The following is a 56,684-nucleotide window of genomic DNA, read 5'->3' as shown; positions in this document are numbered from 1 at the left end:
AGTAGGCACCACCTAACGTTAACATGACGGCCGCTAGCAACCCCAAGCCAATTTTTGCCAGACCTTTGTGCGAAGCAAGTTGCCCGGCTTTCGCTATAAAATAAGCTGGCTCTTTGTTAAAGGAAGCGCTTATCGCCTGTAGAGAGTCATTTGACGCTATGCCAGATTTCTCGATACGCTGGATGGTTCGTAAACTAATTCCGGCAACATCGGCCAGTTGTTGCTGGCTCCATGCTCGCACCTTACGTTCATTAACGATTAAATCCCGATTTATAATCATTTCCATACCTAAGCTCCGAAACAGTAAAACGTAATTGTTCAACATTTCGACGCTAATGCGTTAGGCCATTATTATGTCATTACTGCGACATTGAAGCGACACTGTTACTTCTCGGAACCTGAACACACGAACTGCATCAGCTATCCTGTTTCCGTTTTTTGATCTTTTGCAACGACATCGCGATAACATCTACTACTAAAGCAATTGCAAAAGCGTAAATCGGCACCAGCACCACAATTGCATTATTTAACGGGTCAATCTCAATGGTAATGTCGAAAACCAGACTGTGAATTAATTGATCAAACGCCATAAAAATCAGACAACTGGCGAGTAGCATAAAAATGGCTTTGGGATAGCTCATATTCAATAAACGGTTAATCAACACCGGCATGCCGATTATCAGCAGAAGGCTGAATACGCCATAAATCATACCAAGTTGTTCCTGATACTCAATCATCTGCGGCTCCCTCTGTTACAAGTGATAATTTTAAAAGTTGGTCATTATTTATAGTCGCCAGCTACCGCTTCAATCCCTGCCACTATTGCCGCAGCACTATCTTTGCCATAGCCGCCGCCACCTAAAAATACCGTGGGGATATTCAGTGCTTTTAAGCGCTTATATACCAGCTTATGGCTTTGTGCGACATCGGCAATGCTAAGCTTTAAGCCGCCCAGCGGATCGGTTGCCAGGACATCGGTACCTGCTACGACAAAGGCCAGTTTATAACCGCCGGTAAGCAGCTCCAGCGCGCCGCTTAGTTTATTCAGATATAACTCGGCGCCGGTGCCAGAGGGCAAAGGCACCGGGATATCCACCCGCTGCCGGCTAACCGGTGTATTGGGATAAATATCCTGGTTATACACATCGAGCAGGGTGACGTTATTGTTGTCGTCAAAGGTGCGGGCATTGCCGTTACCGTGATGGGCATCGATATCAATAATCAGAATTCGGTCAGTAGCCGTTAGCTCGCCACTTGCGAGCAACTGCTGATAGCTGATGCCAATATCGTTATAAATACAAAAACCTTCCATTTTATGTGGGCTGGCATGGTGATAGCCACCAGCCAGATTCCAGGCATCGGTGCCAGTCAATGCTAATCGGCTGGCTGCTAATGTGCCAGCAACGCCCCAACGCATAGGCTCAAGGATACGACTGTCCAGCCACGAAAATGATAAAAACGGAATTTTAGGGATTTCCAGCGCCCGGCATAATGCCGCTTTGTCTTTCAGCTGTATTTTTAGCAGTTCATTTACTGAGCCAAGGATGGCAGATTCCGAAATAGCAGCGTCAGGTGCCATAACGTCCGCATCATGCAGTGCAGCGCGCACCTTGCTAAATTTACAACCATCAAACGGATGCAGAAATTTAAAAATGCCAACATCAATGTTGTATTTTTCGTAGTAGATAATCTTCATGCTGATTTCAGTTCGTTTGCATAGCGCATTACGTTTGCCGGAGTCCATATACCGTAACCCAGTATGCGACCGACTTTAGCATACTCTGCAGCGTTAGGTTTAAATGTTGGCTTTTTACTAGCGCCTTAAGGATAATTCAAAGACACCAACATATAAATGCCTTGTTAATTAAAATCAGCATTAGTTGACGAGCAGCCAATTTACAACTTACATACTTTACGTGCTGGCTATTCTATTTTTAAGGCAACTACCATGAAAACAATTGGCTTGCTGGGCGGTATGAGTTGGCAGTCGACCATTCCTTACTACCGCATAATAAATGAAACGGTGAAACAACAGCTCGGTGGCCTGCACTCAGCTAAAGTTGTTTTATACAGCGTTAATTTTGCCGAAATTGAGCAGATGCAACGTGCTGGTGATTGGCAGGCTGCCGGCCAGTTGCTGGCAGAGGCCGCCAAAAGCCTTGAAGCCGCCGGTGCCGACTTTATTGTTCTGTGTACTAATACCATGCACAAAGTAGCAACTGCTATCGAGGATGCGACAACACTGCCACTACTGCATATTGCCGATGCCACCGCCACAGCGGTAAAAGCTGCAGGCTATAAAACCGTTGGCCTGTTAGGCACTAAATTCACGATGGAACAGCCATTTTACAAAGCCCGGCTAACAGAGCAGCATGGTTTGAACGTGCTGGTACCTGATGCGGCTGCGCGCCAGCAGGTGCACCAGATAATTTATAACGAGCTGTGTCTGGGCAAGGTGCAGCCAGAGTCCAGAGAACAGTATCGCCAGATCATTGACCAGCTTATCGAACAGGGCGCCGAAGCTATTATTCTCGGCTGCACTGAAATCTCGCTATTGGTATCGCAGCAGGATGCAGCAGTGCCGCTGTTTGATACCACCCGCATTCACGCCCGCAGTGCTGCTGAACTGGCATTGCGGTGATAAGCCTACAACGAAGACTGCCGCTTGTTAATTCCCACCGCAATGGCCGCTGCGCTATCTTTGCCAAAACCGGCCAGCGGATCGGTTGCCAGTAAAAAATTGACCTGCCCCTTAACCATCGCCAATAAGCTCTGCCGCTATCTGGTAGCTGGTGTGGCGGGCCTTGGGATCGTGCATCATGCTGGTTATTATTAGCTCGTCGGGGTTATGTTCAGTAATAAAATCGATAATACCTTGCTTTACTGCTGCCGGATCACCTACAACAGAACACGCTAAAGCGTTTTTTACGTAGGCCTTTTCATGCGGCAACCAGATGCTGTCCATGCTATCGACCGGCGCGGGCAATAGCCCTGCCTGGCCGCGCGCCAAGTTAACGAATTGCTGCTGCACTGAGGTAAACAGCCGCTGCGCCTCGGTAGTTTTTTCTGCAGCAAACACGTTCAGTGCCAACATCAGATAGGGTTTTTCCAACTGTGTTGATGGCCTGAATTGCTTACGATACAAGGTAGCAGCCTGCGACATCATGCCAGGGGCAAAGTGCGAAGCAAACGCATAGGGTAAGCCCAGTTTAGCGGCCAGCTGGGCCCCATACAAGCTTGAACCGAGTACCCATAACGGCACATGCAGGTTTTGTCCAGGTACTGCCTGCACTAACTGATTAGGTTTGGCTGGCGCAAAGTACTGTTGTAACTCTGCTATGTCAGCCGGAAACTGATCTTCCGTTTCTGCTCTGTTTCGCCGCAATGCCATAGCGGTATGCTGATCACTGCCAGGTGCCCGACCTAAGCCTAAATCGATACGGTTGGGATACAAGGTAGCCAGAGTACCGAATTGCTCGGCGATAACCAGTGGCGAATGGTTGGGCAGCATAATGCCGCCGGCACCTAACCGAATATGTGAAGTGGCGGCAGATAAATGGCTGATGAGTAACGAGGTGGCTGCACTGGCAATACCTGGCATATTATGGTGCTCTGCCAGCCAGTAACGATGATAGCCCAGTGCCTCAGCATGTTGGGCTAACGCTTTGCTGCTGGCGAAGCTGTCTGCCACCGTGCTACCGGCCGAAACCGGGGCTAAATCAAGAATGGATAACGGGATCATCGCGGCTCCGCCTGCTGTGAATATGCTTTTTAAAAATAAACAACTGCTATGGCAATGGGGATGAACCGCAGTTCACTCAAGTACACTGCGAGATTTTTAAGCAAATAATGAAAGTATGAATATCCACAACACTTTACAAAATGACATGTATACTTGACATGCTATTTGCAATAGCCTACCCTTCAAATGTCAAGCAAGCCTTACTTTAAGTCAAACATTATTTACTAGGGGTTTTTATGAACGACATGGCATCTACTACATTAGCGCAGCGCTATAAAGCGTCTAAAAAATCATTATTTGTATGGACTCTCGGATGGTTACTATCATTGGCCTTGTTTGCTTTTGGTCCCAAATTTATCTGGGACTTTAATGTGACCATCAGCCTTTGTATTATTGCTGTTAATGTTGTTTTTGGTTATTTGATGATTATTGCCAATAAAAAATATCTGGACGGCCTGGATGAGCTGCAACGTCAATTACACTTAAACGCTATGGCGATATCACTGGGAGTAAGTATGGTATTCGGTGCGATATATGGCCTGTTGGAACCTGCGCGGTTACTTGAATCGACACCCAGCCCATCTAACATTCTATTTTTAATGGGTATCTCATACTTTATCAGTTTGGTTGTTAATTCCCGGAAATACCAATGAAAAACCGGTTAAAAGTATTGCGGGCAGAACGCAACTGGACCCAATCTGATCTGGCAAAAGCATTGGATGTTTCCCGCCAGACCATCAATGCGATAGAAACGGGCAAATTTGACCCCAGCTTACCGCTGGCGTTTCGGGCAGCTAAGGTGTTTGGTTTAACGATTGAACAGATTTTCGATGACAGTGAGCACTGATCAGCATTAGATCTCTCTGCTTGCCTGGCAGACTATGAGAAACTATGGTTAAGCCACTGTTTTGTTAAAAATGAGCAAACTGTGTTTTTAAAGCAAGCGTTGTTACCCATTTCGTCGTTATTTATTTCCATTGCCTTTCTGGCCACCGGCTATGGCATGCTGATGACGTATATCGGCTTGTATTTAAAACAGGCCGGCCTGTCGGAAATGGCTATTGGTATAATTAACTCAGCGTTTTTTCTGGGGGCCTTACTGGCTGCTGTGTTCAGCCAGAAATTAATTGTATCGGTTGGCCATGCCCGCAGTTTTTCAGCTTTTTCTGCCGTCATGGTCATTGCTTTTCTGGGCCACACTTTACACTACCACCCCTGGTTCTGGGCCGGCTTACGTCTGCTATCGGGCTTTGCTTTTTATGCGCTGTTAATTGTGCTGGAAAGCTGGCTGAATGAAAAAAGCAGTTCAGAGGACCGCGGCCGGGTGCTGGCGGTATATACGGTGGTGTTCTTTCTGGCCACTGCCGTTGGTCAGCTGATTTTAGGCATGGACATCAGTTCGCATCTGGTATTTGTGCTTGGGTCGGTGTTGGTACTGGCTGCATTGTTTTTAGTTGCCATTACCCGGATCAGCCAACCGCAGTTACCGCCTTTTGAACGCTACAGTTTACCTAAAGTACTGCATATTGCACCGCTGGCGCTGGTCGGCAGTGTCATTGGCGGCTTTTTTGTCGGCGGCTTTTACACCATGGTGCCGGTGTTTGTGCTGAATACCTATGGCGAGCAATCGGTAGTGGCATCCTTTATGGCCATTTCAATATTAGGCGGCCTGCTGGCCCAGTGGCCGGTCGGTACCCTGTCTGATCGCTATGGCCGGCGCAAGTTACTGGCGTGGGCCGGCTTATTCAGCTTTGTTATCTGTTTGCTGCTTGCGTTATTCGCCAATCACACCTGGTTATTTTATTTGCTGGGCTTTTTACTTGGCACCAGCCTGTTCAGTATTTATCCGCTAAGTGTCGCCCGCGCCAATGACCGGCTGGATCACGGCAAAGACTTAGTAGAAGTCAGCCGTAGTTTATTGTTTGCCTATGGGATCGGCTCTTTTTTAGCACCCTTGTTGCTGGGTGTGGTGTTAGGCTTATCGGGCGGTTTATTTTTCACGGTGTTAGCCATCGCTGCGCTGATCCTGGGGGTGTATGCCTTAACCGCTGAGCGGATTGCCAATGAGCAGTTAAGTGTATTTGTGGCGGTACCGGCTGCGTCGGGCGCTTCACTTGCTCAACTGGACCCGCGTCAGGATGACGAGTGGGTCGAAGATCATAAACCGACTTTTCCAGCAGCGACAGACAGTGCGCCCCGTACTGAACCCACCATGACAGATATCACTGAAACTGGGAACGCTTCGGAGGATTCGACACAGCCAAAACGACCGAGCAATGATTAACTTGGACTAAAAACCTGCTGCCACGGATAGTTGGATAGCTGCTGGCAAAACCAGCTAAGTGCATTGCCTTGCTGTTGCTTATGCCAGGCCAGGTATAACTTAACGTTGTCGCGCGGAATGTTGTGCTGCTTGGCAATAAGCTCGCCACGGGCTAACTGCTGCTGTACCAGATGGCGTGGCAAGAAGCCGACCCCCAGGCCCTGCTGCTGAGCGGTAATTTTCTGAGCCAGGTTGGCAACCACCACTTGCTGACGGCTGTCGAACAGACCACTGGACAGCTTCTGGCTGTCGATGGCGGAGTCAGCGACAATGATTGCTGTTTCCTGCTGCACATCGGCCAGGGTCAGCACTTTATCCAGTTGTGCCAGCCGGTGGTGCGGTGCCACGGCAAACACAAACTCCACTTCGCCCAATAACTGCAACTGATAAGCGCCGGTATGCTGAGTAGCCGGCAGCCCAATAGCAATGTCGGCCCGGCCGGTATTCAGCGCTTCCCAGCCGCCGGCCATCACTTCCTGGCGCAGCGCCACCCGGGTCAGTTTGCCCAGTTGCAAAAACTGGCTTATCAGGGCAAAAACCGGCTCGGCCGGCACTACACTGTCCAATGCCAGCGTAAGCTCAGCTTCCCAGCCACTGTCCAGTTGCTGCACGGCTTTTTGCAGTTGATCGGCAGCTTTAAGTAACTCGCGGCCCTGCTGCAGCAGCAACTGCCCGGCGGGGGTTAAGCGGGCTTTTTGCTTACTGCGGTCAAATAAGCTCACCCCCAGGTTTTGCTCCAGCTGAGACATAGTGTAACTGAGCGCCGAGGGTACCTTGTAAAGTGCTTCGGCCGCTGCCGCAAAGCTGCCTTTGCGGTCGATGGCGTCGAGCGCCCGCAAGGCATCTAAATTAATCAGTTGCTGCATGCTGTGCTTTATCCATCTCTGCCAGAAACCATTAGCTTATGCCATTATTCAAATAATTTGAACTAATAATGCAAAAGGCTCCGCTTTTTTAAAAGCTAGCATAGCGCTATCTTTACCACATCGACAGGTTGTTCGCGGTCGAGTGAGCAACTAAACCTTCCTTAACCATTAAATATTTTGACAGGTGACTTATGAAAACATTAATTGCGAAACTGACTTCTACTAATGCGGGCTGGTCGGCATTGGCACTGCGTGTGCCGGTAGGTGTGATATTTACTGCCCATGGTGCGCAAAAGTTATTTGGCTGGTTTGGCGGCTATGGCCTTGAAGGCACAGCCGGCTGGATGGACAGCATTGGCTTAAGCCCGGGCATGCTGATGGCGATTTTAGCCGGTGCGGCTGAGTTTTTTGGTGGCCTGGCATTAATCATCGGCTTATTAACCCGGCCGGCCGCAGCAGCTTTATCAATAGCGATGCTGGTCGCCATTTTTGCAGTGCATTTTGCAAACGGCCTGTTTATGGCGAATAACGGTTACGAATTTGGTTTGGCGCTATTGGCGGCCAGTGTTTCACTGTTGTTTAGCGGTGCAGGCAAATTGTCGGTAGATAAGCTTGTTGCCAAAAAACTGAATAGCTAACTGGTGATTCCGAACTCTGAACAGAATCAGGGAGCAAGGTAGCTGACATACTCACTTCACCGGCTTCAAGGAGCACATCCCTGTGCCCCTTCAGCCTGCGCAGCATCCGTGCTGCTGTTACGTAAGCATGTCAGCCACCGTGCCTTTTAACTTCAACATTCACGTAAACAAAATGGCGGGAATATACTATGTTGACGCTACGCAAAGCCGACGAACGCGGCAAAGCTGAATTTGGCTGGTTGAAAAGTCGTCACAGCTTTTCTTTTGGCAGTTATTACGACCCGGCACATATGGGTTTTTCAGCGCTAAGAGTTATTAACGATGACTGGGTGGCCCCCGGCGCTGGCTTTGATAGCCACGGCCACCGCGATATGGAAATTATTACCCTGGTGCTGCAGGGCGCTATCGTCCATAAAGATTCCGCCGGCAATGAAAAAATATTGCCGGCCGGTGAGTTTCAGTTAATGAGTGCCGGCAGCGGCGTGTATCATTCTGAATATAACGCCAGCCAGACGGAAGAGCTGCGCTTTTTACAAATCTGGATTATGCCCGATAGGCAGGGTGGCGCGCCGGGTTATCAGCAGCAGCATTTTGCCAGCAAGCCAGGACTAACCCTGATTGCCTCAGCTGATGGCCGGGATGGCAGTTTAGTGCTGAAACAGCAAGCGCAATTACTGCGCGCAAGTATCAGTGCTGACGAGCACCTTACCTACCCGGCAGCGGGACGCAAACTTTATCTGCATTTAATCAGTGGAGAATTGAAGGTCGGCAACCATACCGTTTATCCGGGTGACGGTGTTATGGTAAGTGACCAAACCGACCTGCTATTAATGGCCACAGCAGATAGTGAAGCCTTGCTATTTAATCTACCATTATGATTAAGCAAGCAGTTATCGTATCTCCCGGCATCAAGGCAAAGTAGTGTTGCCGGGTTTTGCAGCTTACTGCTGATCGGCTGTCGGCAGATCGGTTTGTGAGTCAGTAGTCACATTTTGTGCCAATAAGGCCGCGACCTGCTGCTCAAGTTGTTCAACCTTTTGCCTGGTGCGCAACAATACCTGGCGCTGCACATCAAATTCTTCGCGACTGACAAAATCCAGGTTAGCCAGCTTTTGCTGCAGTACCTGCTTCACTTTGGCCTCAGTATCATCGGCAAACTGCTTTATCTGCGGTGGCAGTGCATTGCCAATTTGCTTGGCGATATCTTCAATTTTTTTGGGATCTAACATAATCGTCTCCTGTTACCCGGTCTGGCGTAGTAATACGTCTATTCTACGGAGATAAATTCAGAACGCGAATGCTATTTGCCGCTAATTTTGGTTACAATGCCGGCCCCGGGGTCAAGGTGCAGGTTATGCAGTTAAATTCGCAACAAAACGCCGCTGTAACGTATATTGCCGGCCCCTGTCTGGTGCTGGCGGGTGCGGGCAGTGGTAAAACCCGGGTCATTATCAATAAAATTGCTTATCTAATTCAGCAATGTCAGCTACCTGCCCGCCATATCGCTGCTGTTACCTTTACCAATAAAGCGGCGCGGGAAATGCGTGAGCGTATTCAGGCCCAGCTACCGAAAACCGCAACCCGCGGCCTGACCATTTCTACTTTTCATACTCTTGGTCTGGAAATTATTAAAAAAGAGTACCGCCATATTGGCTACAAGCCCAGCTTCAGCCTGTTTGACGATCAGGACAGTATGGCGCTGTTAAAAGAGCTGACCACCAATGAGTTTCAGGGTGATAAAGACTTATTAAAAGCGCTGCAAAGTAAAATATCCGGCTGGAAAAATGATTTAACCTTGCCGGCGCTGGCTATCCAGCGCGCGAGCGACCCGCAAAGTATCAGCTTTGCTAATTATTATCAGCAGTACAGCGACCAGCTAAAAGCCTATAACGCGTTAGATTTTGATGATTTAATTCTGATCCCGACCTTGCTGTTTCAGCACAACAGTGAAGTCAGGCAAAAATGGCAGCAGAAAATTCAGTATTTGCTGGTCGACGAATACCAGGACACCAATACCAGCCAGTATGAGCTGGTTAAGGCACTGGTAGGTGAACGGCAGCGTTTTACCGTGGTGGGCGACGATGACCAGTCCATTTATTCCTGGCGTGGCGCCCGGCCGCAAAATCTGGTGTTGCTGAAAACAGATTTTCCCAATTTAAATGTGATTAAGCTGGAGCAGAATTACCGCTCGGCTGAGCGGATTTTAAAAGCGGCCAATATTCTGATCGCCAATAATCCGCATGAATTTGAAAAGAAGCTGTTCAGTCAGAACAGTTACGGCGTGCCGCTCAGAGTACTGCCCTGCAAACATGAAGAAGACGAAGCTGAAAAAGTGGTGGCCGAGATTATTTCGCACCGCTTTATTAACCGCAGTGAATACCGTGATTATGCCCTGCTGTATCGAGGTAATCATCAGGCGCGGGTATTTGAAAAAGCCCTGATGACCAACCGCATTCCGTATAAAATTTCCGGCGGCACCTCGTTTTTTGCCCGCAGTGAAATTAAAGACGTGATGGCCTACCTGCGGCTGCTGGTAAACCAGAATGACGACAACGCTTTGCTGCGGATTATTAACGTGCCGCGCCGGGAAATAGGCGCAGCGACCTTGCAGCAGGTGGGTAATCTGGCTAACAGTAAAAATATCAGCCTGTTCGAAGCCTGCTGTGATATGGAACTATCCATGCACTTGTCGGCCCGGGCCCAGCAGGCGGTACAGCAGTTTGCTAACTGGATAAACCAGGTGGCCGATAACGCCAAGCGGGCCGATCCGGCGGAAGCAGTGCGCGACTTAATCCGGCAGAGCCATTATGAAGCCTGGTTGTTTGAAACCAGTAACAGCCCGAAAGCAGCTGAAATGGCGCTGAAAAATGTCAACGAACTGTATCGCTGGATCAGTACCATGCTGGAGGGTGATGACGAGCATGACGCCATGACCCTGCCAGAGGTGGTAACCCGGCTGACCCTGCGCGATATGATGGAGCGCCAGCAGCAGGAAGATAACGCCGATCAGGTACAGTTGTTAACCTTGCATGCCTCAAAGGGCCTTGAATTCCCGTATGTGTTTATGGTGGGTATGGAAGAGGGTTTATTACCGCACCAGAGCAGTATTGATGAAGATAACGTGGAAGAAGAACGACGACTGGCGTATGTCGGGGTCACCCGGGCCCAACGTGAACTGATTTTCACTTACGCCAAAGAACGTCGCCAGTACGGCGAAGTAATACGGCCTGAACCAAGCCGTTTTTTGCATGAATTACCGCAGGACGATTTAGAGTGGCAGCAGACGGCGCCGGTGAAAACCGAACAGCAACGCCAGCAAACCGGCCAGGCCCATTTGGAGCGACTGCGCCAGATGTTGAAAAAAGACTAATTCTGACTGTTGTAATATGGCAATAGTGGGCAGGCGCGTCAGGTACTAATTTAGTCGGCGCCAAGTGCACGAAGCATCTGGTCGCGCATTTTGTCCTGAAATATCGCATAACGGCCACGACCCAGAGCCTTGGCATGATACATAGCGGCGTCGGCATCACGTAACAATTGTTCACCGTTACTATAGTCCACTTGCATTAATGCAATACCAATACTGACCCCGGAATTAACTTGCTGACCTTCCAGATAATAAGGCTCTCGTATTTTATCAATAATCCGCTGTGCTACTTCTTCGGCGTCATGATCGCCCTGCAGATTTTGTAGTAATACTACAAACTCATCACCTCCCAACCGGGCGGCTAAATCATGCTCACGTACCGCACTTAGAATACGTTTACTGGTTTCGATCAGAAAGGCATCACCAATATGGTGGCCGAGGGTATCGTTTATCAGTTTAAAACGGTCCAGATCAAGAAAAAGCAGCGCCATTCCCACTTCCGGCTGGCGTTTATAGAGCGCAAACTGCCGCTTTAACTGCTCCAGAAACATCTGACGGTTAGCCAGGCTGGTTAACAGGTCGTGATTGGCTTCATAAAACAGCTTTTGCTCTGCTTTTTTCCGCTCCTCTACCTGTAGTCGCAAAAATAAATTGGTCTGACGCAGTTCGCGGGTACTTTCAAACACTTTACGTTCCAGCTCTTCCTGATGCTGCTTTTGTTTTTCTGCTGCCAGTTTTCGCTGAATGGCAACACCGATGTGCTGCGATACGAAGCGCAATATACTCAACTCCTGCTCCGTGTATTCGTAAGCATTGTCATACGATTGCACGGCAATGACCCCAATGACCCGCTGATCTATCAGCAGGGGAGCGCCTAACCAGCATGAGGATAATCTTGCGCGTTGCATTGGGTCTGCCATGCCCCGGCGGATTTCACCCTCTGACGCTAACTGTTCTGCGGCATCAGTGTTAATTAAGCGCGCCTCAGCACACCGAATAACATATTCAGTAAAACCACGGCTAATCGGCCTTTCCCTTGCCGGAGGCGAATACTGGTCAAGATAAAACGGGAACGTCAGTTTGGTCTGATCGCTATTTAGCAGTGCGATGTAGCAGTTGTCTGCCGACATCAGTCCCGCCAGTACCTTATGCACGGCTTTATAAAAACTTTGCATATCACGACTACTGGACGTCAGCTCAGAAATTTCATATAAGGCAGCCTGCAGCCGTTCAGCGTTCGTGCGTTCTTTAATTTCTTTTTGTAATGACTGGTTAATCAGCTGTAATTGCTGGGTTCGTTCCTGGACGGTCAGCTCCAGCAGTTCACGGCTTTTCACCCGATCCAGCGCAGTGACGGTGTGGCCGCCGATGCTCAGAAACATCGCCAACTCTTGGTCGCCATAGCGATAATCGCTGTCATAAGTTTGAATCGCCATTACGCCGATTAGCTGCTCATCGCGCCACAATGGAATCCCCATCCAATGGGTGCATTCAGAACCCTGTGCCCGAATATCGCCATTTGCAATCATGGCGTTAAACTGGTTTTTATCGCACAACAAGGGTTTGCCTGTTTTGGTAACATAACCTGTCAGGCCACTGGAAAATGCAGTTGAAGGTACTTGCTTGATATATTGCTGGTCTTTTTCGTCAGAAAAATATTGTAGCTGGTATTGTTCAGTGCCCATCTCGTAAAGCACGACATAAAAGTTTTCAGCATGCAGCAGCTCTGACACCATTTTATGGATAGCCGGATAAAATTCCCGCATATCACTGATGGTACTCGCCAGTTCCGACAATTTTAACAGCGCGCCCTGAATAGTATAAGCCTGCTTATAGCGGCCAATCAGGGTAGTTAACCGGCGGGCTTTGGCTTTTATTAGTTGGAGTTGTGATCCATTTAGCTTCAACTTATTTCTGCTCTGCTTATGCTGGTTTGAGAATAGCCCTTATTATGCACAAAGTTTCGCCACATGGAAGCCGTGAACAGTCAAACAGGGAGAAAATCGTGCCTTTTTTAAAAACAAAAACCGTGCTTTGCACGGTTTTATTCTGGTTGACGCGATTGTTTTGTTACACGCCGTCGGTCATAAACCGGATAGCAGCCGCAATTTCATCTTCACTGCAGGTGGCACAGGTACCCATCGCCGGCATATTATTAAAGCCTTCTATAGAATGTTTTAACATTACATCAAAGCCCTGGGCAATGCGGGGTTTCCAGCTGTCGGAGCCAGGCTTAGGTGCATCTAAGGCGCCCGTACCATGACATGCAATGCAAGCACCATTATATACTTGTTCACCAGAGCGGGGGCCAGAGGCCACGGCAGCCACTTCGGCTTGCTGGCCGGCAATATACACCTGGCCTACCGGCGCAATGCGTTTGGCTAATTCTTCATTGTTGTCAGTGCTGGCGGTCGCACCAATCGCCAGCAACATTGTAGCCAGCGCAAAAGTTAGTTTCTTCATTAAAAGTTTCCCATAGCTGAAGCCAGTTTCATATTGCTGGCATTATAGCCTGCAAGCTAATGCAATTAAAAGACTGCAATGCCGATCTGAACTGCCGTTTTATTAATCAATCCGGGATCAAGGGTACTTACGGCAAAATAATCCGGCGGGATCAACCATGCTTTCGCCATTTCGGTACCCCGCTAAGCCTTGTCAATGTTGCTTTATGCTTTTAGCTTCTTTAACAGCTAACCTTTAATAGCGAAATTATTTAAAACAACTACTATGCATCGGTCCGGTTTGTGGTAGTCTACTCGACCTACTAAGTCAGGGATTGATTAAGTTGTCTAGCCCCACCCAGACCCCGTAGAAAGTTTTTCCACAAAGTAGATGTAAAATAATAATAACAAGGGCGTTTGCGATTTCCCCCTCAGTTACTATATAGATCAAACAGTTAAACAGCTTTCTTACCCATCATTTTTTTAAATGCGTGGCGCTACCCTATTAGTTTTGCACAAAGTTATCCACAGCTTATCAGTTAAAAATCCTTCTTTGTTCACTGCGGCAATTCTGGCTGTCAACAGAGGGCTGTGGCATGCTATGACAAATTTCCAGAGGACAGTTTAACCATGGTATATATTCCAAAGAATCCGTTGATTTTAGTTGATGGTTCGTCTTACCTCTTTCGCGCCTATCATTCTCCGCCACATCTAACTAACTCCCGTGGGGAAGCCACCGGTGCCATTTATGGCGTGATCAACATGCTGAAAAGTTTGTTGCGTCAATACAATCCCAGCCATATGGCGGTCGTTTTTGATGCCAAAGGTCCAACTTTTCGCAACGAAATGTTCGGTGAATATAAAGCTAACCGTCCGCCGATGCCCGACGATTTGCGTAGCCAGATTGAACCAATTCATCAGATAGTGCGAGCCATGGGCTTACCCTTGCTGTGCATCAGCGGCGTGGAAGCTGATGATGTTATTGGCACCCTGGCCCGGCAGGCTAGCAGTGCCGGGCGGCACACGCTGATTTCTACCGGTGATAAAGATATGGCGCAGCTGGTAGATGGTCACGTTACCCTGATCAATACTATGACTAACACTCTGCTTGATCCTGAATCGGTCGTCACAAAATTTGGGGTAGCTCCGGAAGCAATAATCGATTATCTGGCACTGATGGGTGACAAAGTCGATAATATTCCTGGCTTGCCTGGCGTCGGTGAAAAAACAGCCGCCGCCTTGTTGCAGGGATTGGGGTCGATTGACAATATCTATCAGCAGCTTGATAAAGTAGCCGGACTGAATTTTCGTGGCGCCAAAACCATGGCTGCCAAGCTCTCTGAGCACAAAGAGCAACTACAGTTATCGTATCAGCTGGCGACGATAAAAACCGATGTGGAACTGAATTGCCAGCTGGATGATCTGGCCATTCAGCCGGCAGACCAACAGCAACTGGCCGAGTTATACCGCCATTGCGAGTTTAAACGCTGGCTGGCAGAAATTCTGCAGCACAAGGCACCCGAGCTGCTGGCCACGGCCGAATCGGCACAGCCAGCTGGTCAGAATAATGCAGAAGCAGAAGCGCCTGCAACCGTGACACCAACGCTGGATCGCAGTCAATATAAAACTATTCTGAACCAGGAAGACTTTACAGAACTGCTGCAGGTGCTGGATAGCGCCGAACTGACCGCCATCGATACCGAAACCACCAGTCTCGATTATATGCAGGCCGAGTTGGTTGGGATGTCTTTTGCCGTAGCACCCGGCCAGGCCTGGTATTTACCGTTGGCGCACGATTATGTCGGCGCACCTGAGCAACTGAACCGTGAAGATGTGCTGGCTGCCCTGACCCCCTGGCTGCAGAATAACAACAAAGCGAAAGTTGGCCAGAATCTGAAATACGACAGCAGCGTTCTGGCACGGTATGACATTAATCTGCAAGGTATCTGCTTCGATACTATGCTCGAATCGTATGTGTTTAATTCGGTAGCCAGCCGGCATGATATGGACAGCCTGGCGCTGAAATATCTGGGACACAGTAATATCAGTTTTGAGGATATTGCGGGTAAAGGTGCTAAACAGCTTACCTTTAATCAGATTGCTCTGGAACAGGCGGCGCCTTATGCAGCAGAAGATGCCGACGTTACCCTGCAGTTACATCTTAAACTATGGCCTCAACTTGAGGCCGAACCCGGCCTGAAGAAAATACTGACTGACATCGAAGTACCGTTACTTTCTGTGCTGAGTAAAATTGAGCGACATGGTGTGCTAATCGATAGCAAAGTACTGGCTCAGCAGAGCCAGCAACTAGCAAAACGGATTGATGAGCTGGCAGAGCAGGCCTATGAGCAGGCGGGACAGACTTTCAATATGGCATCACCCAAACAGTTACAGGAAATACTTTTTAATCAGATGGGTTTGCCAGTACTGAAAAAAACACCGGGCGGCACGCCATCCACGGCCGAAGAAGTATTAGCTGAACTGGCCCTGGAATATGAATTTCCAAAATTGATTACCGAGCACCGCGGTTTAAGTAAGCTGAAATCAACCTATACCGATAAACTGCCCAAAGTGATAAACCCGACAACAGGTCGGGTTCATACCTCTTATCATCAGGCCATTGCCGCTACCGGCAGGTTAAGCTCTACTGAGCCTAACCTGCAGAATATTCCAATTCGTAGTGAGGAAGGACGGCGTATCCGCCAGGCCTTTATCGCCCCGGCCGGGAAAAAAATACTGGCAATCGATTATTCTCAGATTGAACTACGGATAATGGCGCATCTTTCAGATGATAACGCCTTGCTGGATGCTTTTGCAAAAGGCTTAGATGTCCATAAAGCGACGGCTGCAGAAGTATTCGGTGTCGCGCTGGATGAGGTTAACGCTGAACAGCGTCGTCAGGCCAAAGCCGTTAACTTTGGTCTGATTTATGGTATGTCAGCGTTCGGCCTTGCCAAACAACTGGGGATCAGTCGCAGTGAAGCCCAAAGCTATGTGAATCGTTACTTTGACCGGTTTCCCGGAGTATTACGCTATATGGAAGACACCCGCAAACAGGCGCATGAATTGGGCTATGTCGAAACCCTGTTTGGTCGCCGTTTATATTTGCCTGATATTAATGCCCGGAATATGGGCCGGCAAAAAGGTGCGGAACGGGCCGCCATTAATGCGCCGATGCAGGGCACCGCTGCCGACATTATCAAAATAGCTATGATTAAAGTGGATGGCTGGCTCGCCAGCCAGTCCGGTAGTGAGGTAAAAATGATCATGCAGGTACACGATGAACTGGTATTTGAGGTGCCTGATAGCGACTTAAACCGGGTACAAACTGAGCTGGTTGCGATAATGGAAAGCGCCGCCAGTTTAAAGGTGCCATTGCTGGCTGAAGCGGGCAGCGGTGACAACTGGGATCAGGCCCACTAACACTTCTGACTTAGCAATTAATGGTAATTAAATTACCATTAATTGCCAAAAGCCGGCCAATAATGTTTTTTTGTAGTTTTATTACATAAAAAACTTGCAATCGTCGGCTGAGTGGTTAAAATTTGTGTTGTAGGGTACAGAGGTAAGATGTTCTATCTTTCAGCGCTACGCCACTAGCCCAGGCATGGTGTGCAAGCAATAGAAAGTAGGCTTATTTAGCCGCCCCGCTGTTTTCAGCGGGGCGTTTTTTTATCTGAAATTTAGTAAACTGTAAAATAACTACGATAAAACTGAAATTTAGCAATATATTTTAGAGTAAATACTTCAAACCGGGCAGATTTATTGTATAATGACGCGGTCCTAGCGATAGGACACCCTGTTGATTTGAATTATTAGCTTCTCCCCGTTTGCTATAACCGACACTGCCTGGTGTCGGTTTTTTTATGGTTGCTAACTTGCCGGATTAGAGTCAAACCAGCTATCCAGTGTCTGCTCAAATTCATCCATCCCAAGTTTGGTCAGTGAACTGAACATGTGAACAGTCACATCGCCCATAAAAGCTAACGACGCTTCCCGAACTTCCAGTAAAGTTTTTTTACGGGCACCCGAACCCAGCTTATCAGCTTTGGTTAATAAAATTAGCACAGGCAAATCACTTTGCACCGCCCAGTGCACTAATTGCTGATCTAAATCTTTTAATGGATGGCGAATATCCATTAATACCACCAACCCTTGCAAGCTCTGACGCTTTTCAAGATATTGGGACAACGATTTCTGCCACTTTTCCTTTACCGCTAACGGTACTTTAGCAAAACCATAGCCAGGTAAATCAATCAATCTTTTGTCTTCTGCAAATCCAAAAGTATTAATAAGTTGAGTTCGACCAGGTGTTTTACTGGTTCTGGCTAAACTATTTTGCCGCGTCAGCGTATTTAATGCACTGGATTTACCAGCATTAGAACGGCCGGCAAAGGCAACTTCGATGCCGGTATCCGCCGGTAATGCCTTAATATCAGGGGCGCTGGTTAAAAAACTAGCTTGTTGGTAATTGAATTTTGCTTTGTACACTGCCTGCTCCGGCGGTTAAATTTGGGCCATTGTAACGGATCTGGCAGATCGGAAGAAGCTTTTGCCGCGCAGATGGGATTTTACTTTCAGTAGTTTCGTGTAAAATGGCAGCACAGATTCTTTTAAACTCACTTGCTTGCCAGCTTGCTGGCAGTTTAATGCGGACAGAGATGGATATAAAATGAAAAAACTCGTACTTCCACTGACGCTGTTAATCGGTTTAATCGGTACAGCCCACGCTTTTGATGGCGATGCTGAAGCAGGCAAAGCAAAAGCAACAACCTGTGTCGCTTGTCATGGTACTGACGGTAACAGCATGGTAGATATTTATCCCAAAATTGCCGGCCAGCATGCTGAGTACCTTTATAAACAATTAACTGATTATAAACTGGGAATGACCACGGGCGGCAAGGAAGGCCGTAACAATGCCATCATGTTCGGTATGGTCGCGTCACTGAGTGACCAGGATATGAAAGACCTGGCAGCTTATTTTTCGTCACAATCGATGAGCAGTGGTACCACACCGGAAAATGTGATTGCCGAAGGTGAGAAATTATACCGTGGTGGCGACGAGGCACGTGGTATTGCAGCCTGTATTGCTTGTCATGGACCCCGCGGTGTTGGCACCAGCCTTGCTGGCTTTCCAAAGATATCCAGCCAGCATGCTTCTTACCTGAAAGCAACGCTGATGGAGTTTCGCAATGGTACCCGTGCCAATGATATGAACGGTATGATGGGTGACATTGCCAGAAAACTAAGCGATGAAGATATTGAAGTATTGTCGCAATATCTGGGCGGCCTGCACTAATCTACCTTGCCGAACAGGGTCTGGGCCCTGTTCGGTGCCATTATTTTGTGAGATATATCTCACACAGCTGTGCGAAATTGACCATAAAATAAAATTATTGAACTTATCTTACTCCCGCCATAAAACCATAAGTCATTGTTTCTGAATCGATTAAACCATAAGCCATGATTAATACTGCATTTTTTTTCGGCAGAGACTTGTCATCTGCTCAGATCAGAGTAAATTAAACACAGTTACGTTTAGTAACAAATAACAACAGGGAAATGCGCAAGCGGCAAGGAAGTAAGTGCCGATATCGGTACACTCTATTTGGCATCAGGAAGGTGCATCGCGTTGCAAAACGCCCAGGGATGAGTAATAAAGTACCAGGATGGTCGTAAAGAATAAAATTTTATACACGGAAGATAAGCAATAATATAGGGAACTTAAATTAACAGGGTCGTTGTAAACGCATCAGGATGATTTAGCGAAATTGAGAGAAGTGTCCACGTAGGCACAAGTATAAACGGGGCGATAAGGCGATCTTATCGCCCTTTTGTTTTTTATAAAAAACGACTGTCTGATGCGACCGTGTTTTGAGTAAGGTATTTTGTTGATTGCAATTAAGGCAGAGCCTGCTAATTCCTTTTGTCCGCTGTGCCGGGCCCGCTCACCCGCTTTATTTTATCAGGATAAACAACGCCAGTATTTTCGCTGTGATCAGTGCGCGTTGGTGTTTGCTGACCGCGCGGCCATACTTAGCAGCGAAAGCGAATATGCACAGTATTTACTGCATAATAATGATTTGAATGATAACGGATACCGGCAATTTCTGACGCGTTTAAGTGAGCCGTTACTGGCTGCGCTGAAAGATACAGGCCTGGCAGGCCTTGATTTTGGTTGCGGCCCCGGTCCATTGTTAGCAAAGATGCTTGGTGATGCCGGGCATAATATGCAACTGTGGGATCCGTACTTCGCTGCTAATCCTGCTGCATTACAACAACGGTATGATTTTATCTGTTGTAGCGAAGCAATAGAGCATTTTGTTAATCCCGGAATAGAGTGGCAATTGTGGCAGCAATTATTGAAGCCGGCCGGAACACTGGCGATAATGACCAAACGCTATACCGATTTAAATGCCTTTAGCCGCTGGCATTACAAGACGGATCCCACTCACGTCAGTTTTTTTCATCAGGACACTTTTCGCTGGTTAGCGACACAAACAAAAATGACTGCAGACTTTGTAACGAATGATGTGGTGATCCTGCAGAAATCTGGTTAAAATATGCGCCCTTTTGTACAGGTATCCTGTTATGACGCGTCAAAAGAAAAGCCGTAATGCCGGCGACAATGGTCAGCGCCATTTGCCAGCTTCAGAAGCCCGCAAACTACGCCAGCCTAAAGAAGAAACCAAGAAAAAAGGCGCGGGCAAAAAATCCGGTAGTCGTAATTCGGTTATTGAACAGCAAGCAGCACAACAGGCTGGTCGCAGCGAGCCAAAAGATCCCAGAACGGGGAGTAAAAAGCCAATCGCGTTAGTGTCTGAACCGGTAAAGGCGCCGCAGGTTAAAGTTGATTTGCAGCCAAAAGCTCGGTTAAACAAAGTTGTAGAGCCAGGCTTAAGCGCAGCAGAAGAGCTGGCCCTGATTGAAAACGATCAGCAGTTACAGCAATTGCTGGAGCGGGTTGAGAATAATGAAATTCTGACCGGCAAAGAGGCCAAGTACTTTAACGCAAAAACAGCCAGACTTGAACAACTGCTGGAGCAGCTTGGTCTGGCTGATAACATAGTTGCTGATACAGATGACGATCCATTAGCTCAGTTTGAGCGTACAGATTGGCGTAAGTCTATATTAGGTGATGAGGATTAATGCAAAACTCCTGGCTGATAATACTGGTAGTACTGGCGGCAGTGATAATAGCAAGTCTGGCATTTTATGCAGGCAAGCTGTTGTTGCTATTGCAACAGCAAACTAAACACCACGCACAGTTGGCGGCAAAACAACAGCAGCAACAATTGCAGAATCAACAGTATGTTGAGCAAAGTATTTTTACTATTTGCAAAGCTGTCGATGCAGACCAGTGTGAGTTATCAGAAGGGGCATTGCGGGTATGGGTGTTGCTCAATCGCTTACCGGAGCAACTACAGGGCCCACTTGCTACAGACTATCCCGGTATTTTTCAGATGTATCAGGTAGTCAAAGAAATGCCAACACATCAAACACGTAAACAGCAAAGCAAACAGGTTACGGCAGAACAAGACAAGCAACGACTGCAGGCTGAAAAAAATCTGGCGCCACAAATTCTGGCTGATGTCAGCAAATTACTGCAGCGATTTAAACCAGCCTAACTGCTACCGACTATTGGCCTGAACGCTACACGTTACAGGCCATGTAGTATCGAATGCTTGCTTTAATTAACAGGTTTATAAACAGTGCCGGCTTTCATTACAAAGCTGACATCGCCCATCGCACTGATATCTTGTAACGGATTTCCCGATACGGCAATAATATCAGCAATTTTACCTGCTTTAATGCTGCCAAGCTCCGCTTCCACTCCCAATAAACGCGCCCCTTCTATGGTCGCTGACTGTATAGCGGCCATGGCTGGCATACCCGCTTCCGTCATATAAACAAACTCACGCCAATTGTCGCCGTGAGGGAAAACCCCGGCATCGGTGCCAAATGCAATTTTCACCCCGGCTTTATAGGCCTCACCAAAGGTTTGTTGAATCAGCTTGCCAATATTCGCGGCTTTGGGCCGCACTAATTCAGGGAAAAAACCATTTATCGCTGCTTTCTCCGCTGCCCACTTGCCGGCACTTATCGTGGCCACATAGTAAGTACCGTGTTTGCGCATCAGGGCAAAAGTCTCTTTATCCATAAAGGTGCCATGTTCAATGGAGTCCACCCCCGCTTTTATGGCCCTTTCCATGCCCTCTTTGCCATGCGCATGTACCGCAACCTTCATATCATAATCCCGGGCGGTTTCCACTACAGCGGCAAACTCAGCATCTGTAAACTGAGGGTTTGTGCCACTTTTAGCCACGCTCAGCACGCCACCGGTGCCCGTAAGCTTTATCAGGTCGGAGCCTTCTTTATAGCGCTGACGCACGGCTTTTCTTGCCTCATCCGGACCATTTATTACCCCTTCTTTCGGGCCTGGATCCCCCATCTGCGCAAAAGCTACCCCATTGGTGGGGTCAGCGTGACCGCCTGTAGTAGCGATAGATTTGCCGGCGGCATAGATTCTGGGTCCATTAACGTAGCCCTGCGCTATCGCTTTGCGCAATGCCACGCTAATCTGATAATTGTCTCCCAATTCACGCACTGTGGTGAACCCTGCCATTAATGTCTTTTCGGCAAACACCGCACCACGCAAGGCAAAATCAGCCTCATTTAACCGATGGCCTTCACTATATACGGTGGGACTAAACTGGGTATAAAAATGGGTATGCATATCCATCAGGCCTGGCATCACCGTATGTTCCGTCAGGTTTATTACCTGATCGCCACTGCCTGGCTGACGATAGCCCGCCTCGAGACTGGTAATTTTTTCACCTTCAATGATGATGGTTTGTTCGGTTAAAATTTTACCGCTCTCAACATTAATTAGCTTACCGGCATGGATCAGGGTCGCGGCACTGAGGGTAGCGCTGCTCAAACAAAAAGCAACTGCAATGGGTAGTACTGCTTTGCGCATAATAAATTTCCTTGTGTAGTTGGCTCAATGTGCACCCGCCGGCCGCTGATTGGCAACAAGACTGCGGTACAGCCCATCATTTGTCAGTTGAAATGCAGTATCAGGCCAGCACGCCCAGGGTAAACGGATAACCGGCACTTTTCAGTTGATAATGGCGTTCACCATCACAGTAAACGTCCCGACATTGTTCAATCAATTGATAATAGGTATTGCGATTTAACCGGGCCGATAAACCGCGCCACAATTGCAGATAGGGCAAACGCTGCTGCTGAAACCAGCGTAATCGTAATGGATACTCCGGAGTGACACTTACCGCGTCACCAATATTCGTGATGAGGGTAAGCAAAGGCCCGTTTTTTGTGCTCTGCCACTCGCTAGCCACTACCACAAATGGCGCATCCTCTACCTGGATCCGCACTTTTTCTACCGGGGTTTGCAGAAAGAATTGCTGTTGCTGGCAAATTAATACTGAAGCAAATAATCGTACCATCGGTTGACGACGGATTTCACTGCCCTGATACAACCAACGGCCATCTGCGGTGATTAACAGTGGAAGATCGCCACAGAATTTTGGCTGCCAGCTTTCTACCGGCGCGAGATCAGGACGCTGTAACTGCTGTTGAAGTGACGTTAAATCCATTTCAGTGCTGGTAATGATTAAAAGTGATCTTAACAATAGAGCGCAGACGTAGCAGGGTCAAGCCATGGTTTGCCATCTTAGGAGCCGGCGAAACCATCGGTATTGATAAAGGCTGCAGCAGGGAGAGTGGGGTGACTGATGGGGCTCGAACCCACGACAACCGGAATCACAATCCGGGGCTCTACCAACTGAGCTACAATCACCACTGTGTGTAGTGAATATTTTAGCTAAAATTGCCGCGCCAACCAAGTTTTTTTACTTAAAGCATGCACTGGCGTACCATCAACGGGCTAAGATTGCTAAACTAGCTACGATATTACGTTTTAATAAGGAATGTGTAATGGAAGAGATAACGACATTTTATCAGGAAAATCACGAAGTCGTACTCGGCTATCTGTTGCAGCTGGTTGCTGCTATTGTTATTTTTTATGTTGGTCGGTTTGTTGCGAAAGGAGTATCACGTTTGCTGGAGCGTGGGTTGCTTGCCCGCTCTGTCGATAAAGCCGTGGTGGCGTTTCTGGTCAGTATTGTCTATGCCATTATTCTTATTGCCACTATCCTGATGGCGTTATCGCAACTTGGAGTACAAACTACCGCCTTCATTGCTATTCTCGGCGCTGCCGGTCTGGCCATTGGTCTGGCATTACAGGGATCCTTAGCCAATTTTGCTTCAGGCATTCTGATTATTTTGTTCCGGCCGTTTAAATCAGGTGACTTTATTGATGGTGGTGGTGTCAGCGGCACGGTCGAAAAAATAGAAATTTTTCAGACGCAAATGAAAACCCCAGACAACAAACGGGTTATCGTGCCAAACGCTCAGATCACCAGCAATCCCATCACAAACTACTCGGCAGAGCCTATCCGCAGAGTCGATCTGGTCATCGGTATTAGCTACGATGCAGACTTATTGCTGGCTAAAAAACTGCTGGAAGACATTCTGAAAAACGATGAGCGGGTGCTTGCCGAACCAGAATTCAGCATCAAGGTTGGTGCGCTAGCTGACTCGTCTGTAAATTTGAACGTTCGGCCCTGGGTTAATTCAGCTGACTACTGGGGCGTTTACTGGGACACTCTGGAAAAAGTGAAATTAACGTTTGATGCCAACGACATTGGTATTCCATTTCCGCAAATGGACGTGCATTTATTTAAAGATCAAGCAGATACTAAGGAGTAAGCATGAGGTTATTCACTGTATTGGCGCTGGCCAGCATTGCCGTTAGCAGCGCCCTCAGTGCGCAGGAAGCAGCGACGGATGATGATAAGATTTGGAAAACCTCTGCAGAGCTTGGTGCTATTACCACTTCCGGTAATACGGTTGGTACCTCGATTACCGGTAAAATTGATGCCAGACAGGAACTGGAGCAATGGAGTAATCAGTATATCGTCAGCGCCTATTTTAAAGAGGATGAAAAACTCGATGCTGACGGTAATACCGTAACCGAACGCTCTGCCGAACGTTATCTTATTTCGGCCAAAGGTGCCTATAAACTGGATACCGAACACGATAATTTATTTATTATCGGCTCGCATACCAGCGATAAATTTGGCGCCTTCGAAAAATACAATACCGTGGCTGTCGGTTATGGTACCCGGCTTTATGACGCTGAAACACAACATCTGGATGTCGAAATAGGTCCGGGTTATTTCAGTGGTAAACGAGCGACCGGGGAATCAGAAAGCGGGCTTATTGTCCGTGGCGCAGCGGCCTACAACTGGCAAATCAGTGAATCGGCAGCTTTTAGTCAGACACTGAGTGTGGAGTACGGTGAAGATAATACCCGTACCATTGCTGAAACCTCAGTGACAGCGAAAATAAACGGTGCCATGCAAATGAAAGCGGCTTTTCTGGTACAGAACGATTCTGATGTACAGCCGAATAAAGAAAACACTGACACCCAAACCTCTTTAACCCTGGTTTACTCTTTTTAAGCCCTGCTGTGCCTTAGCCAAACCCCGTGGCTAAGGCATTCTTATTTAATAAGAATCTTTATTAATTAATTTTTATTTTCTATTTTTACACTATGCTTAACCTTCTCATCACCGGAAACGGTGTCTCGCTATTTGTGCCAGAGAAGTGAATGATGAAGCAACAAGGCGCTGCTAAAACACTACGTCTTTACCCGGTAATGGGTGGATTAATGTATGTTTTGCTAGGGGTATGCTGGATCTTATTTAGCGATAGCGTCCTGAGCATGCTGACTGACAATTCAGAGCAACTGAACCGGTATCAAACTTATAAAGGGCTGTTTTATGTTGGTCTTACCGGATTACTGGCCTGGCTGCTTCTGCGTCAGCATCAACGCCTGACCACAACATTACAAGCTAGTGAGCAAGCATTTACTGATACTTTTGAACATGCCGCTGCTGGCATTGCCCACGTTAATGCTGACGGTAAATTTTTACGAATTAATCAACATTTTGCCGCATTGCTCGGATACAGCCCGGCTGAAATGCTCGATATGTCGTTCCATCAGATCACCCATCCGGAAGATTTGGATAACGATCAACAACAGTTTATCCAATTGCGGCAAAAAATTACCACAAGTTACACGCTTGAAAAACGCTACTTTGGAAAAACCGGCGAAGTGGTGTGGGTTAAGCTCGCGGTATCTACTGCACCAGATAGTGCGAATACCGCACCATATTTTATTGCGGTGGTGCAGGATATTTCAGCTCAGAAACTGGCAGAGCAACAGCTACTTGAAAGTGAGTTACGTTTTCGTACCCTGCTGGATAATGCGCCTCAAATATCGGTTCAGGGGTATGATCAGTTTGGCACGACCATATACTGGAACCGGGCCAGTGAGTTAATTTATGGCTACAGTAAAGAAGAAGCGCTTGGCCGAAGTTTGCTGGAGCTGATAATACCGGATGAAGCCCATGATGAAGTGCGGCAGGCCATGACCTACATGGCTGAAAACGCAGAGCCGATAGCTGCCGAAGAGCTTACCCTGAAACGCAAAGATGGTTCGCTTATTTCAGTATTTTCAAATCATGCAGTGGTCAAATTACCCGAGCAATCTCCACAGATTTTCTGCATTGATATCGATTTAACTGAACGTAAACGTCAGGCCCAAGAGTTAGCCTTTTTAGCGGAGTTTGACCCTCTGACCCAGCTTCCCAATCGCCAACATTTCAGTAACCGCTTAACTAGCGCAGTAAAACTAGCCAAGCGCAATCAACAGTTTCTGGCGGTGATGATCCTTGATCTTGACCATTTTAAAGATGTGAATGACAGTTTTGGACATCAGACCGGGGACGAGCTGCTATTGCAGGTAACTGAGCGTCTGAATCTGAGTTGCCGGGAGACCGATACCCTGGCCCGGCTCGGTGGCGATGAATTTGTGTTTCTGGTTGAGCAGCTGGCGCAGCCGGAAGATGCCGCCAGGGTAGCTGATAAAATTCTGCAACAGTTACATGCTCCTTTCACCCTGGAACTGCACAACGATATCACCGTGGCAGCGTCGGTCGGGATTTGTATTTATCCCAGCCACGCTGATAGCGCTGAGGCGCTGTTGCAGGGTGCTGATGCCGCACTGTATCGCGCTAAAGCAGACGGTCGCAATACTTACAGTTTTTATTCTGACAGCCTGACCATCCAGGCCAGAGCTCGTTTGTTATTAGAGCAGCGCTTACGCAATGCCATGAAACAAAATCACTTAACCTGTTATTACCAACCGCAGCTTGATATTCTAAGCGGCCGCATTGTTGGTGCAGAAGTGCTGTTACGCTGGATTGATCCCAGCGATGGCATAATAGGCCCGGATACGTTTATTCCACTGGCCGAGGCCAGTGGCTTAATCCATCAGATTGGCAATTTTGTATTGCAACAAGCCTGCCAGCAAGGCCGGGCCTGGCAACTGGCCGGCTTACCAAACATCAACCTTGCCATCAACGTATCAGCTCAGCAATTTAACAAGGGTGACTTGCAGCAAAGAATAACCAGTATTTTGCGGGAAACCGGTTTCGATCCGTCTTTCCTGGAGTTGGAAGTAACAGAAAATGCCTTGATGGGTGACGAGGATGTGGTCATTAAAACCATGACTGCGCTGCGCGAGCAAGGTATAAAACTGGCAATAGACGACTTCGGCACCGGGTATTCTTCTTTAGCCTATTTAAAGCGCCTGCCTTTGGATGTACTGAAAATTGACCGCCGCTTTATCGAAAACTTACCCTCGGCAGAAGACGATAAAAGTATTACTAAAGCGATTATAGATCTGGCTCATAACCTGAGATTTAAAGTGCTGGCCGAAGGTGTGGAAACGGTTGAACAACTGGATTTTTTACGTGAGCAGCATTGTGATTACTATCAGGGCTATTATTTCAGTAAGCCAGTGCCAGCTGCAACATTTGCTGAGCTATTAAAAAATCAGTGCTCACCAGCTACTGACTGATCCGGATTTGGCTGTAACCCAATCCGTGCTGTTTCTCCAGTCTGATTTGCACCGGTAGCCGCTGCTTTAATGCTTCCACATGGCTGATAATGCCGATCATCTTGCCACTGGCATTAAGTTGATCCAACGCCGCCAGCGCACTTTCCAGCGTATCGGCATCGAGCGTGCCAAACCCTTCGTCCAGAAATAATGAATCGATGCTGGTTTTAGTGCTGACTAAATCCGATAATGCCAGCGCCAGCGCCAGGCTAACCAGAAAGCTCTCGCCACCTGACAAGGTTTTGGTGTCCCGCGCGGTGTCGGCCTGCCAGGTGTCGAGCACCTGCAATTCCAGCTCTGCGCTAGGGTGACGTGCCAGCTGATAGCGGTTGTGTAACAATTGCAATTGGCGGTTAGCCAGCACCACCAATTGTTGCAGGGTCAGGCCCTGGGCAAAACGCCGGTATTTAGCGCCATCCGCAGAACCAATCAGGCCGTTGAGCCGTTGCCAGAGGGCCAGTTGTTGCTCTGCTTCAGTAATTTTTGCCCGCAAACTTTGCTGATTGGCACGACGTTGCTGATCGTTGTCTAACTGGTGTTGCAACCGCCCCAGCTGCTCAGTAAGATGTTGACCCAGTTGCTCCAGCTGCTGCAGCTGCTGCTGTAACAGGGCCAGTGGTTCTGCGCTGAGCTGCTGCATAACCAACTCGTCGAGGCGTTGTTGCCGATCTGTTACCAACCGGTTGATAGCAACCTCCGCCTGGTGCAGTTGCTGCTGTAGCGTCGTCAGCTCACTTAGCTCGACATCACTGAGCAATGCCTGCAGAAAAGCGGTTTCATCACTAAAGTCACTGGCAGCAATAGCCTGTTGCCACTGCTGCGCAGCAAGTTGCTGTTCTGCTTTGACCTGCTCAAGCTGACGTTGCAACTCTTGCTGCTGCCCTTCAAAGTGCTGTAATTGTTGTTGCAGCCGCTGCAACCCGCTTTTCAGCGCAGCCAGATCAGCGTATTGAGTTGTTACTTTTGGCTCAGCCTGCTGCAGCGCCTGCCATTGTTGTTGCCATTGCGCCAGCTCGCTGCTGCTGGCCACTTGCTGTTCAGTCAGGTTTTGCTGCTGCTGGGCCAGCAGGGCCAGCTTATGGTCTGTTTCGATTTGCCCGCGCTCTGTTTGCTGCTGTTCTATCACTAACTGCTGCAACTGTTGTTGGTGCTGTTCCAGTTGTTTCAGCTTTTGCTCATGGCTAGCAAGTTGTTGTTGAATATCTTTATAATGCTCGTTAAGTGTCTGAGTAAGTTTAATGCCGTTTGCTTGCACTGCCTTACTACCGGTGTCTTGCAGCAGCGGCTGTAACTGGCTGTGCAACTCGTCCAGTTCAGTTTGTAACTGCGTGGTCTGCCGTTGCAACTGCGTTGTTTCTGTCACCAGTTCTGCCTGACGGGTGCGGGCTGCTTCGCCAGCTGTTTGCACCGCACTAAGCTCTGCCTCTTTTTCAGTCAGACGTTTAGCAGTGGCCGAATCATCCAGTTGCTGATACTCGCTAACCGCAGGATGCGCGGTGCTACCACATAACGGACAAGGCTGCTCAGGTTGTAAGTTCGCCCGGTGCTCTGACAACTGCATAATCAGTTGCTGCTGCGCCAGTAGTTGCTTTTTGTCGGCAATCTGCTCGCTCAGGCTTTTAAAGCGGCTGCGTAACGTGGCTAGCTGCTCAGTAAGTGGGGTAACTTGCTGCTGTTTGGTACTGAGCTGCTGCTGCAGTTCAGCCAGTTGCTGCTGCCACTTTTGCTGCTGCGCCAGTAACCGCAGCGCCTGTTGCAATTGAAATAAACGTTCTCGCATGCACTGTTGCTGCTGACGAACTGTTTCAGCGTCGCCGTCCTGCGTCAGCTTGGTCAGTTGCTGCTTCAAAGTAGCCTGGGCTGCAGTTTGCTGCTGTAACGCTGTTGCCAGCTGGCTTTTCTGCTGCTGCAAGTCTTGTTGCTGCTGACTGAGTTTTTGCTGCTGCTGCTGCGCACGTTGCTGAGCAGCCAGCAAGTTTTGCCAGCCTTGCCATAACAGCGCGGCCTGCTCAGTGCGGCCCGATTCGGTTTGAACCAGCAACTGTTGCAGGCTGGCTTGTAAATTTTGTTGGCGCTGCGTTGCTTGCTGTAATGCCTGATACAGCGGTGCCAGTTTACTGGCTGGCTGATGGCTTTTAAGCCGGGCAAGCTTTGGTTGTTGCCTGGCCTGTTCGGTGCTGAGCTCTGCTGCTTCCTGCCGGCTTTGTTGCAGTGCCAGCTCCGCTGCAGTAACTTGCTGACGCCATTGCAGCAGTTGCCTGTGCTTGTTGACGGCCAGCTGCTGTTCATTCAGCCGAGCTTTAACCGTCACCAGTTCAGCCGTCAACTCCTGCTGCTGCTCAGCAGAAAGCAATTCCGTCGCAGACGCCTTCGCCTGCAACAATTCCAGCGCCGCTTTTTGCTCGCGGGCATCACTGAATACCTGCATCGATATCCGGCCATAAATATCGGTGCCGGTCAGTTCTTCTAATAGCTCGGCCCGTTCATTGGCATCGGCATTTAAAAACGCCGCAAAGCTGCCCTGCGCCAGTAACATTGACTTGGTAAAGCGACCGAAATCCAAGCCAGTCAGTTCAGTAATCAGTTTTAATTTTTCATTGTTTTTTTCAGCCAGAATGGTGCCGTCAAGCTTAGCCAGCTCTACTTTTGCTGCCTGCAAATTGCCATCGGCCTGGCCGCGGGCCCGGCGTTGACTCCAGAATGCCCGGTAAGCCTGACCGGCCACTTCAAACTCGACTTCGGCCAGACACTCGCTGCTGTGCCGGCTCATCAGCTCATTACTGGTGGGCGAGGTTTTTAAGCGGGGAGTCTGATGATATAGCGCCAGACAAATCGCATCTAAAATGGTGGTTTTACCCGCGCCGGTGGGGCCAACAATGGCAAATAAACTGGTGCTGTCAAACGGCGGCTGGCGAAAATCGATACACCACTCTCCACGCAACGAGTTCAGGTTTTGCAGCCGTACCGCTAAAATCCTCATGCCTTAGCTAACCCTGCCTGTGATTCTGATTCGGCTTGCTGAGCCGCATCCTGCACTTTAGCCAGTGCTTGCTGATGCAACGCACTCAGCTGCTGTTGTTGCTCCGCGGTCAGGGTTTCTTCTGCCAGCCGGGCCTGCCAGACATCGGCCGGTGCCAACTCTGCCAGACTGGTTTGCTTAAGCTGCTGTAAGCTGCCGCCACTGCTATTGCGCTCGCGGCGCAGCTTTAATAATTCAACCGGCTGGTCGGCAAGCAGTTGCTCAACCCGTGGTTGCAAGTCAGTTAAATAGCCATCACTGGCGCTAATAACCACTTCCAGCCACAAGGTGGCGCCTTCCGTCAGCTTGGCCAGCAGTGGCGTTACCATGCCAGGTAAACTGACCAAATCGGTTTTAATGCTGGCCAAAGGTTGAAAACACGGAATAACAATGCTGCTGACCGTTTTTTGCTGGTTATTGAATTCGATTAACCATAGCTGTTTTTGCTGGCGCGCTTCATCAAAACTGAGTGCAATAGGAGAGCCGCTATAGCGGATGTCAGTACTGCTGTTGAGTTGTTGCGCCTGATGAATATGGCCCAGTGCAATGTAATCCGCAGCCGGAAATTGACTGGCCGAAAACGCCTCTAAGGTACCAATGTAAATATCGCGCACCGACTCAGACTGGCTGACACCTACCGTGGTTAAATGGCCAGTCATGATAACAGGCAGCTGTAACTGATGTTGTTGGTTGTATTGCTGTGCCAGTTCAAACAACTGCTGGTAGTGGCGGGCGATTGCCTGCTGCAAATCAGCCTGCTTCTGCTGACCGCTTTGGCCCGCCTGGCTTTGCAACACATCACGTGAGCGTAAAAAAGGTACTGCAGCCAGCACGCAGGCGGGCTGTCCGCTGCTATCGTTCAATATCACTATTTGTTCAGACACATCAGCCTGTACCGTGGGTATAACCCGGGTATTCAGCTTTGTCAGCAGTTGCTTGCTTTCGGCCAGTACTGCAGGAGAATCATGATTGCCGCCTAATATCACCAGCTGACATCCGCTCGGCTGCAGCTCAACAATAAACTGGTTATATAATTCGCGGGCATAACTGGGTGGGGTGGCAGTATCGAAAATATCACCGGCTACGATAATGGCATCAACACTCAACTCATCTACCTGCGCCACCAGCCAGCGCATAAAAGCCGCATGCTCAGCCGCCCGGCTTTTACCAATAAAGTGCTGACCTAAATGCCAGTCGGACGTATGGAGAATTCGCATGGTCGCTTCACCTGCCGCGATAAAGTAAAAAGCCTGACTAAGCAGGCTTTTTTATACGGTTTAAAAAGGGATATCGTCGTCAAAGTCGATTGGCGGTTCCATTGGCTGGCGCTGTGCCGGCTGCTGATTCCCCTGCTGAGCCGGCTTCTGGTAACCACCGCCTTGTTGCGGCGCATTCTGCGATGGCTGCTGATAGCCACCACCTTGCTGTGGTTGCTGATAACCGCCTTGCTGGGCTGGCTGTTGTTGCGCCGGACGCTGATAACCACCCTGCTGGCCACCGCTCATGCCGCCGCCCTGCTGTTGACCATCACCGCGGCCATCCAGCATTTGTAGCTCGTTAGCCACGATTTCAGTGGTGTAACGTTCAACACCGTCTTTATCGGTCCACTTACGGGTTTTCAACTTGCCTTCAATATAAACCTTGCTGCCTTTGCGCAGATACTCACCGGCAATTTCGGCCAGACGCTGATAAATCACTACCCGGTGCCATTCAGTTTGCTCTTTTTTCTCGTTGGTGGCTTTATCGGTCCAACTTTCTGAGGTTGCCAGTGTCATATTGGCGACGGCACCGCCCTGTGGCATGTAACGCACTTCCGGGTCGGCCCCCAGATTGCCAATTAAAATAACTTTGTTAATTCCACGCGCCATGCGATTTCTCCTGAAAAAATTAGAGTTGGTCGATGCCAACTAATGATTTGGCCTGTGCCAGATCAAATTGCTGCGAACTGACTTTTAAATAACAGCGTTGTTCGGTCAGTAAAATAGTCACTTCCTGCACACCGTTAAGGGCCGCTAACTGGGCTGCCAGCACGCTGGCGTCTTGCTCTGATGTCACCTGCACTGCCAACGACAAGCGCTGAGCCCGGGCAGGTACCAGCATCGTCCGGGCAATAAGCAGCCATATTAAACCAATACCGGCCAGAACGGCAAACACCATTACATAACTAAATTTTTGGGCAACCAGGCCACCAATAACACCACCGGCAAAGGCACCAAAAAACTGGCTACTGGAGTAAATACCCATTGCACTGCCGCGCTGGCCGGCTGGCGCTACCCTTGACACCATGGCTGGTAAACTGGCTTCTAAAAAGTTAAAGCCAGTAAAAAACAATAACAAAGCGGCAACTAACCACCATAAACCTGTGGCGGTAAAGGCCAGTAGCATGGCAATAATTAACAGCCCGATCGCCAGCAAAAAATAGCCCTTTTCCTGCTGGCGGCGCATGGCAATAATCATCATAGGAACCATAAATACAAAGGAGGCCAGCAATACCGGCAAATACACCTGCCAATGCTGGTCAGCGGCCAACTGATACTGACTGAACAATACCGGCAGCGCCACAAACATTGCTGTTAACATTAAATGCAGCAGCATAACGCCAATATCAAGCTGTAATAACTGACGATGTTTTAACATATTCAGCAAAGTTGCTGGCACAGCCAGCGTTTCAGCAGCAGGCGCTTTACTAACGCTTTTAGGTACCAGAAACGCCACAATTAACATCGCGCAGCAAGCCAGCACTGCCGTAAACCAGAATACGCCACTTAAACCAGCCCATCTGGCCAGGAGCGGTCCGGCAATCATCGCCAACGCAAATGATAGACCGATGCTGGCACCGATAATTGCCATCACTTTAGGCCGCTGTTCGTCACGGGTAAGATCAGCAGCCAGCGCCAGCACTGCGCCGGCAATAGCACCGGCACCTTGTAAAACACGACCAAAAGTGACCATGTAAACAGATTCGGCCAATGCAGCCACAACTGAGCCAATAGCAAACAACGCCAGACCCAGCAACATGACTTTATGCCGGCCAATCCGGTCGGATAACCAGCCAAATGGAATCTGTAAAATAGCCTGAGTCAGACCGTAGGCACCAATGGCCAGGCCTATCCACAATGGAGAGTAACCAAGCAGTGCCGTGCCATATAGCGCAAAGACAGGCAGCAGCATAAACAGACCCAGCATCCTGGTAGAAAAGACCAGGGCCAGCGATAACGCCGCGCGTTTTTCTAGAGCGTTCAGTTGATCCATTAATTTTAATTAACAGCCGGAATAAGCGCGCAAGTGTAACATAGAAGCCGCGCGCGTTAACTTGCTAAACGTTAACAAACAGCCATTTTGCGCTATTGTTATTATCTGATCCGGTTTTTATATCCGGTTAGCAGACCAGTTTAGAATTATCTGCGTATTAACAGCCTTATAGCTTCAGGTTACAACACCCGCTAAACTAAGTTAGCTGAATTAGCTGGTTTTTTATTAATGCCATGTAGTGTATATTTGTACAGCCTTCGTGCCCTCACTGCTGATAACCGGAAACCGCTATGGATAAAATTGATATTCGGGGTGCCCGCACCCACAATCTGAAAAACATTTCCCTGCAAATTCCACGCGACAAGTTAATTGTGATCACCGGCTTATCGGGCTCGGGCAAGTCGTCACTGGCCTTTGATACCCTGTATGCCGAAGGTCAGCGCCGCTATGTTGAATCGTTATCGGCTTATGCCCGGCAATTTTTAAGCATGATGGAAAAGCCCGATGTCGATCATATTGAAGGCTTGTCGCCAGCTATTTCTATTGAGCAAAAATCTACCTCACATAACCCGCGTTCAACCGTCGGCACTATTACTGAGATTTACGACTACCTGCGGCTGTTATTTGCCCGGGTTGGCGAGCCACGTTGCCCGGTACACGATCAGCCCTTAGCAGCGCAAACCATCAGCGAGATGGTCGATAAAGTGACTGAGTTTCCTGAAGGCACCAAATTAATGGTGCTGGCACCCGTGGTGCAGGAGCGCAAAGGCGAACATGTTAAAACCCTGGAAAGCCTGGCCGCTCAGGGCTATATCCGGGCGCGGATTGATGGTGAAGTATGTGACTTATCCGATCCGCCTACCCTGGTTTTACACAAAAAACATACCATTGAAGTGGTCATCGACCGGATTAAGGTGCGCGACGACATTAAGCTGCGCCTGGCTGAATCGTTTGAAACCGCCCTGGCGTTGTCCGGTGGGGTGGCTAAAGTGGCCTTTATGGATGAACCAGACGCGGCCGAACTGGTATTTTCGGCTAACTTCGCCTGCCCGACCTGTGGTTATTCGATGACCGAGCTGGAACCACGGCTGTTTTCGTTTAACAACCCGGCCGGCGCCTGCCCCAGCTGTGATGGCCTGGGGGTTAAGCAGTTTTTTGACCCGAATAAAGTCATTGTCAGTAACCAGCTGAGCCTGGCTGGCGGGGCTATTCGTGGTTGGGATAAACGTAACTTTTATTATTTTCAAATGCTCAAATCCCTCGCTGAACATTTCGGTTTTAAGCTGGATGTGCCTTTTAGCAGCCTGTCTAAAAAACAGCAGGATGCCATTTTGCAAGGCAGTGGCAGTGCCGTAGTCGATTTTAAATACCTGAACGATCGCGGCGATGTGGTGCTGCGCAGCCATCCGTTTGAGGGGATCTTGCCTAATATGGAGCGGCGCTACCGCGAAACAGAATCTAACTCGGTGCGCGAAGAGCTCAGTAAATATCTGGCAACTCAGGCGTGCCCCAGCTGCCATGGCACCCGCTTACGCACCGAAGCGCGCCATGTGTTTATTGGTAAAACTAACCTGCCCGAAATAGTTGAGCTGTCGATTGGTGACTGTCTGGCGTTTTTCCAGCAGCTTAGTCTGCAGGGCCAAAAGGCAAAAATTGCCGAAAAAGTATTAAAAGAAATTCAGGATCGGCTGAGCTTTCTGGTAAACGTGGGCCTTAATTATCTGAATTTATCGCGTAGCGCCGAAACCCTGTCAGGCGGCGAAGCGCAGCGTATTCGCTTAGCCAGCCAGATTGGCGCTGGTTTAGTCGGCGTGATGTATGTGCTGGATGAACCTTCAATTGGCCTGCATCAGCGCGACAACGAGCGCCTGCTCGGCACCCTGACTCACCTGCGCGATTTGGGCAATACCGTTATTGTGGTTGAACACGACGAAGACGCGGTGCGTCTGGCCGATCATGTTATTGATATTGGCCCCGGCGCGGGGGTGCATGGCGGCTACATTGTTGCGCAGGGCAGCCTCGAGCAGATAATGGCCGAGCCTGAATCACTAACCGGCCAGTATATGTCGGGTACCCGAAAAATTGCCGTGCCGGCAGAACGCACCCCGCTTACCGATAAATGGCTGGAAGTCACCGGTGCCAGCGGTAATAACCTGAAAAATGTCGATTTAGCGCTGCCGTTCGGCTTAATGACCTGTATTACCGGGGTATCGGGCTCGGGAAAATCCACCTTAATTAACGACACGCTGTACCGGGTCGCGCACCGGGTACTGAATAAAGGCGAGGGTGCTGATCCGGCGCCACATCATGAAATAAAGGGCTTGGAGCATTTCGATAAAGTAATCGATATTGATCAAAGCCCGATAGGCCGCACCCCACGCTCAAATGCCGCCACTTATACCGGCATTTTTACCGCAGTACGTGAATTGTTTGCCGGTACCCAAGAAGCGCGCTCACGCGGTTATCAGGTTGGTCGTTTCAGTTTTAATGTAAAGGGCGGGCGCTGTGAAGCCTGTCAGGGCGATGGCCTGATAAAAGTAGAAATGCACTTTTTACCCGACGTGTACGTGCCGTGCGATGTCTGCAAAAGCAAACGCTACAACCGCGAAACCCTGGAAATTAAATACAAAGGCAAGAATATTCACGAAGTGCTGGATATGACAGTGGAAGACGCGCTGGCCTTTTTTGAAGCAATCCCGGCGGTAAAACGCAAACTGCAAACGCTGCAGGATGTGGGCTTAACCTACATTAAGCTGGGCCAGTCGGCTACCACATTATCGGGCGGCGAAGCACAACGGGTAAAACTGGCTCGCGAGCTCAGTAAACGTGACACCGGCAAAACCCTGTACATTCTGGACGAACCGACCACTGGCCTGCATTTTTACGATATTCAGCAACTGCTGAACGTACTGCACCGGTTACGCGACCACGGCAACACTATAGTGGTGATAGAGCATAATCTGGACGTGATAAAAACCGCCGACTGGATAGTCGACTTAGGCCCTGAAGGCGGTAACGGCGGCGGTAAAATCCTGGTAGCCGGCACCCCGGAGCAGGTAGCTGACTGCAAAAAATCCTACACCGGCCAGTATTTAAAACCGCTGTTGGGGTAAGGTACTAACTGAATGACGGATAAAAAAACACACCGTTGCAAAGTCCCATAATGGGACTATAATTGCGCTATGAGAATTATTGCACTCTCAACGTTAAAAGCATTCTGGCAGGACAAACCAGAATATAGTGATGCCAAAGAGCCTATTCTCGCCTGGCATCGCCACGTATTAAGTGCAGACTGGCATTCGCCTGCAGATGTAAAACAAGATTTCAGGCATGCCAGTATTCTCAAAGATGGCAGAGTGGTATTCAACATAGCTGGTAATAAATATCGGCTGGTAGTTTGGATTAATTATGCATATAAAGTCGTTTATGTGCGGTTTGTCGGCACTCACAGCCAATATGATCAGATTGATGTGCAAACGATATAATCGCCGGAGAAACAATGATGGATATCAGACCTATCAAAAATGATGCCGACTACCGCGCGGCATTGCATGAAGTCGAGCAATTGATGCTGGCTCAGCCGGATACCCCGGACGGCGAGAAGTTAGATGTAATGGTTACGCTGATTGAAGCTTATGAGGCTAAACATTTCCCTATGGATTTGCCCGATCCTGTTGAGGCTATAAAGTTTGAAATGGAACGAAAAGGCTTAACAGTTAAAGACCTGGAGCCAATGATTGGTAAAAGTAACAGGGTTTATGAAATTTTAAATCACAAACGCTCGCTTACTTTGAAAATGATCTGGCGGCTGCACGAGGGGTTGGGCATTCCGGCAGAGTCGCTGATTAAACCACCGGTAAACCTGTCAAATTAAAACCAACGCCTTACCTGCTTGGTATAGGCCTGATACTCAGCACCAAACTTTTCCAGCAAATAGCGCTCTTCCGGTACTATCTGCAACCGGTTCATATACAGCACAAACAGCGGCAGCATTGCCAAGGCTGCTACGTTCATTAAATAACAAGCCAGTGCAGTTAACAGCAGTAAAAAACCCAGATACATCGGGTTACGGCTATAACGGTAAATTCCTTTAATAACCAGACTGGAGGTTTGCTGCGGCACGCGCGGATCTACGGTGGTATCAGCGCGGCGAAATGCCAGTACACCCGCTAACGCCACCGCGCTACCGGCACCAGCCAGCACAATAGCCAAAACCTGTCCCCACAACGCAGGCAAGGCCAAAGGCGGCAGCCATAGCGCCACCAGCCACATTGCTAGTGAAAACAGCACTACCAAAACAACCGGCGGGATTTTAAGTTCAAGTGCTTGCATAGCAGTCATCCAAGGGTCTTATCTAGCGGTATCATACTACTTACTAAAACATGTTGGCAGCTACTGTTTTATATCGCCATCAGTTAAATTATTCATGCTGCAATACTCACCACACGGAGGCAGTTACATACAAAAAATAAACAATTAAATTGCAATTAAATGATTTCTTATTAAGATAGTGATCTTAAACGGCATGACGGAATAAGGGATTGGTAATGACTGCTCGCAAAGGACTTCAACACGCACAGCGCTTTCAATCAGAACAAAAGTTGGCTGAGGATTTAGCTGAAAGCAGAGCGGATATTTATGTACTTAACGCACGAGAACTTGCCGAGTTCTGGCTAACAGTACAGCGTCAGGAGGGCAAATCACAGTCTCAAATTGATAGTTCATTCAAACAGTTGACTGGTTTAGATCCAACGACCCAAATATTAGCCTTGGGTCGTGACTATGGCGCGGCTGGCAATGATTTGGCCACCATGTTGGTACTGGGAACTGACTTGAAGGGTGGAAGCCGCTTCTTCGAAACTTACAGCATGGTTACTCAGAATGGTAGGAATTATATTATTTTTAAGGGTAATCACCGGGCTCGTCTTATCGTTAAAGGCACTCGCTATCTGGCAACAAAAACCCTGATGATAAAGATGGCAGTAGGGACAGAAGGCCTGAAAAACTCCGCCAAAAGTGGTTTTCTTGTATCGGTGATCTTCTCTGTTACTTTACATAGTATCCAATGGTTATTTGAAGATGAATATCGCTGGACACATTGGTTGGCGGGCATCTCAACAGATTTAGTTAAAATTGCCATTGCCAGCACTGCAGGGTATCTGGCAGCTGCAGGCATCGCTTTGTTTATGGGTGCAGCTGTCGTTGCTGTGGTGCCAATCGTTGTAGGCGTCGCCGTATCATTGCTGGTGGGTTATACACTTAATGTTATTGACAAAAAATTTGAGATTACTAAATCTTTGATTCAATGGTTTGAATATCAGGAAAAATCTCTATTGGATAAAGTTAATGCTGGCATTGTCTATGTCACATCCTCAACAGTCCTATATGTTAAACGAAGTCTATATAAAACTGCGACAGACAAAATCAACCAATTATTGCGAAGAAGACCTCAATTATGGCTTTAACGAGTAAGCAGAATGCTGCAGGTCTGGGTTTGTTGTTGTTTTGCCTGCTTCTGTTACCTCTGGTCATCTGGGGTTTGCTATACGATCTATCGAATCAACAGCAACAAGTTGCAAGTGGCCATCAGCTTATTATTCACAGCGACATGCATGGATTAGCTTTTGGCGGCGGTATTTTTTGCTTAGTAATTATCGTTTGGGTCGCAACCAGGTTAATTATTCACAAGTTTAGCTTGCACACTCAGTCCTTAGAGAAAAAATTTAACCGGATTTTCAGCGGGCTGTTGTTAGGTAGTTTTGGGCTAATGCTCGCAAGCTATTATGGTGTTAGCCATTACTGGGAAAACCAAATGGCTGCAAAGGGCTATCAATCCTGTCCGACTACCACTCTGCTATTTACCCGGGTAACTTACAGCGCCTGGACGCAGAACCCTGCTTTATGTTTTGACAGCGACGTGAAGCGCATTGTAACCCGGGGCTCATGGAATGAATCTGTACAGGTAGAACAGATGCTTCAGCAGCGGGCACGACAGCAAGAAGCACGCAGGCAGTTTTTGTTGCAGGAAGAGCAGCTTAAACGGACCCGGAATACTCAATCATAATAATCAGATTACCGTCATTACAGCCAGTGAAGCCAATAGCATCGACTTAAAACCATAAACTACAACCAGCGTCTGAACTCTTTATTCTACAACTTCAGGCAGCTCAGCAAAGCTGCTGCCGTCGCGCAGCCAATGTGCAATCTCGTCAGTAAGTTGTGGCAACGGCACCTTAGTCTTACCTTTGAGCGCACACTCCCAAACCAGCAATACCCGCCAGCCCAGTTCGCGCAGTTTGTCTTGCACTGCTTCATCGTGTGCCCTGTTTGAACTTATTTTTTGCTTCCACCACTCGGTGCGGGTTTTTGGCCAGTGAAACATAGCGCACTGGTGCTGATGCCAGAAGCAGCCCTGGACAAAAATAACGGCTTTGTATTTAGGAAATAGCAGATCCGGTTTGCCCGGCAGGTTGGCAACATGCAACCGGTAGCGGAATCCGGCTGTATGCAATGCTCTGCGTACCAACATTTCAGGCCTGGTATTTCTACCTTTGATGGCAGCCATGTTTTTGCTTCGGACAGCCTTGGAGTGTATGTCGGTCATTATGTTCCAAACTCAATTCAACCAGTGATTTTTTAAAAATAACAAAGTCTAGATAGTTTCTAAATTAGGTGTTAGTTTATTGTATTATTTGTTTTTGCCTGACCTTAACAGAATTATATCAATGTGTTAGGGTTTTTCCGCGCTAATCATATTAGTAATTGGGTGCGATATATAATTCGCAAACTTTGTTCATGGAAGAATTTGGGGTAATAAATGGAGTTTGCTACTGATGCAGGATACCAGGTCAGAGAAGTTCAGGCTGCACCCTATGCATCCTCACTTATTGAAGGGCACAGAGATTTTGGTTACAGCCTTGAAACCGCACTAGCTGATATTGTAGATAACTCAATTACTGCTGGCGCATCAGAGATTCGAATCACTGCAATCATCTCGTCAGATTCGCCTTACATTGCGATAGTTGACAATGGCAGCGGAATGAACGAATCCGAGCTTGTGGAGGCCATGAAGCTTGGTGCCAAAAATCCAACTCACAAAAGACTACGGAAAGATCTTGGTCGCTTTGGCCTTGGCATGAAAAGCGCAAGTTTCTCACAGTGCAGACAACTTACCGTAATTAGCCGAAAAGATGGACAAGATACCTGTGCAAGGTGGGATCTTGACCATGTGGCCTTTAAAAATGATTGGACATTAGCCATCATCGACACTCCGGAAAAGCTGACCCACTACCAATTGTTAACTTCAAAAGGCACGGCAATTATTTGGGAGAAACTCGACAGACTTCTTGGTGAAACAAGTCTGCCTCAGGGAAAATCTATTGAGCATGCAAACGCCGAACTTGTTAAAGCAGAAAGGCATTTATGCCAGGTTTTTCATCGTTTTCTGGAAGGTACTAAACCACGATTGTGTTTATACCTCAATGATCGAAAACTAAAGCCACTTGATCCACTTTGCAGTGACCACCCGGCAACACAAAAAGATCCTAAAGAGGTAATTACCCTTAGCAAAGGTGATGTCATAATTCGCTGTCATACATTGCCGCATCACAGAAAAATGGATTCTGATGACTGGGATGAATTAGCTGGGCCTGAAGGTCATGTTAAATCACAGGGGCTTTATATCTACAGGGAAGATAGATTAATCATTGCCGGTGGCTGGCTTGGGCTTACAAAGCAAACGGAGCTAACCAAACTCTGCAGAATAGCTATTGATATTCCCAACACTATGGATTCTGAATGGAAAATTGATGTTAAAAAAGCTTCAGCTCAGTTACCGCACCAAGTACGCGACCGATTAAAGCGGATCATTGAGCGTTTTGTTGGCACATCAAAAAGAACCTACAGTGCCAGAGGTAAAAAGTTAGTTGATGAGGATTTGCACCCCCTATGGAATCGCGTAATCGCCAACGGGCAAATAAGCTTTAAGCCCAATCTCGACCACCCGGTATTTTGCTCTTATGCCAATCAATTGCCCGAAGATCTTAAAGATGGCTTTTATCGCTGTCTGCGTCTGGTAGGTTCAGGCTTACCTATCGATACACTTCATATCGAATTAGTAGGTAACCCGGAAGCTGTAGTATCAGCTGAGGCGGAAATAGAAGATTTACGGAATCTTGTGTATTCACTTGCAGAAACCTTATTAAAAAATGGTGTAAACACCGACGCAATAAAAAACGTCATGCAAGCTAACCCGTATCTTCGTGACCGCTGGGAAACAGCGAATGAATTACTTTTAGAGTTTTTAGGGAAGAAATCATGAGTTCGATTTTTGATACTGTTAAAGATATGGTGGAAATGGGTTTATTCAGTCAGCCTAGAAAATCTGAATCCGAGCTACGTGAGTTCATTAAAAGTGTAGCAACTGTTTTTCCGCCAGGATTGAATGACGAAGAGATAGAAAAACTGGCGAGGGAGATAGAATTTAAGCAAGGTATCAAAGCAGGGCTGGGAGCGATTGTCGATGGTGAAGGGTTCGAGCCGTGGTTAGATGACGCAAAAGCTTCAATAACGCCATATTACTGGTCAAGGTATGAAAAACTGCTACTTCAAAATGGCTTACCTAAAGACGTAATTAGAACCACTGACAAAGTCACGGACACTATTTTAAGCCGATTGGGAAGTCCTTACCTGGAAAAACAGTGGGATCGTCGTGGCATGGTTGTTGGGCATGTTCAAAGTGGAAAAACAGCTAATTACACAGGATTAATCTGTAAAGCAGCAGACGCAGGTTATCGCTTAATCATTGTTATTGCCGGTATCCACACAAACCTGAGGAATCAGACTCAGGAAAGAATAGATGAAGGCTTTATAGGTTTTGACTCAGGTAAAGAGTGGGGTCGAATGGTTGGTGGCAGAAAGTATGTTATTGGGGCCGGCAACTTTGGTGCAGAAAGGAGACCAGTAACGCTAACTACACGAATACATGACTTTAATAAAAACAGAGCTGACAGCGACCGTAGTCAAATTGATGATTATGTCGAACCGGTTGTTTTAGTAATTAAAAAGAATCATCGTACCCTGCAGAACTTGCTTGATTGGTTAAAAGACAATAGCGCTTCTGGTGACCAGCAAATGATAGAACAGCCTATGCTATTGATTGACGATGAAGCTGATAACGCAAGTATTAATACAAAATATGGGAAGAAGCTCGTAACAACAATAAACGGTCAAATCCGGGACCTACTTAAGCTTTTTCATAGAAGTTGTTATGTAGCATACACTGCAACACCTTTCGCAAACATCTTCATAGATCCTGACCAAGACGATGATATGCATGGGGAGGATTTATTTCCTGCAGATTTTATTATTGGCTTAGATGCACCAGATAACTACTTTGGGGCTACTAAAGTGTTTATTGATGGTCTTCCTGATGACGGCGAGCCGCAATGGCTTAGAACTATACAAGACAACGAAGACATTCTCCCGATAAATCACAAGCAGGATTTTATTCTAAATGGTGTACCTAATTCACTAATAAAAGCAGTGCGATCTTTTTTGCTTGCAAGAACCATTCGTAATCTAAGGGGAGAGGAGCACAAACACAGCTCTATGTTAATAAACGCAAGTTGGCGAAACCCTATACAGAAACAGATAAGAAACAGAGTTCATGATGTCGTTGAGACAATTAAGAACTCTGTAAGGCTAAATGCATCGTTAGGTGAGGCGGCACTAAACGACCCAGAAATATTCGCTTTAAAACAAGTATGGGAAGAAGAATTTGCAGATAATTTTGCTGATTGGTCAAAAATCCAAGCACAGTTGCATGATGCTATAGCTGCAACTTCTGTTGTTGTGGTTAACAAAGACTCCGGATTCCTCGAATACCCAAAAGAGAGAAGCGGTTCAAAAGGGAAATCATATATTGCAGTTGGGGGATATGCGCTATCACGCGGCTTAACACTGGAAGGCCTTACAATAACGTGGTTTTTGCGTAACACTATGATGTACGACACGTTGATGCAGATGGGACGCTGGTTTGGCTATCGTACAGGGTATGAAGATCTCTGTCGCATATGGATGCCTGATGAAGCAATTGGCTGGTACAGCTTTATAGCTAATGCTACAAATGAGTTACATGATGAACTCAAAGATATGGAAAAGGCAAAAGCTACTCCAGAACAATTTGGTCTAGCCGTGAGGAGTCACCCTGCTTCTTTATTGGTTACGGCAAGAAACAAAATGGGCTCAGGAAGAAAAATAATTTCCTCTGTAGGCCTATCAAACGAATTTATTGAAACTTCAAAAGTATCAACTGCTCCAGAAAGCATTGAAAATAATATACGTCTAGCTAGAGAGCTAATAGCAAAATGCTTTGACGGTGACTTCCATAAAGAATCTTGTAAATGGGGCCAACTATTTTTTGGGATTGACTTTGATATTGTTGATCATTTTTTATCGGGTTGGGACAACGCTGAACAAAGCATCCTAACAAAAACTGAACCGGTAAGAGCCTACCTACGTCAAAGAAAAGATGATGAGGTTTCTAAATGGGATGTATTAATCGTAAGTCTGAACAAAGGAACTTATGATGATTCTCTCGGAGTTGAGATAATACCCATTCAACGTTATGTGTGCATAGATGACTTGAAGCATAACTTCATGTCCTTCAGTGGCAAAAAAATGCGAGTTGCCAGCCGAGGAGTTGAGAAAGCTGGTGTCGATCCAATAAAAGCCGAAAAGGCGGAAGAAGAGTACCGGATAAATAAACAGAAAACCCAAAATGAAAAATTAAACTACCCTGATGGTATATATCGAAAGGTTAGAGACCGCCCTCTTCTAATTATTTATTATGTTCAGGCAACCCCACCTAAAGGTCGAGAAAGTGATCCAAAGGCTGAACTGATTCCATCGTCACCAGTGGTGGCTTGGGGAATGAGCTTACCTGTGTCAAATAAACCATCTGATAAAGTTGAATATTTAGTTAATACGATACGGTATGAAGAGATGTTTGGAGAGTATCAAGAAGACGAGGATTTATTAACTGATGATTAAATCTGAGAGTCCTTGGAATAAGTTAAGTGAGGGTGAGGCATTAAGGGTCAATGCAGGCGGTAAATATGATTTTTTCTGGGTAAGACCAGAAGCTGGTATACCTAGTTTAATGCTTCGTTTATTGGAGAAGCCAGATCCATTACCCCGCTTACCCAAACTTAAAAACTTAAGTGCGAATTTTAGAGGCGTTACTACAGGCTATGCTTTTGTTCTTACCCTTAAAGATCAGAGTCAAATTGATGTATTCGAAACACTTTGCCGCGATGTAGTAGATGCAGGCGAATCAGCAGAAAATATCGATGATGCATTGTCACGAACCATACAAAGGACATATCGCTGGCATCACTTGCTTCGAGGCGGTAAACCGAACGGCTTAACCCTTGAAGAACAGCGAGGCCTGGTTGGTGAGCTAGCGTACTTACGTAAATTAGTTGAAAAGCTTGGCCCTGATATGGCCATTGAAGGATGGACAGGACCTAGCGGAGCAACTAGGGATTTCGAGTTCATAAATACCTGCATCGAAGTTAAAACTAAGAGAGTTGCTGCCAAACCCTATGCCTCTATTTCGTCAGCAGAACAGTTAGCTGATATCAAAGATTGTCGCCTTTTTCTTAATGTGCAAAACGTGGCATCAGCCGTCAGCCCCGATGGCTTAACTTTGCATGATCATGTAGAGATGACAGCTAAGTTATTTCAAAACTCAACTAACGCTCTTGATAAATGGGAAGAGTCTCTTTATTCAACCGGCTATGACCCAGCAAATGATTACGAAGAGCGCCGCTGGCATTTATTTGCAGATGAAACTTATGAAGTAAAGAATGGCTTCCCACGTATTACTGCCCCCCTATTGCCGGGCGTGGAAATGGTGAGGTATTCAATAGCACTGGATGCCTGCAGTGCATTTATAACAGACCAGGATCCAACAAGTCTGATTCTTGAGAGTGATGCTAATGAGTGAATTAATCGATTTTCACCGGGAGCTAATTGCGGATATCCAGGGTGATGCAGACGTTGAGGGGTTAATTACAGCAGAAGCTTTTTTTGAGAAAGTAACTGACTTACTTACCGAGACCGGCGAGATAGATGAGGCGAACAGAGCCTATTACGAGGGATCAGTTGGCAAGTCAGTTCTTAAGGTTGATGGATATGGTGGCGACCCGGCAGAAAACGCCAACATACTAACTTTAATTCTCTGCGATTTTGCCAACACTAATGAAGTCCGAGCGATTAACAAAGCCGATGCAGAGAGCTTTCAGAAAAGGTTATATCGCTTCCTAGAAGCCAGTTTAGATGCAAACTTCAGAAGTTCGCTGGAGGAGAGCAGTAATGGATTCAGTCTTGCTCAATTGATCAGCGTTAGATGGCAAAATATAGAAAAAATTAAATTTATCGTTGCCACGAATGCCAGTTTCAACGCGCGCTCTGATGCCGAGCCCCTGGAGCCATTGGATAATAAACCAATTAGCCTGAGCGTTTGGGATCTAAAGCGACTCAAGCAGTTTGTTGAGCAAGGGCAGGCAAGAGCGGATCTGGTAATAAACTTCGCCGACGATTTTGGCGGCAGTGTACCTGTCCTTAAAGCCTCGACAGGCGGTGACACCCTTGAGAGCTATCTTGCCGTTATACCGGGCTGGCAACTGGCAAGCATTTATGAAAAATGGGGACCAAGATTACTTGAAGCAAATGTCAGAAGTTTTCTGCAAGCGCGAGGTAAGGTTAACAAGGGTATCAGAGATACAATCAGAGACGAGCCCCATATGTTCTTTGCCTATAACAACGGTTTAAGTGCGACAGCAGATAGTATTGAACTGGAAAAAACTGAACATGGCCTCGCCCTGTCAAATGCCAGCAACCTTCAGATTGTAAATGGAGGCCAAACCACTGCATCTCTACATGCGGCCAGAAAGCTGTTTGAACAGCAACTAAAAAACGTGCATGTACAAATGAAGCTCACAATAGTGCCAAACTTGCTTTCTGAGCAAGTAGTTCCAAAGATTTCTGAGTACGCCAACAGCCAAAATAAAGTTAACGCGGCTGATTTCTTCGCTAACCACCCTTTCCACGTCAGAGTGGAAGGACTATCACGTAAATTACTGGCGCCAGCTGGCGAGTCGGGATACCGCGAGACCAAGTGGTTTTATGAACGGGCAAGAGGCCAATATGCTGACGAACGCGCCCGTCGAACCATTGCTGAACGGAAAAAATTTGACACCGAGTTTCCGAGGAACCAGTTCTTTACCAAAACAGAGCTGGCAAAAATTGAAAATACCTTTAGCTGCTTACCACATACTGTGAGCTTGGGCGCACAGAAAAATTTTACCGAGTTTGCAAAAAATATTGGTAAAACATGGGGAAATAACGGCGAGTCTTTTGATGAATTATGGTTTAGAAGGCATATCGCTAAAGTTATCTTATTCCGTGCTATGGAAAATTTGGTTTCAAAAGCGGATTGGTACGAAGGAGATTGTCGGGCCAATATTGTTACCTATGGCATAAGTAAACTGGTTTTTGATCTTAACGAAATAGACAAAGTTATTGATTTGGACTGGATCTGGAAAAATCAATCATTACCAACTCAATTAAATATTGCTTTACTAGAGGCGGGTAGAATTTCACAAGAAGTTATTATAAATCCCCCCAAAGGGCTTCAAAATCCAAGGGAATGGGCGAAAAAAGAAATATGTTGGAAATGGGTGGCTGAGAGAAAAGCTGATTATATGCTTAAGCCTGACAAAATAAGTATTTCAAACGAACTCGCCATAAGCAGATCAAAAGATGCAAAACGTACTGCGCAACTTGATCAGAGTGTAAACGCCGAGATTGAAGTTTTTAAACTGGGCTCAGAACTATGGCGCTCAGCTTTGGCATGGGGAACCAGTAAAGATCTTCTCAGCCTAAAAGAGCGAGGCATACTTGAGACCTGTACTGCGATCCCCAAAAAGATACCGTCTGACAAACAATGCGCCGTAGCTCTGGCAACTTTGAATAAGTTAGAAGAAATGGGTTTTGAAATTTAACCTGTGTTATCGCCGTTAATGTAATCCCATACAATAGCGGCGATTTGATTTGCAAGTAATGGAGGCACAGCATTACCAACCTGATGAAACTGATCCGTCCGTGGTCCTTGGAAAAAGTAATTATCCGGGAAGGTTTGTAGGCGTGCAGCTTCACGCACAGTCAAGCTGCGGCTTTGCGCCGGGTCATAATGGATAAAGTAATGACCATCTTTTGATATATGGCTGGTAATGGTAGTCGAAGGGCCGTGACGTGTTTGCACCCGGAAGCGATCTGAAAACTTGCCGCTTTCCCAGTTTTTATGAGCTGGCGCCAAGCCTGGGAGCATAAATTCAGCATGCCCTTTTGGTGATTTATTGTGTTGTTCGGCAAAGACTGCCGCATAAGCATAACGGCCTAAATCGTCAATTCGATGTGAGCGACTTTCATGATTTAACCAAACAGAAAGGTTCTTATCTATCAACCAGGCATCTAGCTGCTCAGAACCTGTCTCAGCATCATACTTTTTTGGGTATACATTTGCACCATAATCAGAGCGCTCTTGTAACTTAGCTGCTGCTTGTCTTAAACCAGTAGCAATATCTTGCATAGCGTATTCAATAGCACTGTCGGCTAATTCATCTAACATCTTGCCTACATTGTCTGCCCAAAAGCAGGGAGAATCAGGTTGTTTGCTTAAACGACTGCGAAGCTTTGGTAACTCGTCGATTGCGTCTTCAACACTCACTTCCGCCTGTTTTACAAGGTTGGGCATAGCACCGAATACCTGTTCTTCCCTTACACCTACCAAAATCACACGATGACGAGCTTGCGGGATACCATAATCTTCGGCTTTAATAATAAAAGAGTTAGCGTCCAGTTTGGCCGGATCATCATCGGCCGAAAAAGATTGGTCAGACACCATCGAAAAGATTTTATACCGCACGCCGTCAGAAACGCCTTCAATCGCCCGTTCCGGGCAAGCGAGGTCGCGTAAAATTTCATGAAAAATAAGACCGTCATTCACTTTGGCAGACAATAGTCCTTTAACATTTTCCATTACAAACAAGGCTGGCCGGTATCTTTGAATGATACGTAGGTACTCTTTGTATAAGAAATGTCTGTTGTCTCCCTCGGCTTTATAGTCTGCTTTACCCTTGTTACGTGCTCTGCCAACCAGCGAATAAGCCTGGCATGGCGGCCCGCCTATTAATACCCACGGAATATTAGGCGTGCTACCAAGAGCACAAGTTATGGCTTTGTCTAACTCGGTATTACCGGTTTCAGTGCCGAGTTCGATGCATAACGCTTCTTCACCGGCTTTTCGCCATAAATATTCGGAAGCTTCGCTGTACGGCTCGGTTGTTTCGCCGTGGCAGTAGGAGTAATAGTCTGAAAGTAGCTCCGGACGCTCTGACCGCAACAGGCGATAAAAAGCCCGCAAACGTAAGGTGAGATGAGCTACAGGGTCTTTTTCAGCGGATACTACTATATGAAACGACTTGCCGTCATTAAGCGCAGAGAAACCTTCGCCTAAACCACCCGGACCGGCGAAAAGATCAACAACAGGAATTGAATTCCGTTTCATAAGCCTCAGAAAATAACATCAGACATACAACCAAGTGCTGGATTATATTCAGATAGCCGACGAGTTAACAGCTTTAAAACCGCCTTTAGCTTATAAGTTCCGTCTGTCAACACAGTAAAGGCTGCAGCAACACCTCAATAGCACTATTGGCACTGTAAACTGCATCAGCCACATCAAACTCCAGCCCGGAATCGAATTCAATTCCATCCTGACACACCGACCAGATATACCCACCGCACCAGCGGTCAGGGTTATCTTCTATATAAATAGTAAAACCGTTAACTTCTTCTTCGTAGGGCACTGTTAAATCGTCTGTTTTGTGCTGATTTTTCATGGTATATACTCCAGCAGTTGGTACTGACAAAGTATTTACCGGGCGCAGGGTAATCACCACGGACAATAAGTCACATAAATTGATATTTTTTAATCAAGCCGGCATGGGCAGTTTACCAACCACTAAAATTGAGCAGCGTGGAATTGGTAAACTTGTGTCGCAGTTTTGTTTATACGCTGCCTGTGCTGCGATTTCTTTTAACATAAGGGTAATTAAATATTGAACGCAGATTCCTGCATTATTTGCTCTGCCCGGCTAATCCCTAACCGCTTCGCAACGGCTTGCCAGTCTTTAACTGCACTTAGCACTTCGTCGTGAATTTGAGTTGCCTGGATTTGAGAAAGCCGAAAGAAGCCTTTTACTTCAAAAGCTAACTGGTAGTCTAAGGCATTGTCTGTGTCAGTAATGTTCAGGTGTAGCCCTTGTTTACCAACGATGGGGTTTAAGTCATAAGCAGGTGATAACTTCCAGCCATTCTTGGTCAGTAAAAAACCATGGTTACGCAGGTGATCATCCGTATTAGACACCGCAATATTAAAGATGATGCGGCGCCACAATTGTGCTAAATCAGCTTCTGTTTGTGCTCCCTGTTTGGAGAGAAACTCAGCAATTTCTAAATAGCTGGCACCTTGCGATCGTTCGCCATCATAGTATTGCAGCTGAGTCATAGCCGATGAAAAATGCAGCCGCTGCTGTCCCTGCCGGTCAAAGCGCTTTGTTAAAAAGGTATGGTGTTGCGATGAAAACTGCCTGATCTCACTTGGAAACATCTCAACGCCAGCAGCTAAAGCCAATTCATAACAGACCATCTCCCACGCACCAACATCATGGGTATCATTTACATTAGGAAATTTAGCTATCCATAATTGATTTTGTTCATCGGTTGCACAGGCTTTTGGTCTGGCACCGCCTAAAGATGAACCAGGTGCAATCAGCATTTTTAGCCAACGATAATACTCGTCACTGTCAATGTTATCGTCTTTTTCAATTTGCATGGCGGCGTGTTCTAACTCACGTAATGATGCCATTGGCGGTGCAACAAACTCGACATGATTGTCAAGAAAAGGGTTGTCTGAAAAAGAGGCATCTGAACAATCAGCATTGTCAGCCCGCTTAAATCGGATCCCTCCCATTCGATATGAATCATGTACGCCCAGCAAGTAATCCAATTCGTTTAATCGACTCGTTGCCCTAATGCCCTTACGCGCTTCAATAGCAGCACGGCGTTGCATTAAAATACGTCCCCAACGATCGGGGGATGAGTCCAGAAAAGCCCGGAAGTTTTTATCGGCTTCGTCATTGTAAAGTTCACCAGCATACAGTGTCAGCATAGGGTCTATTTGCAAGCGATAAGGTGAGGTAAGAAATGCTTTATCGTACGCAAAGCTAAACACACCACCCCGACTTGATTCACTGTAAGTAAGGTGCCCAACTAATAATGGCTGTTCAATTGGATGCCAGTCGGCATATACCTCGACGATTTCACGGCTCATTTTGAACCTTCCAGCAATTTTATATTTTGCAGCTTGATGCCCACTTCATCATGAGCCGCCATTTCTGCAAAGTTACTTTCCATTCCCAATACGGCCATGATCTTCAGATAAGTGCCGATAGCGACACCAGGGTCACCCGCGAAGACCTTGTTCACGGTTTTATGATCAAAACCAGTTCGCTCACACAATAATTTTTTAGTAAAACCACGGCGTTTCATGGCTAATAACAAGTCCTCACCAAAATGCGTAAGGATTTTTCGCTGCTTAGGAAACAGAACATTGTGCAAATCACGCTTAGCCATACCTCACCTACCAGGATTATATTCCTACTATTTAATAATTAATGGGAATATAGTCCCACTTTAATAAGTTAGCAACTGCCAAGCAAAATTAAGAGGACTATGTTCCCACCTATGCGCTATTAATAGGATTAATATCCAACTATGAGATATTCCATACGGAATCGATGATGTTGACAGCATTATTAACCCAGCTTTGTTAATTATTCATACCGGTCGTGGCAGCTCGTCATCTGCTTTAAATAGCCCGGCGCTTAATTGATACACCACGCTGACTCCAGCTGGACCTGACTGCTTATTAATCAATTGCCTAAAATTTAGCTCCATGTAACACTTGGCTGATTAAGTCATTTGCTAAATAAGGATATGTCATGCAAACCACGTTTTCCCGGGATTACACTCTGCTAAATCAGCGCAGCCTTAACGTGCCTGTCTGGTTAAAGTTTTCCGGGGTTTGTTTGCTGGGTGTTTATTTTCTTTTTCTGGTGTATATCACCGGCTTTCTTTATCAGCAGCAATTACCGGCTTTTATCACCATTACTACTGAAAACGTTGCCATGGCGTTTGGGATGATGTGGCTGTTTTTTATTGTGGCTGCCGCCAGTTTTTATGGGTTGATTACCGGTCGTTACCGGGGGTTGATTGCCTGTCTTATTCTGGCGTATCTGGGCCTTGCCGACGCCTGCTTTAGCCTGGTATATCAGGGTAAGATTGAACTGGGCTTACTGCTGTTTCCACTGTTTATTTACCAGCTATACAAAATAAAAGCGAAATGGGCCCGGGCATAAAAAAGGGGCAACAAATGTTGCCCCAAAAGCGCTAGTGCAGCTACCAGAGAAAGTTAGAACTGACCGGTTACGCTCAGGCTGTAGGCCTTATAGTCTGAGTTATCAGTATTGCTGGCAAAGCCGGCTTCTAATGCCCAGTTCTGGTTGAAGAAATGTTTGGCGTTGAGGCTGTAACTGTCTTCTTTACTGTAAGACATACCCACAGAGGTCATTTTACTGAAATAGTAATCTGCATTTGCTGCCCATGTTGAGCGGTCAAACTGCTCTGCCAATGATACGCCGACAGCGATAAAGCGGTCAGCGCCCAGACTGGCGAAGTATTTGCTGCTGATACCGTATTGATCAAATTCATCATCAGTGTAAGCCGTAAAGCCCACATAATCATTGCCCTGCAGCTGATGGTTGTAGCTGGCAGAGAAACGGTAACTGGTATCACCTTCTTCTGGCTTAGCGGCTTGTGCCCGGATAATAAAGTCTTTAGAAATCAGATAACCAATACCAACAGAGGTTGCATGAGAGCCGGCGTTGTCGGTATAACGAGCAGATAACACCAGATTGTTTTCAGCAAAGTATTCACCACCAATGCTCCAGAAGTTCTCGCCATCAAACCGGCTGAATGCTGCGCCTACGTTAGTAACTTTATTAATATATTCAAATTGATCCAGCGGACCCAGTGTTTGTTTTTTATCAAAAAAGTAAGTGCTATTCAGCGACCACACGGTTTCAGATTCACCGCTAACCCGCAAGTGATCGGCACGCAGTTCATTGAATAATTGGTATTCTTCGGCAGAAACAGCAGTAGCAGTTAGTGCGATTACAGGCAGAATGTACTTCAACGTCATTGTTTAAATTTCCCTAAATTGGTGATTGCGGCGCGCATACTACAGCCGGCAAATGAAAAAGTAAAACAATATTTAATGTTTATTTTACATATAAACTTTTCTGTTTACTTTGTACGCTACCATAGGTTATTTACACATCAACAGGAAATTGAGTTTATTTCTGCAAGTCTGTTACAGGACTAAAAAGTTCAGCACAATTATCACAGGCAAAGTAACGGTACTGTTTACCGCATTTGATATTACCGGTAGCACCTGCCCGCACCTGCCAGGTACAGCTTTGCTGCTGAAGTTTTAACGTACCTTCAATAGCACATGGCGCGTAATTGTAATGATCGTGAAGCACTTTATGTTCAACCTCACGTGCCAGTTGAAAAAACCGTTTCACGTCATTATTGCTTAAATCAACGTCTTCCGGTTCGCATTGCTCAGGCGCATCAGAAACAAAATCGGCAATATATATCTCACTGATATCATTGCTGTTAAATTCGCTTTTTTCATTACACCCAAGTAACAATAAGATCAGACAACAGCCAATTAAATGTCGCATTACCAGCTAGCCCCTTTTGCTTCACCAGGATTTTTGTAAGATACCTCCGGATGACGGTAAACATCTGTGTTAGTTAACGAGAAATGTTTATACAACTCTGCCAACAGCCACTGCAGAGACTCATTTTGTGCAGGGGTAACCGCTTCATAATTAGTATCATTGACATGTTTACCTACGATCTCAATACCCAGCGCGTCAGAGTTAACCGGGTAACGTTCCGGGTAAGATTTTTGCCGCTCGTGCGCATCCAGCGCTTTAATTTGGTTGCTCCACGATTTAGCCAGAATCTTCGCCATTTCAGCACTGTCACAACTGTTTTTATCCAATGTAAGGCACTTGGACTTAATTAATCTGCCCACATGGTAACAACGTTTCTGCGTACTGGCTGTCTGATAAATCTGACCATTTTTTCCTATCAGAAAATGAGCGCCGTTGCCGCCATTATCATAAGCATTAAAAGTGTGCTGAGCTGAGGGGGCGTCTGTTTGATGAACTACAACCGCATTAACCCGTGCTAAATTACCATGCTCAATTGTTGGGTAGCGTTTTAGTGAGATTTTATCACCTATTAACATACCTTCAGTATTCAGTGTAGACATAGGGTCTCCATATATCGTTGCCAACTTCAGAGCTTAGTTATAGCGCAAAAATACAATAGTTAAAAATTTAATTTACAATTTAGCAATATTTTTATCTGCTTGCCTTTTCTGGTTGTTGCGCCAGAATAGGCTATTGGCTACAGGAGCATCACTATGTTTAAAACACTTTTAGCATTAGCATTTTCTGTCACATTGTTCAGCGCTCAGGCCGCTACCGTTTTTGGTGAGGTTGTTGATAAAGCAGCAGTAATGCCAGTGGAGCAGTTATTAGCTGCACCGCAAAAGCACTTGCAGCAGGTAGTGACTATTTCAGGCACGGTGGACTCAGTTTGCAGCAAGCAAGGCTGCTGGATGAAATTTGCCGCAAACAGCGACAATAATCCGTTCCGGATAAAAGTTCGTGACGGTGAGATGGTGTTTCCGCTAAGTGCTAAAGGCAAAACTGCTTATGCCACTGGCGTGGTAACCCTGTGGCCGCAAAGCGAAGATAAAGCAGATGGTTATCAGCTGGTACCCACCGCAGTGGAAATAGCCGACTAGTTGATAGTGCCAAGTCGCAGTTGCACTAAATAATGACGTAACTGCGCCACCCGCTGTGGCCGGTTAAACAGCTGATAGAGTTGCAACCAGTCGGCTGGCGGCATCCAGCACACACTATTTTGCCAGTGACACCGCTGCGGATTAAATTGCCAACGGCTTATGTTATCGCCCTGCTTTACCGCAATACCGGCCATCAGCTCAATATCCGGCCAGCCAGTGTGGCTAAATCGGGCAAAATGGCTGCTGGTATATTCACTATGTACTGGCCGGTCCTGCACCTGATACTCTGCGGCTAATGCCTGGCAGATAGCCGTAAAATCATCCTCGCTGCAGACGATATCAATATCGTTTGGTGATTTTTCCAGCCCCAGTTGCCACAGCAGACAACTGCCACCAATACCAAACCGGAATGGGCGCAATAATTCGCACAACTGCTGCAACTGCGCCAGTAACTTAGTATTATTCATCAATAGCCTTGATAAGATAGGCTAAATAAGCCAGTTTTTCGTTATTGAGCTGACGGTAATCGAAATACGGGCATACCAGCAGCCGGTTAAACTTATCTATTGCAAACTCGTTATTCAGCCAGGTTAGCTGCGCTGGTAATCCTGCGTCAAGCAGGGCCTTTGCATGGGTTCGGCCGGCAATTATATGCACGGTTTTTAATTGGGGCTGCATTGCGGGCGAGCTAAACAGCAGCGCGGTATTACTGCCAGCCTGCAGTAAATATTGATCCCGATACTGCTGCCAACTGGCAGCGTGCCTGATAAAGCTGAACTGTTTTGCATCCAGCGCAAATAATAGTTTGCTATATACGTTAAACACCTTGCGCCAGCCATTGCCACAGGCACTGTTAATCAGCTCTATCTCAGCTGCCAGTAGCGGCTTTATCTGGCATAAACCGGCATATTCAGCCATTGGCGGCCGGTTGGCGATGTACACGTTGATATTAGCGTCGTTATCTCCAAAGCCTGCCGCTATTTTTTGTGTCATATCGTACCCATGAAGCTAACAAAAAGGGTGGCCAATGCCACCCCGGATTATCAACTTAAACTTATTTAAGCGTCTTTTTGCAGCAGGTAACTAATCAGCTCCTGTAACTCATTTTCCAGGTTACGCTGATTAAGTGATTCGTTCAGAATTTTATATTTGTCATTGACCACCAGCATAGGCACTGAGCTTAACACCCGGCTTTCTGAAAGTTCGTTTTGTTCTTTCTTCATCTGGTTGGCAGCACCACGAATAGAAAAACTGCGCATGGCTTTTTCATACTCTTCTGCCGGAATATCATTAATCAGCATCAGACTACGAACATCATCTTCATTGACGAATGGTACCCGACTACGATGGATTTGATTAAAAATAGCGGAGGCAACCTGATCACCTTTACCCATATTTTTACCCACAAGGTAAGCACGTGCCAGCATATCCTGAATTTCCGGCGAAGCTGCCCGGATAAAATCGACATGGACTTTCTTAAATTCAGCATTGTCTGGTAATTTTTTGGCCAGACTTTGTGCTACTGGCTCAAAACCATAACAACCGCCGCAAAAGAATGAAAAATATTCTTTAACCACCGGCTTGGCTGATGCTTGCTCGGCAATCACCTGATAATGCTTACCTTCCACAAATTTTGAATTAGCACTCACTGCCAATGGCAATAGCAGTGCAAACAAACATAGTGATAACAGCTTTTTCATTTTAAATTACATCCTTAATCGGGCCGACTCAGCCGCTAGCTTAACAAATTGTCAGTAGCCTGGCACCAGTGATAATGGCGGTTGTTGCAATAAAGCCAGTTGTTCTTTTAACACCAGACATTGTTGCTCCCAGTATTTATCAGTGGCAAACCAGGGGAAACTTTGCACGAAAGCCTGATCTTGCCAGCGCCGCGCTAACCAGGCCAT

Annotated in this window: 54 protein-coding genes and 1 tRNA gene (2 of these 55 running past the window's edge); 26 read left to right on the top strand and 29 right to left on the bottom strand. The window is 47.0% G+C overall.

Annotated features, from left to right (window positions below; translation table 11 throughout):
* The 3 genes from B2Q61_RS12280 to B2Q61_RS12270 all read right to left on the bottom strand — a co-directional run.
* Positions 1 to 286: the beginning of a helix-turn-helix domain-containing protein gene (locus B2Q61_RS12280; protein ID WP_290620566.1), read on the bottom strand. It extends 335 nt beyond the left edge of the window; the window shows 286 of its 621 coding nt (coding positions 1-286); the start codon lies at positions 284 to 286; its stop codon lies beyond the left edge, outside the window.
* Between the two features lie 130 nt (positions 287 to 416).
* Positions 417 to 737, bottom strand: coding sequence for a hypothetical protein (locus B2Q61_RS12275; protein WP_290620568.1), 321 nt, complete (start codon positions 735 to 737; stop codon positions 417 to 419).
* Positions 738 to 781: 44 nt separating this feature from the next.
* Positions 782 to 1,696 carry a histone deacetylase family protein gene (locus B2Q61_RS12270; RefSeq protein WP_290620570.1) on the bottom strand — a complete coding sequence of 305 codons (915 nt, stop codon included), beginning with the start codon at positions 1,694 to 1,696 and terminating at the stop codon, positions 782 to 784.
* 252 nt (positions 1,697 to 1,948) lie between these two features.
* Between B2Q61_RS12270 and B2Q61_RS12265 the strand changes: the two genes are divergently transcribed.
* On the top strand, positions 1,949 to 2,641 hold the full coding sequence (locus B2Q61_RS12265; protein WP_290620572.1) for an aspartate/glutamate racemase family protein: 693 nt from the start codon (positions 1,949 to 1,951) through the stop codon (positions 2,639 to 2,641).
* A 111-nt stretch (positions 2,642 to 2,752) separates the two neighbouring features.
* Here B2Q61_RS12265 and B2Q61_RS12260 read toward each other — a convergent pair whose 3' ends face one another.
* Positions 2,753 to 3,742, bottom strand: a complete 990-nt coding sequence (locus B2Q61_RS12260) for an LLM class flavin-dependent oxidoreductase (protein WP_290620574.1) — start codon at positions 3,740 to 3,742, stop codon at positions 2,753 to 2,755.
* Positions 3,743 to 3,978: 236 nt separating this feature from the next.
* On the opposite strand from B2Q61_RS12260, the gene B2Q61_RS12255 reads away from it, so the two are divergent.
* The 3 genes from B2Q61_RS12255 (at position 3,979) to B2Q61_RS12245 (ending at position 6,026) form a co-directional block, all read left to right on the top strand.
* Positions 3,979 to 4,395, top strand: a complete 417-nt coding sequence (locus B2Q61_RS12255) for a hypothetical protein (RefSeq protein WP_290620576.1) — start codon at positions 3,979 to 3,981, stop codon at positions 4,393 to 4,395.
* Positions 4,392 to 4,589 (top strand): helix-turn-helix transcriptional regulator, encoded by a 198-nt coding sequence (locus B2Q61_RS12250; protein ID WP_290620578.1) that lies wholly within the window; start codon positions 4,392 to 4,394, stop codon positions 4,587 to 4,589. The genes B2Q61_RS12255 and B2Q61_RS12250 overlap by 4 nt, the downstream gene beginning before the upstream one ends.
* 81 nt (positions 4,590 to 4,670) lie before the next feature.
* Positions 4,671 to 6,026, top strand: a complete 1,356-nt coding sequence (locus tag B2Q61_RS12245) for an MFS transporter (protein WP_349678781.1) — start codon at positions 4,671 to 4,673, stop codon at positions 6,024 to 6,026.
* On the opposite strand, the gene B2Q61_RS12240 is transcribed toward B2Q61_RS12245, so the two are convergent.
* Complete coding sequence (locus B2Q61_RS12240; RefSeq protein WP_290620580.1) at positions 6,023 to 6,931, bottom strand: LysR family transcriptional regulator; 909 nt, start codon at positions 6,929 to 6,931, stop codon at positions 6,023 to 6,025. The two genes, B2Q61_RS12245 and B2Q61_RS12240, sit on opposite strands and share 4 nt — an antisense overlap.
* Before the next feature lie 191 nt (positions 6,932 to 7,122).
* Between B2Q61_RS12240 and B2Q61_RS12235 the strand changes: the two genes are divergently transcribed.
* Positions 7,123 to 7,569, top strand: coding sequence for a DoxX family protein (locus B2Q61_RS12235; RefSeq protein WP_290620582.1), 447 nt, complete (start codon positions 7,123 to 7,125; stop codon positions 7,567 to 7,569).
* A 188-nt stretch (positions 7,570 to 7,757) separates the two neighbouring features.
* Positions 7,758 to 8,447 (top strand): pirin family protein, encoded by a 690-nt coding sequence (locus B2Q61_RS12230; protein ID WP_290620584.1) that lies wholly within the window; start codon positions 7,758 to 7,760, stop codon positions 8,445 to 8,447.
* A 63-nt stretch (positions 8,448 to 8,510) separates the two neighbouring features.
* Here B2Q61_RS12230 and ubiK read toward each other — a convergent pair whose 3' ends face one another.
* Positions 8,511 to 8,798 (bottom strand): ubiquinone biosynthesis accessory factor UbiK, encoded by a 288-nt coding sequence (gene ubiK, locus B2Q61_RS12225; RefSeq protein WP_290620586.1) that lies wholly within the window; start codon positions 8,796 to 8,798, stop codon positions 8,511 to 8,513.
* Positions 8,799 to 8,923: 125 nt separating this feature from the next.
* Here ubiK and rep point away from each other — a divergent pair, with 125 nt between their 5' ends.
* On the top strand, positions 8,924 to 10,939 hold the full coding sequence (rep, locus tag B2Q61_RS12220) for a DNA helicase Rep (RefSeq protein WP_290620588.1): 2,016 nt from the start codon (positions 8,924 to 8,926) through the stop codon (positions 10,937 to 10,939).
* A 50-nt stretch (positions 10,940 to 10,989) separates the two neighbouring features.
* Here the strand turns inward: rep and B2Q61_RS12215 are convergent, their stop codons facing one another.
* On the bottom strand, positions 10,990 to 12,843 hold the full coding sequence (locus B2Q61_RS12215; RefSeq protein ID WP_290620590.1) for a sensor domain-containing diguanylate cyclase: 1,854 nt from the start codon (positions 12,841 to 12,843) through the stop codon (positions 10,990 to 10,992).
* Between the two features lie 163 nt (positions 12,844 to 13,006).
* Complete coding sequence (locus B2Q61_RS12210) at positions 13,007 to 13,399, bottom strand: c-type cytochrome (protein WP_290620592.1); 393 nt, start codon at positions 13,397 to 13,399, stop codon at positions 13,007 to 13,009.
* A 608-nt stretch (positions 13,400 to 14,007) separates the two neighbouring features.
* Here B2Q61_RS12210 and polA point away from each other — a divergent pair.
* The gene (polA, locus tag B2Q61_RS12205; protein ID WP_290620594.1) at positions 14,008 to 16,800 is read left to right on the top strand and encodes a DNA polymerase I; all 2,793 of its coding nucleotides are present in this window, start codon (positions 14,008 to 14,010) and stop codon (positions 16,798 to 16,800) included.
* Between the two features lie 450 nt (positions 16,801 to 17,250).
* On the opposite strand, the gene yihA is transcribed toward polA, so the two are convergent.
* A complete protein-coding gene (yihA, locus tag B2Q61_RS12200; protein WP_290620596.1) occupies positions 17,251 to 17,868 on the bottom strand; it encodes a ribosome biogenesis GTP-binding protein YihA/YsxC in 618 nt (205 codons plus the stop codon).
* Positions 17,869 to 18,049: 181 nt separating this feature from the next.
* Here yihA and B2Q61_RS12195 point away from each other — a divergent pair, with 181 nt between their 5' ends.
* The 4 genes from B2Q61_RS12195 to B2Q61_RS12180 all read left to right on the top strand — a co-directional run bounded on the left by B2Q61_RS12195 (position 18,050) and on the right by B2Q61_RS12180 (position 21,005).
* Positions 18,050 to 18,676: a c-type cytochrome gene (locus B2Q61_RS12195; protein ID WP_290620598.1), complete on the top strand. Its 627-nt coding sequence runs from the start codon at positions 18,050 to 18,052 to the stop codon at positions 18,674 to 18,676.
* 592 nt (positions 18,677 to 19,268) lie between these two features.
* Entirely contained in the window at positions 19,269 to 19,937 is a 669-nt protein-coding gene (locus B2Q61_RS12190) for a class I SAM-dependent methyltransferase (protein WP_290620600.1), read from the top strand.
* Positions 19,938 to 19,968: 31 nt separating this feature from the next.
* A complete protein-coding gene (gene yihI, locus B2Q61_RS12185) occupies positions 19,969 to 20,526 on the top strand; it encodes a Der GTPase-activating protein YihI (protein WP_290620602.1) in 558 nt (185 codons plus the stop codon).
* Positions 20,526 to 21,005, top strand: coding sequence for a DUF2489 domain-containing protein (locus B2Q61_RS12180; protein WP_290620604.1), 480 nt, complete (start codon positions 20,526 to 20,528; stop codon positions 21,003 to 21,005). Before yihI ends, B2Q61_RS12180 begins: the two co-directional genes overlap by 1 nt.
* Before the next feature lie 62 nt (positions 21,006 to 21,067).
* Here the strand turns inward: B2Q61_RS12180 and B2Q61_RS12175 are convergent, their stop codons facing one another.
* From B2Q61_RS12175 to B2Q61_RS12165, 3 genes are all read right to left on the bottom strand, one after another.
* Entirely contained in the window at positions 21,068 to 22,357 is a 1,290-nt protein-coding gene (locus B2Q61_RS12175) for a metal-dependent hydrolase family protein (RefSeq protein ID WP_290620606.1), read from the bottom strand.
* 100 nt (positions 22,358 to 22,457) lie between these two features.
* On the bottom strand, positions 22,458 to 22,997 hold the full coding sequence (locus B2Q61_RS12170; protein ID WP_290620608.1) for a DUF1285 domain-containing protein: 540 nt from the start codon (positions 22,995 to 22,997) through the stop codon (positions 22,458 to 22,460).
* 127 nt (positions 22,998 to 23,124) lie between these two features.
* Positions 23,125 to 23,200, bottom strand: a tRNA-His gene (locus B2Q61_RS12165).
* A gap of 137 nt (positions 23,201 to 23,337) precedes the next feature.
* On the opposite strand from B2Q61_RS12165, the gene B2Q61_RS12160 reads away from it, so the two are divergent.
* The 3 genes from B2Q61_RS12160 to B2Q61_RS12150 all read left to right on the top strand — a co-directional run bounded on the left by B2Q61_RS12160 (position 23,338) and on the right by B2Q61_RS12150 (position 27,391).
* Entirely contained in the window at positions 23,338 to 24,171 is an 834-nt protein-coding gene (locus B2Q61_RS12160) for a mechanosensitive ion channel family protein (protein WP_290620610.1), read from the top strand.
* Positions 24,172 to 24,173: 2 nt separating this feature from the next.
* On the top strand, positions 24,174 to 24,926 hold the full coding sequence (locus B2Q61_RS12155; protein ID WP_290620612.1) for a DUF481 domain-containing protein: 753 nt from the start codon (positions 24,174 to 24,176) through the stop codon (positions 24,924 to 24,926).
* Positions 24,927 to 25,075: 149 nt separating this feature from the next.
* Positions 25,076 to 27,391, top strand: coding sequence for a putative bifunctional diguanylate cyclase/phosphodiesterase (locus B2Q61_RS12150; RefSeq protein ID WP_290620614.1), 2,316 nt, complete (start codon positions 25,076 to 25,078; stop codon positions 27,389 to 27,391).
* Here the strand turns inward: B2Q61_RS12150 and sbcC are convergent.
* From sbcC to B2Q61_RS12130, 4 genes are read right to left on the bottom strand one after another with little or no spacing between them, the layout of a single operon-like run.
* Positions 27,381 to 30,410, bottom strand: coding sequence for an exonuclease subunit SbcC (gene sbcC, locus B2Q61_RS12145; RefSeq protein WP_290620616.1), 3,030 nt, complete (start codon positions 30,408 to 30,410; stop codon positions 27,381 to 27,383). The two genes, B2Q61_RS12150 and sbcC, sit on opposite strands and share 11 nt — an antisense overlap.
* Positions 30,407 to 31,666, bottom strand: coding sequence for an exonuclease subunit SbcD (gene sbcD, locus B2Q61_RS12140; protein WP_290620619.1), 1,260 nt, complete (start codon positions 31,664 to 31,666; stop codon positions 30,407 to 30,409). Before sbcD ends, sbcC begins: the two co-directional genes overlap by 4 nt.
* Before the next feature lie 60 nt (positions 31,667 to 31,726).
* Complete coding sequence (ssb, locus tag B2Q61_RS12135; RefSeq protein WP_290620621.1) at positions 31,727 to 32,317, bottom strand: single-stranded DNA-binding protein; 591 nt, start codon at positions 32,315 to 32,317, stop codon at positions 31,727 to 31,729.
* Between the two features lie 19 nt (positions 32,318 to 32,336).
* Positions 32,337 to 33,701, bottom strand: a complete 1,365-nt coding sequence (locus B2Q61_RS12130) for an MFS transporter (RefSeq protein ID WP_290620623.1) — start codon at positions 33,699 to 33,701, stop codon at positions 32,337 to 32,339.
* Between the two features lie 290 nt (positions 33,702 to 33,991).
* On the opposite strand from B2Q61_RS12130, the gene uvrA reads away from it, so the two are divergent.
* The 3 genes from uvrA to B2Q61_RS12115 all read left to right on the top strand — a co-directional run bounded on the left by uvrA (position 33,992) and on the right by B2Q61_RS12115 (position 37,575).
* The gene (gene uvrA / locus B2Q61_RS12125; RefSeq protein ID WP_290620625.1) at positions 33,992 to 36,814 is read left to right on the top strand and encodes an excinuclease ABC subunit UvrA; all 2,823 of its coding nucleotides are present in this window, start codon (positions 33,992 to 33,994) and stop codon (positions 36,812 to 36,814) included.
* Positions 36,815 to 36,883: 69 nt separating this feature from the next.
* Positions 36,884 to 37,186 (top strand): type II toxin-antitoxin system HigB family toxin, encoded by a 303-nt coding sequence (locus tag B2Q61_RS12120; protein WP_019677520.1) that lies wholly within the window; start codon positions 36,884 to 36,886, stop codon positions 37,184 to 37,186.
* 17 nt (positions 37,187 to 37,203) lie between these two features.
* Positions 37,204 to 37,575 carry a helix-turn-helix domain-containing protein gene (locus tag B2Q61_RS12115; RefSeq protein WP_290620873.1) on the top strand — a complete coding sequence of 124 codons (372 nt, stop codon included), beginning with the start codon at positions 37,204 to 37,206 and terminating at the stop codon, positions 37,573 to 37,575.
* Here B2Q61_RS12115 and B2Q61_RS12110 read toward each other — a convergent pair.
* Positions 37,572 to 38,033 (bottom strand): methyltransferase family protein, encoded by a 462-nt coding sequence (locus B2Q61_RS12110; RefSeq protein WP_290620628.1) that lies wholly within the window; start codon positions 38,031 to 38,033, stop codon positions 37,572 to 37,574. The two genes, B2Q61_RS12115 and B2Q61_RS12110, sit on opposite strands and share 4 nt — an antisense overlap.
* 215 nt (positions 38,034 to 38,248) lie before the next feature.
* On the opposite strand from B2Q61_RS12110, the gene B2Q61_RS12105 reads away from it, so the two are divergent.
* Entirely contained in the window at positions 38,249 to 39,166 is a 918-nt protein-coding gene (locus B2Q61_RS12105) for a hypothetical protein (RefSeq protein ID WP_290620630.1), read from the top strand.
* A complete protein-coding gene (locus tag B2Q61_RS12100) occupies positions 39,157 to 39,765 on the top strand; it encodes a hypothetical protein (protein WP_290620632.1) in 609 nt (202 codons plus the stop codon). Before B2Q61_RS12105 ends, B2Q61_RS12100 begins: the two co-directional genes overlap by 10 nt.
* 81 nt (positions 39,766 to 39,846) lie before the next feature.
* Here the strand turns inward: B2Q61_RS12100 and B2Q61_RS12095 are convergent, their stop codons facing one another.
* Positions 39,847 to 40,305, bottom strand: coding sequence for a very short patch repair endonuclease (locus B2Q61_RS12095; protein WP_290620634.1), 459 nt, complete (start codon positions 40,303 to 40,305; stop codon positions 39,847 to 39,849).
* A 213-nt stretch (positions 40,306 to 40,518) separates the two neighbouring features.
* Between B2Q61_RS12095 and B2Q61_RS12090 the strand changes: the two genes are divergently transcribed.
* Genes B2Q61_RS12090 through B2Q61_RS12075 form a run of 4 tightly spaced genes read left to right on the top strand, consistent with a single transcriptional unit; the run spans position 40,519 to position 47,770 of the window.
* On the top strand, positions 40,519 to 42,021 hold the full coding sequence (locus tag B2Q61_RS12090; protein ID WP_290620636.1) for an ATP-binding protein: 1,503 nt from the start codon (positions 40,519 to 40,521) through the stop codon (positions 42,019 to 42,021).
* Positions 42,018 to 44,753, top strand: a complete 2,736-nt coding sequence (locus B2Q61_RS12085; protein ID WP_290620638.1) for a Z1 domain-containing protein — start codon at positions 42,018 to 42,020, stop codon at positions 44,751 to 44,753. The genes B2Q61_RS12090 and B2Q61_RS12085 overlap by 4 nt, the downstream gene beginning before the upstream one ends.
* Entirely contained in the window at positions 44,746 to 45,711 is a 966-nt protein-coding gene (locus B2Q61_RS12080) for a PD-(D/E)XK motif protein (RefSeq protein ID WP_290620640.1), read from the top strand. Before B2Q61_RS12085 ends, B2Q61_RS12080 begins: the two co-directional genes overlap by 8 nt.
* Positions 45,704 to 47,770: an AIPR family protein gene (locus B2Q61_RS12075; RefSeq protein WP_290620642.1), complete on the top strand. Its 2,067-nt coding sequence runs from the start codon at positions 45,704 to 45,706 to the stop codon at positions 47,768 to 47,770. The genes B2Q61_RS12080 and B2Q61_RS12075 overlap by 8 nt, the downstream gene beginning before the upstream one ends.
* Here the strand turns inward: B2Q61_RS12075 and B2Q61_RS12070 are convergent.
* From B2Q61_RS12070 to B2Q61_RS12055, 4 genes are all read right to left on the bottom strand, one after another.
* Positions 47,767 to 49,335 carry a DNA cytosine methyltransferase gene (locus B2Q61_RS12070; RefSeq protein ID WP_290620644.1) on the bottom strand — a complete coding sequence of 523 codons (1,569 nt, stop codon included), beginning with the start codon at positions 49,333 to 49,335 and terminating at the stop codon, positions 47,767 to 47,769. The genes B2Q61_RS12075 and B2Q61_RS12070 overlap by 4 nt on opposite strands.
* Positions 49,336 to 49,441: 106 nt before the next feature.
* Positions 49,442 to 49,669, bottom strand: a complete 228-nt coding sequence (locus B2Q61_RS12065; RefSeq protein ID WP_290620646.1) for a hypothetical protein — start codon at positions 49,667 to 49,669, stop codon at positions 49,442 to 49,444.
* Between the two features lie 212 nt (positions 49,670 to 49,881).
* Entirely contained in the window at positions 49,882 to 51,162 is a 1,281-nt protein-coding gene (locus tag B2Q61_RS12060) for a type II toxin-antitoxin system HipA family toxin (RefSeq protein ID WP_290620648.1), read from the bottom strand.
* Complete coding sequence (locus B2Q61_RS12055; protein ID WP_290612062.1) at positions 51,159 to 51,464, bottom strand: helix-turn-helix domain-containing protein; 306 nt, start codon at positions 51,462 to 51,464, stop codon at positions 51,159 to 51,161. The genes B2Q61_RS12060 and B2Q61_RS12055 overlap by 4 nt, the downstream gene beginning before the upstream one ends.
* A gap of 368 nt (positions 51,465 to 51,832) precedes the next feature.
* Here B2Q61_RS12055 and B2Q61_RS12050 point away from each other — a divergent pair, with 368 nt between their 5' ends.
* A complete protein-coding gene (locus B2Q61_RS12050; RefSeq protein ID WP_290620650.1) occupies positions 51,833 to 52,249 on the top strand; it encodes a hypothetical protein in 417 nt (138 codons plus the stop codon).
* 53 nt (positions 52,250 to 52,302) lie between these two features.
* Here the strand turns inward: B2Q61_RS12050 and B2Q61_RS12045 are convergent, their stop codons facing one another.
* The 3 genes from B2Q61_RS12045 to B2Q61_RS12035 form a co-directional block, all read right to left on the bottom strand.
* Positions 52,303 to 53,091, bottom strand: coding sequence for a putative porin (locus tag B2Q61_RS12045; protein WP_290620652.1), 789 nt, complete (start codon positions 53,089 to 53,091; stop codon positions 52,303 to 52,305).
* A 154-nt stretch (positions 53,092 to 53,245) separates the two neighbouring features.
* Positions 53,246 to 53,638, bottom strand: a complete 393-nt coding sequence (locus tag B2Q61_RS12040; RefSeq protein WP_290620654.1) for a hypothetical protein — start codon at positions 53,636 to 53,638, stop codon at positions 53,246 to 53,248.
* Positions 53,638 to 54,237 (bottom strand): peptidoglycan recognition protein family protein, encoded by a 600-nt coding sequence (locus tag B2Q61_RS12035; RefSeq protein WP_290620656.1) that lies wholly within the window; start codon positions 54,235 to 54,237, stop codon positions 53,638 to 53,640. The genes B2Q61_RS12040 and B2Q61_RS12035 overlap by 1 nt, the downstream gene beginning before the upstream one ends.
* A gap of 153 nt (positions 54,238 to 54,390) precedes the next feature.
* Between B2Q61_RS12035 and B2Q61_RS12030 the strand changes: the two genes are divergently transcribed.
* Entirely contained in the window at positions 54,391 to 54,777 is a 387-nt protein-coding gene (locus B2Q61_RS12030) for a DUF4920 domain-containing protein (RefSeq protein WP_290620658.1), read from the top strand.
* On the opposite strand, the gene B2Q61_RS12025 is transcribed toward B2Q61_RS12030, so the two are convergent.
* The 4 genes from B2Q61_RS12025 to B2Q61_RS12010 form a co-directional block, all read right to left on the bottom strand.
* Positions 54,774 to 55,244: a hypothetical protein gene (locus B2Q61_RS12025; RefSeq protein ID WP_290620659.1), complete on the bottom strand. Its 471-nt coding sequence runs from the start codon at positions 55,242 to 55,244 to the stop codon at positions 54,774 to 54,776. The genes B2Q61_RS12030 and B2Q61_RS12025 overlap by 4 nt on opposite strands.
* Entirely contained in the window at positions 55,237 to 55,770 is a 534-nt protein-coding gene (locus B2Q61_RS12020; RefSeq protein WP_290620661.1) for a DUF6942 family protein, read from the bottom strand. Before B2Q61_RS12020 ends, B2Q61_RS12025 begins: the two co-directional genes overlap by 8 nt.
* 65 nt (positions 55,771 to 55,835) lie before the next feature.
* On the bottom strand, positions 55,836 to 56,477 hold the full coding sequence (locus B2Q61_RS12015) for a thiol:disulfide interchange protein DsbA/DsbL (protein ID WP_290620663.1): 642 nt from the start codon (positions 56,475 to 56,477) through the stop codon (positions 55,836 to 55,838).
* A 51-nt stretch (positions 56,478 to 56,528) separates the two neighbouring features.
* Positions 56,529 to 56,684, bottom strand: the 3' end of a protein-coding gene (locus B2Q61_RS12010) for a serine/threonine protein kinase (protein WP_290620665.1). It continues 864 nt past the right edge of the window; only the last 156 of its 1,020 coding nucleotides appear in the window; the start codon falls outside the window, past its right edge; the stop codon is at positions 56,529 to 56,531.

Source organism: Arsukibacterium sp. UBA5043 (assembly GCA_002415085.1).
Taxonomy (GTDB): domain Bacteria; phylum Pseudomonadota; class Gammaproteobacteria; order Enterobacterales; family Alteromonadaceae; genus Alishewanella.
The sequence above is the reverse complement of the archived record's forward strand: the minus strand, read 5'-3'. Positions and strand labels throughout refer to the sequence as shown.

Excerpts from the sequence above, each read along its gene's own strand:
- B2Q61_RS12275 (WP_290620568.1), bottom strand. The coding sequence starts at position 737 with ATGATTGAGTATCAGGAACAACTTGGTATGATTTATGGCGTATTCAGC.
- B2Q61_RS12270 (WP_290620570.1), bottom strand. The coding sequence starts at position 1,696 with ATGAAGATTATCTACTACGAAAAATACAACATTGATGTTGGCATTTTT.
- B2Q61_RS12265 (WP_290620572.1), top strand. The coding sequence starts at position 1,949 with ATGAAAACAATTGGCTTGCTGGGCGGTATGAGTTGGCAGTCGACCATT.
- B2Q61_RS12260 (WP_290620574.1), bottom strand. The coding sequence starts at position 3,742 with ATGATCCCGTTATCCATTCTTGATTTAGCCCCGGTTTCGGCCGGTAGC.
- B2Q61_RS12255 (WP_290620576.1), top strand. The coding sequence starts at position 3,979 with ATGAACGACATGGCATCTACTACATTAGCGCAGCGCTATAAAGCGTCT.
- B2Q61_RS12250 (WP_290620578.1), top strand. The coding sequence starts at position 4,392 with ATGAAAAACCGGTTAAAAGTATTGCGGGCAGAACGCAACTGGACCCAA.
- B2Q61_RS12240 (WP_290620580.1), bottom strand. The coding sequence starts at position 6,931 with ATGCAGCAACTGATTAATTTAGATGCCTTGCGGGCGCTCGACGCCATC.
- B2Q61_RS12235 (WP_290620582.1), top strand. The coding sequence starts at position 7,123 with ATGAAAACATTAATTGCGAAACTGACTTCTACTAATGCGGGCTGGTCG.
- B2Q61_RS12230 (WP_290620584.1), top strand. The coding sequence starts at position 7,758 with ATGTTGACGCTACGCAAAGCCGACGAACGCGGCAAAGCTGAATTTGGC.
- ubiK (WP_290620586.1), bottom strand. The coding sequence starts at position 8,798 with ATGTTAGATCCCAAAAAAATTGAAGATATCGCCAAGCAAATTGGCAAT.
- rep (WP_290620588.1), top strand. The coding sequence starts at position 8,924 with ATGCAGTTAAATTCGCAACAAAACGCCGCTGTAACGTATATTGCCGGC.
- B2Q61_RS12210 (WP_290620592.1), bottom strand. The coding sequence starts at position 13,399 with ATGAAGAAACTAACTTTTGCGCTGGCTACAATGTTGCTGGCGATTGGT.
- polA (WP_290620594.1), top strand. The coding sequence starts at position 14,008 with ATGGTATATATTCCAAAGAATCCGTTGATTTTAGTTGATGGTTCGTCT.
- B2Q61_RS12195 (WP_290620598.1), top strand. The coding sequence starts at position 18,050 with ATGAAAAAACTCGTACTTCCACTGACGCTGTTAATCGGTTTAATCGGT.
- yihI (WP_290620602.1), top strand. The coding sequence starts at position 19,969 with ATGACGCGTCAAAAGAAAAGCCGTAATGCCGGCGACAATGGTCAGCGC.
- B2Q61_RS12180 (WP_290620604.1), top strand. The coding sequence starts at position 20,526 with ATGCAAAACTCCTGGCTGATAATACTGGTAGTACTGGCGGCAGTGATA.
- B2Q61_RS12175 (WP_290620606.1), bottom strand. The coding sequence starts at position 22,357 with ATGCGCAAAGCAGTACTACCCATTGCAGTTGCTTTTTGTTTGAGCAGC.
- B2Q61_RS12170 (WP_290620608.1), bottom strand. The coding sequence starts at position 22,997 with ATGGATTTAACGTCACTTCAACAGCAGTTACAGCGTCCTGATCTCGCG.
- B2Q61_RS12160 (WP_290620610.1), top strand. The coding sequence starts at position 23,338 with ATGGAAGAGATAACGACATTTTATCAGGAAAATCACGAAGTCGTACTC.
- B2Q61_RS12155 (WP_290620612.1), top strand. The coding sequence starts at position 24,174 with ATGAGGTTATTCACTGTATTGGCGCTGGCCAGCATTGCCGTTAGCAGC.
- B2Q61_RS12150 (WP_290620614.1), top strand. The coding sequence starts at position 25,076 with ATGATGAAGCAACAAGGCGCTGCTAAAACACTACGTCTTTACCCGGTA.
- sbcC (WP_290620616.1), bottom strand. The coding sequence starts at position 30,410 with ATGAGGATTTTAGCGGTACGGCTGCAAAACCTGAACTCGTTGCGTGGA.
- sbcD (WP_290620619.1), bottom strand. The coding sequence starts at position 31,666 with ATGCGAATTCTCCATACGTCCGACTGGCATTTAGGTCAGCACTTTATT.
- ssb (WP_290620621.1), bottom strand. The coding sequence starts at position 32,317 with ATGGCGCGTGGAATTAACAAAGTTATTTTAATTGGCAATCTGGGGGCC.
- B2Q61_RS12130 (WP_290620623.1), bottom strand. The coding sequence starts at position 33,701 with ATGGATCAACTGAACGCTCTAGAAAAACGCGCGGCGTTATCGCTGGCC.
- uvrA (WP_290620625.1), top strand. The coding sequence starts at position 33,992 with ATGGATAAAATTGATATTCGGGGTGCCCGCACCCACAATCTGAAAAAC.
- B2Q61_RS12120 (WP_019677520.1), top strand. The coding sequence starts at position 36,884 with ATGAGAATTATTGCACTCTCAACGTTAAAAGCATTCTGGCAGGACAAA.
- B2Q61_RS12115 (WP_290620873.1), top strand. The coding sequence starts at position 37,204 with ATGGATATCAGACCTATCAAAAATGATGCCGACTACCGCGCGGCATTG.
- B2Q61_RS12110 (WP_290620628.1), bottom strand. The coding sequence starts at position 38,033 with ATGCAAGCACTTGAACTTAAAATCCCGCCGGTTGTTTTGGTAGTGCTG.
- B2Q61_RS12105 (WP_290620630.1), top strand. The coding sequence starts at position 38,249 with ATGACTGCTCGCAAAGGACTTCAACACGCACAGCGCTTTCAATCAGAA.
- B2Q61_RS12100 (WP_290620632.1), top strand. The coding sequence starts at position 39,157 with ATGGCTTTAACGAGTAAGCAGAATGCTGCAGGTCTGGGTTTGTTGTTG.
- B2Q61_RS12095 (WP_290620634.1), bottom strand. The coding sequence starts at position 40,305 with ATGACCGACATACACTCCAAGGCTGTCCGAAGCAAAAACATGGCTGCC.
- B2Q61_RS12090 (WP_290620636.1), top strand. The coding sequence starts at position 40,519 with ATGGAGTTTGCTACTGATGCAGGATACCAGGTCAGAGAAGTTCAGGCT.
- B2Q61_RS12085 (WP_290620638.1), top strand. The coding sequence starts at position 42,018 with ATGAGTTCGATTTTTGATACTGTTAAAGATATGGTGGAAATGGGTTTA.
- B2Q61_RS12080 (WP_290620640.1), top strand. The coding sequence starts at position 44,746 with ATGATTAAATCTGAGAGTCCTTGGAATAAGTTAAGTGAGGGTGAGGCA.
- B2Q61_RS12075 (WP_290620642.1), top strand. The coding sequence starts at position 45,704 with ATGAGTGAATTAATCGATTTTCACCGGGAGCTAATTGCGGATATCCAG.
- B2Q61_RS12070 (WP_290620644.1), bottom strand. The coding sequence starts at position 49,335 with ATGAAACGGAATTCAATTCCTGTTGTTGATCTTTTCGCCGGTCCGGGT.
- B2Q61_RS12065 (WP_290620646.1), bottom strand. The coding sequence starts at position 49,669 with ATGAAAAATCAGCACAAAACAGACGATTTAACAGTGCCCTACGAAGAA.
- B2Q61_RS12060 (WP_290620648.1), bottom strand. The coding sequence starts at position 51,162 with ATGAGCCGTGAAATCGTCGAGGTATATGCCGACTGGCATCCAATTGAA.
- B2Q61_RS12055 (WP_290612062.1), bottom strand. The coding sequence starts at position 51,464 with ATGGCTAAGCGTGATTTGCACAATGTTCTGTTTCCTAAGCAGCGAAAA.
- B2Q61_RS12050 (WP_290620650.1), top strand. The coding sequence starts at position 51,833 with ATGCAAACCACGTTTTCCCGGGATTACACTCTGCTAAATCAGCGCAGC.
- B2Q61_RS12045 (WP_290620652.1), bottom strand. The coding sequence starts at position 53,091 with ATGACGTTGAAGTACATTCTGCCTGTAATCGCACTAACTGCTACTGCT.
- B2Q61_RS12040 (WP_290620654.1), bottom strand. The coding sequence starts at position 53,638 with ATGCGACATTTAATTGGCTGTTGTCTGATCTTATTGTTACTTGGGTGT.
- B2Q61_RS12035 (WP_290620656.1), bottom strand. The coding sequence starts at position 54,237 with ATGTCTACACTGAATACTGAAGGTATGTTAATAGGTGATAAAATCTCA.
- B2Q61_RS12030 (WP_290620658.1), top strand. The coding sequence starts at position 54,391 with ATGTTTAAAACACTTTTAGCATTAGCATTTTCTGTCACATTGTTCAGC.
- B2Q61_RS12025 (WP_290620659.1), bottom strand. The coding sequence starts at position 55,244 with ATGAATAATACTAAGTTACTGGCGCAGTTGCAGCAGTTGTGCGAATTA.
- B2Q61_RS12020 (WP_290620661.1), bottom strand. The coding sequence starts at position 55,770 with ATGACACAAAAAATAGCGGCAGGCTTTGGAGATAACGACGCTAATATC.
- B2Q61_RS12015 (WP_290620663.1), bottom strand. The coding sequence starts at position 56,477 with ATGAAAAAGCTGTTATCACTATGTTTGTTTGCACTGCTATTGCCATTG.